The sequence below is a fragment of the Streptomyces sp. NPDC003284 genome (assembly GCF_053589675.1).
Genome location: NZ_JBSFSI010000018.1, coordinates 55,703 through 110,779, shown reverse-complemented (window position 1 = coordinate 110,779; position 55,077 = coordinate 55,703). Strand labels below are relative to the sequence as shown.

Genomic DNA, 55,077 nt, shown 5'->3' with positions numbered 1-55,077 from the left:
ACCTTGTTGCCCCCGCGCACCGCCTCGCCGCCCTGGACGACCCGTTCGCGCAGATGCACCAGCACCTCGGGGATGTCGATGGCGACCGGGCACACCTCGTAGCAGGCGCCGCACAGCGAGGACGCGTACGGCAGCGAGGCGTCGATCGCGCTGCCGGTACCGCGCAGCTGGGGGCTGAGGATCGCCCCGATGGGCCCGGGGTAGACGGAGCCGTACGCGTGGCCGCCGGCCCGCTCGTAGACCGGGCACACGTTCAGGCAGGCCGAGCAGCGGATGCAGCGCAGCGCCTGGCGGCCGACCTCGTCGGCGAGGGTGTCGGTGCGGCCGTTGTCGAGCAGCACCAGATGGAAGGTCCGCGGCCCGTCGCCGTCAGTGGTCCCCGTCCAGGTGGAGGTGTACGGGTTCATCCGCTCGGCGGTGGAGGAGCGGGGCAGGGTCTGGAGGAAGACCTCCAGGTCCTGCCAGGTCGGCACCAGCTTCTCGATGCCGACGACCGAGATCAGCGTCTCGGGCAGGGTCAGGCACATCCGGCCGTTGCCCTCGGACTCCACGACCACCAGGGTGCCGGTCTCGGCGACCATGAAGTTGGCGCCGGAGACACCGACCTTGGCGCGCAGGAACTTCTCCCGCAGGTGCAGCCGGGCCGCCTCGGCGAGCTCGGCCGGTGTGTCGGTCAGGCCCTCGGGCGCCGGGCGGCCCCAGGAGGCCATCTCGGAGCGGAAGATGTCCCGGATCTCGCCCCGGTTGCGGTGGATGGCGGGGACGAGGATGTGGGACGGCCGGTCCCGGCCCAACTGCACGATCAGCTCGGCGAGATCGGTCTCGTAGGCGCGGATGCCCTCGGCCTCCAGCGCCTCGTTCAGACCGATCTCCTGGGTGGCCATCGACTTGACCTTGACGACCTCGCTCTCGCCGGTCTCCCTGACCAGCCGGGCGACGATCGCGTTGGCCTCGGCCGCGTCGGCGGCCCAGTGGACGGTGCCCCCGGCCGCCGTGACCGCCTCCTCCAACTGCACCAGAAAGCGGTCCAGGTGGCGCAGCGTGTGGTCCTTGATCTGCCGGCCCGCCGCGCGCAGCGCGGCCCAGTCCGGCAGTTCCGCGACCGCGCGGGCGCGCTTGTCGCGGATGGTGTGCGTGGCGTGCCGCAGATTGCCGCGCAGCGTCCGGTCGCGCACCGCCTCGTGCGCGGCCACGGGAAACGCCGGCATCCCGACGAACGTACTGCTGCCGCTCATGCCGCGGGTTCCTCCTCGGTGCTCGCCAGGATCTCCGCGATGTGCACCGGCCGCATCCGGGAGCGCAGCCGGGACATCGTGCCCCCGAGGTGCATCAGGCAGGAGTTGTCGCCCGCGCACAGCACCTCGGCGCCGGTCGATTCGGCGTTGCGCACCTTGTCGGTGCCCATCGCGGCCGACACGTCCGCGTTCTTCACCGCGAAGGTGCCGCCGAAACCGCAGCACTCCTCGGCTCCCGGCAGCGCCACCAGCTCCAGCCCCTTCACCGCCCGCAGCAGCCGCAGCGGCCGGTCCCCGAGCCCCAGCGAGCGCAGCCCGTGGCACGTCGGGTGGTAGGTGACCTCGTGCGGGTAGTACGCCCCCACGTCCGTCACCCCCAGCACGTCCACCAGGAACTCGGTCAGCTCGTACGTCCGCGGCACCACCGGCGCCAGGGTGCGGGCCAGCGTGTCGCCCCGGCCCTCGGCCCGCGCCCGCTCGCCCATGCGCGGATACAGCTCCCGCACCATCGCGCCGCAGGAACCCGACGGTGTGACGATCGCCTCGTAGTCCCGGAAGACATCGGAGAACTTCCGGGCCAGCGGCTCGGCCTCATGCCGGTACCCGGTGTTGTAGTGCGCCTGTCCGCAACACGTCTGAGCCGACGGGAAGTCCACCTCGACGCCCAGTCTGGTCAGCAGTTTCACCACGGCGCGGCCGGTGTCCGGATAGAGCGTGTCATTGACGCAGGTCAGGAACAGGGCCACACGCATCGCGGCTCCTCGTTGTCGGTCATCGGACGGGTGAAGCCTAGTCAGGCCGGGTGCGCGGCGGGAGTCCCCGCCTCGTCCACGGCGTGGCGACGCGCCGGCGCACACCGGCAGCGGCCGGTCACCCGCTGACCGGCGGGTCAGTACCTTTTCATGATCCCGGGTCTCGGACCGCGGAGCGCGATGTGCTCAACTGGGACGCGGCCGTGAAACTCCGTCCCGGGAGAACCGTTGACCCTCAGCTACCGCCAGCCCGGCGTCGTCCTCACCGACCGCTCCTTCACCGTGCCGCTCGACCACGACGATCCGGCGGGGGAGACGATCGAGCTGTACGCCCGCGCCGCGGTCGCCCGGGACAAGGCGGACCGTGACCTGCCGTGGCTGCTGTACCTCCAGGGCGGCCCCGGCTTCGGGGCGAACCGTTTCATCGGGAAGCAGGCGTGGCTCGGCCGGGCCCTGGAGGAGTACCGCGTGCTCCTGCTCGACCAGCGTGGCACCGGCCACTCCACGCCCGCCAACCGCCAGACCCTCCCGCTGCGCGGCGGCCCCGAGGCCCAGGCCGACTACCTCGCGCACTTCCGCGCCGACTCCATCGTCCGCGACTGCGAGGCGATCCGCGCCGAGGTCACCGGCGGCGCGCCCTGGACCGTCCTCGGCCAGAGCTTCGGCGGCTTCTGCACCGTCCACTACCTCTCCACCCGCCCCGAGGGCCTGTCCACCGCCCTGATCACCGGCGGCCTGCCCTCGCTGGACGCGCACGCCGACGACGTCTACCGGGCCGCCTACCCGCGCATCGAACGCAAGGTCGCCGCCCACTACGCCCGCTACCCCCAGGACGTCGCCCGCGCCCGCGAGATCGCCGAGCACCTGCTCACCCACGACGTGGTCCTGCCCGGCGGCTACCGGCTGACCGCCGAGGCCTTCCAGTCCCTCGGCATCCTGCTCGGCGGCACGGACGGCAGCCACCGGCTGCACTTCCTCCTCGAAGGCGCCTTCGTCCGCACCCCCGCGGGCCCGGCCCTCTCCGACGCCTTCCAGGAGGAGGTCCAGGGCCTGCTGTCCTACGCGGCCCACCCGCTCTACGCCCTGCTGCACGAGCCGATCTACGGCCAGGACGCCCGCCCCACCGCCTGGTCGGCCGAGCGGGTGCGCGCCGAGTTCCCGCAGTTCGACGCGGCCAAGACGCTCGCGGACGACGGCCCGCTGCTGTTCACCGGCGAGTCCGTGCACCCCTGGATGTTCGAGTGCGACCCCGCGCTGCGCCCGCTGCGCGAGTGCGCGGACCTGCTCGCCGCCCGCGCCGACTGGCAGCCCCTCTACGACCCGGCCCGGCTCGCCGCCAACGAGGTCCCGGTCGCCGCGGCCGTCTACCACGACGACATGTACGTCGACACCGCGCACGCCCTGGCCACCGCCCGCACCGTCCGCGGTCTGCGCACCTATGTCACCGACGAGTTCGAGCACGACGGGGTGCGGGCCGGTGGCCCCCGTGTCCTGGACCGGCTGCTCGCCCTCGCCCGCGACGACGCCTGACACCTGCGCGGTCCCGGACACCCCGGCGCAGCGCCCGTGCCCGTGCCCGTGCCCGTGCCCGTGCCTAGGATGAGCCACGGGCGCGGGCGCGCCCGGGGGCACGACGGCGACGGGGGCGGCACATGGCGGACGGGACGGCGGGCGCGGCGGACGAAGAGCGGCTGGCGCGGCGGTTCGAGGAGCACCGCGGGCATCTGCGGGCGGTGGCCTACCGGATGCTCGGCTCGCTGACGGAGGCCGAGGACGCCGTCCAGGAGACCTGGCTGAAGCTCACCCGCGCCGACAGCGACGCCATCGGCAACCTGGCCGGATGGCTGACGACGGTGACCGGCCGGGTCTGCCTCGACCTGCTGCGCAGCCGCACGGCCCGCCGCGAGGATCCCCTCGACGAGACCTTCGTGCCCGACCCCGTCGTCCGGCCGCTGGCCTCGGCCGACCCGGAGCAGGAGGCGCTGCGCGGCGACTCGGTGGGGCTCGCCCTGCTCGTCGTGCTGGAGACCCTGGAACCGGACGAGCGGCTGGCGTTCGTGCTGCACGACCTGTTCGCCGTGCCGTTCGACGACATCGCGCCGGTCGTCGAACGCACCGCGGCCGCGACCCGGCAACTGGCCAGCCGCGCCCGCCGCCGCGTGCAGGGCGCCACCCCGTCGGCGGAGACCGGCCTCGCCCGGCAGAAGGAGGTGCTGGAGGCATTCCTCGCGGCCTCCCGCGGCGGCGACTTCGAGGCCCTGGTCGCCGTCCTGCACCCCGACGTGGTGCTGCGGGTCGACGCCGGCGCCCTGGCCCGTGGCGCCGCCGCCTCGAAGGTGGTGCGCGGGGCGCGGACCGTGGCGTCGCAGGCGCTCACCTTCTCCCGCTACGCCCCGACCGCACGGATGGTCCTGGTCAACGGCACGGTCGGCGTGGCCAACACCCCGCAGGCGGGCCCGCACTCGGTCATGGCCGTCACCGTCGCCGACGGCCGGATCACCCACCTCTACATCCTGTCCGACCCCGCCCGGCTGGCCCCCCTGGACCTGCCCGCCGCCATGACCGGCTGAACCACCCCCGAACCGCCGCCGGTGCCGGTCACCCCGAGCCCGGTGGCGGTCGGCATCGAGGCCACCGCGGACGTACGGCTCGCCGCCGCGCGGCTGCGGGCGAGCGAGCCGTGGTACCCGGCGGCCACCCGGGCCGCGCCCGGCACGCTGCCCGCGCCCGGCACGCTGCCCGCGCCCGGCACGCTGCCCGCGCCCGGTTCGCCGCCGCCGTCGCCCCCTTCCTCGGCCGAACGGTGGTCCAGGGGCCCGCAGCGGATCAGTAGGGTGGGGACATGGCAGATCAGACAGAGGAGCGGCGCGACGGCGCTGCGCGGTCCGGGCTGCGCGGCGACTGCGCGAACTGCTTCGGACTGTGCTGCGTCGCCCTGCCCTTCGCCGCCTCCGCGGACTTCGCGCGCGACAAGCCCGCCGGGAAGCCCTGCCCGAACCTCCTGGCCGACCACCGCTGCGGCATCCACACCCGGCTCCGCCAGGAGGGCTACCCGGGCTGCACCGTGTACGACTGCTTCGGCGCGGGCCAGAAGGTCTCCCAGGTCACCTTCGGCGGCCGGGACTGGCGTACGGAACCCGCGGGCGCGCTCGGCGAGATGGCCGCGGCCTTCCCGGTCGTACGGCATCTGCACGAACTGCTGTGGTACCTGACCGAGGCACTCTCCCTGGCCCCCGCCCGGCCGGTCCACGCCGGACTGCGCGACCTGCTGGAGCGCACCGAGGAACTCACCCTGCTGCCACCGGCCGAACTGGCCGCACTCGACGTGGACGCCCACCGGCGGGACGTCAACGCACTGCTGCTGCGCACCAGCGAACTGATGCGGGCCGGGGTGCGCGGGCGGAAGAAGGACCGGCGGGGCGCCGACCTGGTGGGGGCCCGGCTGAGGGGCGCCGATCTGCGCGGGGCCAGCCTGCGCGGCGCCTGTCTGATCGCCGCCGACCTCACCGGCGCCGATCTGCGCGGCGCCGACCTGATCGGTGCCGATCTGCGCGACACCAACCTCACGGACGCCGACCTGACCGGCGCGTTCTTCCTGACCCAGCCGCAGCTGAACGCGGCCCGCGGCGGCGCGGGCACCCGGCTGCCCGGGTCAGTCACCCGCCCCGTGCACTGGACACCGCGGCCCTGATCCGCCGCCCTCCGCCACCGCCCCCGACGGCGCCTCCGGCTGCCGTGCGGCGGGCGGTGTGCGCCGCTCCAGGCGCAGCCGCAGCCCCTCCGGCATCAGGGTGAGCCGTTCGGTGACCTTGAGCCGGTAGGCGGGGTCGGCGCGCAGTTCGTAGCGGCGCAGCAGCAGACCGAGCACCAGCGTGGCCTCGTGCAGCGCGAACTGGCGGCCGATGCACGCCCGCGCGCCGGTCCCGAACGGCTTGAAGACGTGCGGCGGACGGGCGCGCACCGCCGCCGCGTCGAAACGGTCCGGGTCGAAGCGCTCCGCGTCCGCGCCCCAGGCGTCGGGGTCGCGGTGCAGCATCGGGGTCAGCACCAGTGTCCACGCGCCGCGCCGCATCGGATGCGCGTCGGCGAGCACCGTGTCCTGGCGGGCCTCGCGGGCGAAGGCGGGCGCGGTCGGCCACAGCCGCAGCGACTCGTCCAGCACCCGGCGCAGATAGCGCAGTTTGGCGACCTGTTCGTAGCCGGGCGCCGCCGTGTCGCCCCATATCCGGTCCACCTCGGCGCGGGCGCGGGCGGCGATCTCGGGGTGCCGGGAGAGGTAGTACAGCGCGAAGGACAGCGCGCCGGAGGTCGTCTCGTGCCCGGCGACCAGGAAGGTGATCACCTGGCGGCGGACGTTCTCGTCGGACAGCCGCTCCCCGGTCTCCGGGTGCGCCGTCTCCAGCATCCGGTCCAGCAGATCCCCGCTGTCGCTGCCGCTCCCGCTGTCCGTGCGGCGGGCGCGCACGAGGTCGTCCACGGTGCGGTTGAGGTACGCGATGTCGTCGGCGTTGCGGCGGGTCGCCCCGCGCAGCAGCAGCGGAGCGAGCGGCGCGGGCACGGAGTTGAGGCGCTGCGCGTAGCTGAGGGTGCCGACCATCGCGGTGACGAAGGGGTGCGGGCGGGCGCGTTCGAAGGAGCCGAAGTCATGGCCGAAACCGGTGCGCGCGATCGTCTCCAGGGTCAGCTTCGTCATGTCCCCGGGCACGTCCACGGTGCTCCCCGCGGCCTCGGCGCGGTCCCAGTGGCCGGTGAGCCGGGCGGCCACGTCCAGCATCATCCGGTGGTAGCCGGCCATCGCCTCGCGGCTGAAGCCGGGCGCGAGCACGTCGTGCGCGAGCTGCCAGTTGGGCTCGTGGTTGTACGCGGTGAACAGACCGTCCCCGGCGACCGGCCGCAGATTGGCGACGCCCAGCCCCACGTGCTTGGCGAACCTGCTCTCGTCCGCGAGGTCGGCCGCCAGCCGCGCACCCCAGACGAAGACGAACTCCTTGCCGAACACCTTGCGGCGGAAGATCGGGCCGAGCGCGCGGGCGTGGCGCATCGAGTCCTGTACGGGCGTGCTGCGGTCGACCCCCAGCACATCGCCGAGGAAGGGGATCCGGTGCGCCGGGTGCGGCAGCCGCTCCAACTGCGGCCAGCCCGTCCCCGCGTCGCGGAATCCTTTCGGCAGTCCGGTCCCGGTCGTGGTCTCCGCCATGCCGTGCGCTCCCCGTTCTCCCCGGGCCCGCCGGGGTCCCGGCCGGGCGCCGTGCCGGTCCCTCGGCACGTGTTGGATGTCGGTTCAATAGCGGCTCCCAGTCTGGTCCCGTTGTTGAACTCGCGTCAAGTAGAGTGCGGGGATGGCCGCGAACCAGGGGGAGCAGCGCACGCGCCGCCGGCTGAGCACGGGGGAGCGCAGGGAGCAACTGCTGTCCGTCGGGGCGCGGCTGTTCTCCGAGAGCCCCTACGACGACGTGTGGATCGAGCAGGTCGCCGAGATCGCCGGGGTCTCCCGCGGCCTGCTCTACCACTACTTCCCGACCAAGCGGGACTTCTTCGCGGCGGTCGTGGAGCGGGAGAGCGGGCGGATGCTGCGGATGACCGCGGCCGTCCCCGGGGTGCCCGTGCGCGAGCAGCTGACGGCGGGCCTGGACGCCTATCTGGAGTACGTCAGCGCCCACGCGCACGGCTACCGCGCCTTCCACCGGGCGGACGCGGCGGGCGACCAGGCCGTGCGCCGGGTCTACCGGCGCGCCCTGGCCGCCCAGGAGCGGCAGATCCTGGCCGCGCTGGACGCCGACCCCGAGTTCGGCCCGTCCGCCGCCCGCCGCCCCGATCTGCGTCTCGCCGTCCGCGGCTGGCTGGCCTTCACCACCGCCGTCTGCCTGGAGTGGCTGCGCGGCTCCGAGCTGACCCGGGCGCAGGTCAGGGACCTGTGCGCGCGGGCCCTGCTGGGCGTCCTGGCGCCCTGACCGGCGGGCCGGGCCGCCGTCCCGCCGCCTCGTGACACGCTCGGGCGCCGTCGCCCGTCCCGGCCATCACACGCCTCCGTGCGCCCCCTCCCGGACGCCCGTGTCGGGCCGACATGGTTGGCGTGCGCCCCGATCTTCGATAAGTTAGGCAAGCCTTACCTTATGGATGGCTAGCGAGGAGGTTCCGGATGGGCGACAGCCACACATGGACGGCGGTGCCCGGAGCGGCACAGCGGGCGCGCTCGGTGCTCGCCGCCGCCTGGTCCTGCGCGGTGACCGCGGAGGGCGGCCGGGAGGAGTTCACCGGCGCGCACACCGTCACCGAGGACGGCCGGGTCCTGCTGCGGCTGCCCGAGGACAGCCCCCTGGCCGCGGCCGCGTTCTGCGCGCCGCGCGGTGAACTGCCCGGCGTCCTGGAGTTCGCCGACGTGGCACCCGTCCCGGTGCGCGACCGGATCCGCGCCCGGCTGTGGCTGGCCGGCCGGTTCACCCGGGCCGACGGCCACCTGGACTTCGGGCCCCGGCGCGTGCTGCTGCGCCGCCCCGGCGACGCCGTCGCCGTGGACCCGGGCGAGTTCGCCGGCGCGGCCCCCGACCCGCTGGCCGTCGCCGAGGCCCAGCTGCTCACCCACCTCGCCGACGCGCACTCCGACGCGGTGGACCACCTCACCCGGCTGGTCGCCGCCGACAGCCTCCAGGGTGCCGTACGGGTCCGCCCGCTCGCCGTGGACCGGCACGGCCTCACCCTGCGCATCGAACGGGTGCGCGGCCAGGGCGACGTACGGCTGGCCTTCCACACCCCGGCCGACGACGTCACCCAGCTCGCCGAGCGGATGCACGTCCTGCTCGCCCAGGCCAGCGCCGCCGCCTGCCCGCGTCCGCTACAGCGGCAGCGCGCAGACGGCGACGGGTGAGGCGAACGGCTCGCCCGCCAGGCGCAGCGAGCCGTCCCGGCCGACGCGGAAGACACTGACGGTGCCCGACCTCTGGTTCGCCGCGAACAGCAGCGCGCCGTCCGGGGAGAACGCGATCTGCCGGGGGAAGTCACCCGCCACCGGCACCGTGTCCAGCAGGCGCAGCCGGGCGCCGCTCGCCTCCACGGCGTAGCGCGCCAGGGTGTTGTCGCCCCGGTTGGCGAGATAGGCGAACCGGCCGTCCGCCGTGACGAGGAACTGCGCCGGATAGTTGGTGCCCGCCCCGGAGCCCGAGGACTGCGGCTCACCGACGGTCAGCCGCCCGCTCGGCGGATCGTAGGCGCAGACCGCGACCGTGTCGTCCACCTCATGGGCCAGGTACGCGTACCGCCCGCCCGGGTGGAAGGTCAGATGGCGCGGTCCGGCCCCGGGCCGCGTCCCGGCCCGGGAGACCTCGTCGAGGCGGCCCGTGCGCTCGTCCAGGCGGTAGGAGTACACCGTGTCCGTGCCGAGGTCGACGGCGAGGACATGACCGCCGTCCGGTGAGGTGGTGAACTGGTGCGCGTGCGGGCCCTGCTGGCCGGGTCCGGGCGGCGGGCTGGAGTGCGTCACCAGCGCGGTGCGCTCGCCCAGCGCGCCGGAGCCGTCGATCGGATGCACGGCCACACTGCCGGACGTGTAGTTGGCGCTCAGCAGCCAGCGCCCGCCCGGATGCACGGACAGATGACAGGGCCCGGCCCCGCCGGTGCTCCGGGTGCCCAGCACCGTGCGGTCGGCCGGCCGGATGGCCGTCACACCCCCGTCGGCGCGCTCGTCGACCGCGTACAGGGTGCGGCCGTCCGGGTGCACGGCCAGATACGACGGGTCGGGCACGCCGGTCAGCACGCCCTGCCCGGTCACGGCGCCCGAGACCGGGTCGTACGCCGCCAGGCCGATGCCCGTGCCGCCGTTCGCGCCCGAGGTGTAGGTGCCGAGGTACAGCGGCCGGGTCCCCGACGGCCGCCTCGGCGGGCGGGCCCGCTCCCCGGCCGCCGTCGGCGCCGCGGACCCCGGTGGCTCCGGCGTGCGCGCCGGAGCGGGGACCACCGCCATCGCGGCGGCGCCCGTCACGGCGCTCATCAGCCGCCGCCTGCTCCACCGGCCGCCCGGCACTCCCGCACCACTGCCCATGCCGCACCCCAGGTCTCGTAGGAGGTCGTCACCGCCACCTTGGACCGGACCACCCCGGGTGGGCAAGAGTGGCAACGTGCGTTGCATACCGCGCAACGCACGGGCGGGTCACCAGTCGCCGTCCTGCACCGCATCGCCCGGGGCGTTCTTGAGCGGGGTGACCTGCCCCGGCGAAGGCTGCTGCCAGGGCTCGTGGTCCTCGCCCAGCCAGTCGCCGACCGGCCGCACCGCCGCCAGCGCGTCGGTGGGGGAGAGATCGTCGGCGTCCTCGTCGAAGTAGTCGTACCAGGGCAGACCGGCCGCGGTGTACGCGGCGCGGTCCACCGGCGAGGGCGGGGGAGCCTCGCCGGTGATGTGCCGCCACTGCGGCGGCGTCACCAGATGCACGAACACCCGCCCGGCCGGCTGCGGCGCCCAGTCGCTCAGCGGACGCGGGTCCCGGTACACCTCCTGGCGCATCGAACCGCCCGCGCCCAGGCCCATCGCGGCGCCCCGCGGAGCCGGTGCCGAGGGCGCCGGCGGCGGCGCGCCCGCGGCGAGGGCCCCCGGAGCCGCGAGCGGTCCCGCCGCCGTCCGTCGCAGCACCGCCCGCCGCTCCTCCTCGCGCCACCGCTCCAGCGCCGCCGCGCCCAGGGGGAACGACTGCAACTGCACCCCGCCCCAGACCTCCTCGCCGGTGACCTGGCCCTCCACGGTCGCCCCCAGGCCCAGCGGCACCGCGACGAACTGCCGGACCGTGCCCGCCCCCGAGTTGACGCCGTCCAGCCAGGGCTGGCGCGGCACCACCACGTAGTTCTGCGGATCCCCGGCGAGCCGGCCGCTCCAGGGCTCGCCCGAGACCGCGCACACCTTGCCCGCCCCGACCTGCACGGCGACCGGCCGCGTGCTCAGGAACCGCAGCCACATCGCCTCGCGCAGATACACCGGCAGCAGCACACCGCCGCGCCGCCGCATCTCCTCGGGCACCCGGTCAGCGTGGTCGGCGACCCGCCGCAGCGGGAAGGTGCCGAGCCCCGGCGGCAGCGGATGCGTGCCCGTCTCCGGCAGCCGCAGCGTGCGCATGAACCGCACGCCCACACCGCCGGGCAGATGCAAGGTGTCCTCGTCGATCCGAACCGCCGCGCCGCTCATCCGCGCCCTCCCCGTCCGTCCCCGCCGTCCGCCGCTCATCCGGAACGGCCGTCCTTCAGCCAGAACGCCGGGCGGGCTCCTCCTGGTTCCGGCGGTTGCGCACCGGCGCCCCCAGCCGGTCCGCGATCCGGGTCAGCCGCGACCGGCGCTCGCGCTGCTCGCGGGTGTGCCGGTCCAGTTCCTCCAGCAGCCGCTGGGTGCGGTGCTCGGTGTCCATCTCGTCGATGATGCGGTTGACCTCGGTCAGCACCGCGCCCTGCAACTGCCACTGGCTCGCGTCGTGCTGCACCTCGTCCAGCAACTGCCCCGCCAGCTTGTCGCGGGTGGCCGCGGCCTGCCGCAGCTCGGCCGCGAGCCGGGACTCGGCGGACTCGGCGCTCACGCTCACATCGGTGGTCACCAGCACCGCGTAGCTCACCACCGCGTCGGAGATCTCGGACAGCAACTGCTGCACCAGGGCACCGGCCGGGGCCGAGAACAGCGGCCTGGGCTCGCGCGCCTTGGCCAGGTCGGTGAAGGTGCGCGCCAGGACCCGCAGGACCACCGTGCAGATCTCCAGCGTGTCCAGGCCGGTGCGCAGCACCACCCGGTGCAGCAGCCCCTCGCGGACCCGCGGGTTCAGCCGCAGGCTGTCCTCGGCCTGCCGCAGCGCCGCGTCCACGTCGGCGATGTCGTGGTCGAGCCGACGGGCCTCGTGCAGCCGGGCGGCGGCCTGTTCCACCGGGGTGCCGCCCGCCACCTCCTCGCCCATGTGCAGCATCAGCCGCCGCATCCGGCGGGCCAGCCCGTCGATCGACTCGCCCGCGTGCTCCGTCCACAGCGGGGGAGCGAGAAGCAGATTGCAGCCCATGCCGACCACCGCGCCGATCAGTGTCTCCACGATCCGCGCCCAGGCCGTGCTGCCGACGGTGGTGACGCCGAGGACCAGCATCGCGCTGATCGCCACCTCGGCGACGAACTCGTCCACCCGCACCAGGTGCCCCACCCCGAGACCCGCCAGGATCACCAGGGCGAGGCTCCACCAGGTCAGGCCCACCAGCAGGGAGAAGAGGATGGCGACGACCACACCGGCCACCACCGCGTTCACCCGGCGGACACTGGTCTGGAGCGTCGCGAACAGGGTGACCTGGACCACCAGCAGGGCCGTCAGGGGCGCGGTCAGCGGTGCCGGCTCCGGGCTCAGCCACTTCGCGATCACATACGCGATCGTGGCCGCGACCGTCGAGCGCAGCGCCTGGACGACCACCGGGTCCCGGTGCCGCTTCACCAGCCGGACGAGGGACGACATCGACTCGCTCACATCGTGCATCCCTTGCGCTGTTCCCCGTTCGCGGACACGTCGAACGTCACGTCCGCCGAGTACGGCCGTCCGCGCGGCGGGCGGGCACGGCGGCCCGGCGGAGCGGCCGGGCGCGGCCGTCAGGCGTACAGCTTGTCGAGGTAGGCGGCCAGATTGCCGTTGGTCCGGGCGATCTGCTCCTGCACCGTCAGGCTCTCCTCGAACCGGGTGCCGTTCTGCGGGACCTTCTTCCCCCGCACATACAGCGAGCAGGCCAGGTCGGTGCACATGTACAGACCGACCGAGTTGCCCTCGCGGCCCGCGGTGCCCGCCTTGCGGGCGGTCATCAGGGAGACCCCGCCGCCCGGGTGCGTGGTCAGGCACAGCGAGCACATGCTGCGGTGCAGAAAGCCGCGCTGCGCGGCCGGGAAGCGCAGCGCCACACCCACCGCGCGGCCCTCGCGCTCGGTGACCAGATAGCTGCGGTCGGGCGCGCCCGGATCGCGCCAGCCCAGGAAGTCGAGGTCGTCCCAGGGGCGTTCCGCCAGGTCGCGGGGGACGGCCAGCCGCTTGGCCTCGCCCTTGGAGCAGTTGACGAAGCAGGCGCGGATGTCCTGCTCGGACAGAGGTCTCATGAAAGGCTCCGGGTGGCTGGGCGGATCGGGCACCGGGACGGACCACGGCTCCGATGCCTAAGGCTTTTAGGTTCAAGGCTAGGATAAGCAGGTTGCAGGAGGGGGATCCAATGAATATCCGCAGCGGCGCCGGGCCGGCGCTGCCACCCGCGGCCCGCGCGGCGATCGCGCACGTCGCGGAACGGTCCGGGGGCCCGGCGCTCGCGCCGGACCTGCGTATCACCCTCAACTTCCACCCCGACCGGCCCTCGGGCGGCCTGCCCCTGCTGCGAGCGCTCGCCCGGGACGGCGCGTACCACTCGCAGTTCGTCACCGGCACCAGCAACGGCGGACTCACCGCCCACCCCGGCGGGGACCGCTGGCGCTGGGAGCACCGCATCTTCGGCGGCGCCTACGACACCGCGCCCGCGGCCGCCCGGCCGGTCTACGGCGCGCTGGACTTCCGCCGCCAAGTGGTGGGCGCCGCGCCCCGGTTCGGGTCCTCGCACTTGCGGCTCACGGCGGCGGCCCTGGCCCGCGCCACCTTCTGCTACCCCGACAGCGCCGCCGGGCCCGCCGACTTCGGCACCGCCGCCGCCCTGGGCCTGACCGCCCTGGCCGAGGCCGACGAGCGGGACGCCCTGGACGACTACGTCGAGGCCCAGGTGCACGGCGGCGTCGACCTCGCCCGGGACGTGGAGGTCCTGGTCCTGGACGCGAGCTACCGCGGCACCCCCGTCGAGGCCGACGCGCGGGACCTGCCCTGCCCGCTCGCCTGGCACCCCGGCTACCGGCTGTCCGTGCGGGAACTGCGCCGCCACGGCGACTACCGGGGCGCCGAGTACACCGCGCTCGGAGCGCGGATCGCCCGGGACGGGCACCTCGACCCGTGGATCATCGGCGAGGCCGCCAACACCGGCCGCCACGCGGCACAGGACCTGAAGAAGGTGTGGCACCTGCTCGCACGGCACGGAGCGCCCGAGGGAGCGGGCACCGCCTGCCTGCCCCGCGCGGGCGCCGCGGCCGGGCCGGACCCCGCCACGGAACCGGCCACGCCTTAATTTATTGCCTGACCTAAGGGGGACGGGAAGTCGCGCCGGACCGGCCCCCGGCGGTATGTTGCAGGTCGGACAGGGCGGGACAGGCACGCGTGCAAGGACGAGGGAGCCACATGGCGGCGGGGCGGAACGGGCGCACGGTGCGCGATCTCAGACGGGCCAACCGCACGGCCGTCCTGCAACGGCTGTATTTCGACGGCCCCCTCAGCCGCTTCGAACTGGGCCCCGCCACCGGCCTCAGCTCGGGTTCGATCAGCAATGTCGTCGCCGACCTGGTCGCCGACGGACTGGTCGAGGAGGCCGGCAGCGTCGACTCCGACGGCGGGCGCCCGCGCACCCTGCTGCGCGTGGTCCCGGGCAGCGGCCACATGATCGGCGTCGATGTCGGCGAGACCCGGGTCCGTGTCGAGCTGTTCGACCTGACCCTCACCGAACTGGCGCGCACCGAACGGCCGCTGACCGGACAGCGCTACGACGTCGACGTGATCACCGGCCACATCGGGGACGGTATCGCCGAGGTCCTGCGCGCGGCCGGGCTCGCCCCCGAGCGCCTGCTCGGCGTCGGGATCGGTGTCCCCGGCATCGTCGAGCGCACCGAGGACCGGGGCGCCGTCGTGCACGGGCAGACCATCGGCTGGGACGCGGTGCCCCTGGAGAGGCTGCTGCGCTCCGGCGGGCAACTCCCGGACGGCGTGCCCTGCTTCATCGACAACGGCGCCAAGACGCTCGGCCAGGCCGAGATGTGGTTCGGCGCCGGACGCGGCGCGGGCAACGCGGTCGTGGTGCTCTTCGGCTCCGGCGTCGGCGCCTGCCTGGTCACGCCCGAGGTGGAACGGGGCCGGGCCGTGGAGTGGGGGCATCTGACGGTACGGGTGCGCGGGCGCCGCTGCCGGTGCGGCGCGCTCGGCTGTCTGGAGGCCTACGCGGGCGCCGAGTCGCTGCTGGCCCGCTGGCGGGAGGAGGGCGGCCGGCCGCCGGGCGGCACCGACGAGGAGACCGCGCTGACCGCCATGCTGGCCGCCGCCTACCCGCCCGGGGGCACCGCGGCCGACCCGGTCGCGCTGGCCGTGCTGGAGGAGACCGCCGAGTACCTGGGCGCGGGCCTGTCCGACCTCATCAACCTCTTCCAGCCCGAGCGCATCCTCATCGGCGGCTGGGCGGGCCTCCAGCTCGGCGCCCGCTTCCTTCCGGCCGTACGCCGCCACGCCACGGCCTACGCCCTGCGCCACCCCGCCGAGCGGGTCACCGTCGAACTGGGGCGGCTCGGCCCGGACGCGGTCACCGTGGGCGCGGCGATCCTGCCGCTGGCCGACTTCTTCGCCCGCGGCGGGCGCCCCGCCGCACCGGTGCCCGAGGCCCGCCCCCCGGCCTGGCAGACGGCCCTGGAGGAGCGCAGGCCGTAGCCGCCGCCGACCCCGTCACCCGACCCCGCCGTCAGGGCTTGCGGGCCACTCCGCCGTGGATGTCGGTGGGCCGCGGCGCCGTGCCGGGAGCGGGGCGCCACAGCGGGCAGGAGACGATGCCCGGCTCCAGCAGCTCCAGGCCCTCGTAGTAGGCGGCGACCTGCTCCGGGCTGCGCAGCACGTAGGGGACGGCGCCGGTGTCGTCGTAGCCCTGCTGGGCCTCCTTGAGCGCCTGGTCGGTGTCCGTGCTGTCGTAGTGGACGAAGTAGCTGCCGGAGGGCAGGGCGGCCTGGAGGCGGCGGACGATCGACCTCGCCTCCTCGTAGTCCTGGATGTGGCCGAGGATGCCCATGAGCATCAGGGCGACCGGCTGCTCGAAGTCCAGGATCCGCCCGGCGCGTTCGACGATCGTCGCGGGGTCGTGCAGATCGGCGTCGATGTACTCGGTGACGCCCTCGGGCGTGCTGGTGAGCAGCGCCTGGGCGTGGCGGAGCACCAGCGGGTCGTTGTCGACGTAGACGACGCGCGCCTCGGGGGCTATGCGCTGGGCGACCTGGTGGGTGTTGTCGTAGGTGGGCAGTCCGGTGCCGATGTCGAGGAACTGGCGCACGCCGAGTTCACCGGCCACATGGGTCACGGCGCGGATCAGGTACTCCCGCGAGGCGCGGGCCATCGTCTCGATGGTGGGGGCGTGTTCGCGGTAGGCGTCGCCCGCGATCCGGTCCACCTCGTAGTTGTCCTTGCCGCCCATCCAGTAGTTCCAGATGCGGGCCGAGTGGGGCACCGAAGTGTCGATCTTGGACAGCGCGTCCTGGTCGGGGGTGGGGCGGCCGTGGGTCATGGGGGTCTCCTGCCGTACGTCACGCGGGGGTCCAAAATATCGTCAACGACCTTGCGCCGAAGGGTGGTTCGTGAGGCGTGAGGTGCGAAGCGGGGCACGGGGGGCGCGAGGGGCACCGAGGGGGTGGCGCCCGGGGCGCACCAGGGGGTCGGCGGGGCCGGACCGGCGCGGGGCCGCGCGCCGGGCGGCGTCCGCCGCCGGGGGCGGGGCCACCCGCACGGCGGGAGGTGGCGTGCGGGTGGCCCCGCGGGGCGGGCCGGGGCGGGCCGGGCCGGGTTCGGCCGCGGCCCGGCGACGCCCGCGGCCCGGGTCCTACGGGATCGCGGGACTGCGGGACTGTGGAATCCGGAGTGCGCGGCGCCGGGCTGCGGGGACGGGGGAGCGGGCAGTCCCCGGCGGCGGCCGCCGTGCACTCCGGTCAGTCGACCAGGAAGTCCGCGAGCCCCGCCTTGGCGCCCGCCAGGAAGGTGACCATCTCGTCCCGGGTGTAGATCAGCGCGGGTCCCGTGGGGTCCGTGGACTGGCGTACGGCGATCCTGCCGTCCGGCAGGCGCTTGGCCTCGACGCAGGAGCCGCCGTTGGTGCCGCTCCAGGGCTTGTGCCAGCCCTCGGTGCCCAGTTCGCCCGCGGGCATGCCGTTGCGGACCGAAGGGGCGGGCGTCCGGGGTGCGGTGGATGCCATGGGATCACAACTCCTTACGCAGTTCGGCCAGGATGTGCTTGGTCCGCGCGACCGGTTCGGCCTGCACGGACATCCGGTCCAGTACCTCTAGATAGGTGACGACGTCCTCCGGCCGGTCGTAGTAGACCGAGCCCGCGAGGTTCTCGGTGTAGACCACGTCGGGCAGTTCGGAGAAGCCGAAGCGGAAGTGGTGGAAGGGGCCGTAGGCGCCCGGATGGGCCCCCACGGCGTAACGCATGATCTGGATCCGTACCTTCGGGGTCTCCAGGGCCTCCAGGATCCGGTCCACCTGGGCGCGCATCACCGCGGCGCCGCCCACGGGACGGCGCAGCACCGTTTCGTCCAGGATGGCCCAGACGGCGGGGGCGCCCGGTCTGTCCAGCAGATCCTGCCGCTTGAGGCGCAGGGCCACCCGGCGGGCGAGCTCCTCCTTCGACTCGTTGGGGAAACCGACGCGCATCAGCGCGACGGCGTAGTCGAACGTCTGCAACAGCCCCGGCACGTAGTGCGGTTCGTAGAGGCGGATGACGCTCGCCTCGCTCTCCAGGCTCACATACGCCTTGAACCACTCCGGCAGCACATCGCGGTACTTGTACCACCAGCCGGGCTTGTTGGCCTCGCGCGCCAGGGCGGCGAAGTCGTCGATCTCGGCGTCCGGGACACCGTAGGCGCGCAGCAGCTCCCGCACATACGGGATACGCAGGCCGACCTCGGCCTTCTCTATGCGGCGCACCGTCAGCGGCGTCACCTCGATGGTGCGCGCCGCCTCCTCGAAGGACACACCCGCGCGTTCGCGCAGCTGCCGCAGGCGCTTGCCGAGAACCATCCGCAGAACGGTGGGTGCGCTGCCGCCGGAGCGGTTCTCACTCACCTCTGACCTCCCGGAGCGGCTGTCACAGCGTGCAGTGTGTCACGCGCCGGACGACTCGAACAGAGTGATGCGAGGCTGTCTGAAATTATCAGAACGCAGGTTGCGGGCCGAGTGTGTGCCACATCATAGTGATCCGGGAAGCCGGCATCCGGGTCGCCGTATGGTGATCAACTCGCGTTGCTGGTATGGGAACTGACGTTCCAACAGGTGCGGTGCGGTCCTCGGGCCGCACGGGACTGCGAAGGCGAGAGCTGGATGACCACCGTGACCGACGGACAGCCCACGAGCCGCGAGGAGAGCCCGGCCGGGGCCGGTGGCGCGCGCCGGACCGGCGACGGTGGCGCGGGCCGCGCCACGACGGGGTGCCGGGAGGCCCGATGACCGGATCCAGGGCACAGCACGGCGGTCCCCCGCACGCACCGGCGCAGGCGCGGGACGAGTTCCCGGCCGCCGCACGCGTTCCGGACCGGGCGGCCGGACCGCCCCGGCTGCGCTCCACCGTGCCCGCCGACCCCTCCTGGGCCTCGGCGGTACGGCGTCTGGTCACCCAGCACCTCGCCCGGCTGCGGCTCACCGCCGACCAGTGCGACAGCGCGGTCCTCGCGACGGACGAGCTGTTCGCCAACGCGGTCAGCCACGCGAGCAGCGGCCCGCGCGACACCGTCACCCTCACCATCGAACGCACCGCCCGCACCCTGCGGGTGACGGTGGCCGACCGGTCGCCCCTGCTGCCCCGGCGCCGCGCGGCCGACGCCGCCGACGAGTCGGGGCGCGGGCTGGCCATCGTGGCCGCCCTCGCCGACGACTGGGGACTGGCGCCCCCCGAACCCGGCAACCGCGGCAAGCGGGTCTGGTTCACGCTGTGCCTGCGGGGTGCCGCGTCATGACGGACCACCCGGCACAGGCGCACGCGGGCACGGACACCGTGGCCCGCGCCGCCGTCCCCGCGCCGGGCGGCGACCGGGCGTACGCACCCCCGGCACCCCGTCCGCCGGAGCCCGGCACCGCCGCCCCGGACGGACCGGCGGCCGACACGGAGGCCGGGGAGACGGCGCCCGGCGCGGCGCAGGCGGCCCCGGAACGGCGCCTGTGGCAGGCGCTGACGGCGATGTACGTGTCGGACACCGTGTCGGACACCGCGTCGGCCCGAGCCCCCCGCACCGTCACGGGCGCGGGCACGGCCACCGGTGACACCGACGACGGCCACCCCCGCGACGGACGCACCGCAGCGCCGCCGGACGGGCGGCTGCGCCGCGCCCTGTCGGCGCTGTACACGGCGGATCCCGCGGCGGCCGACGTCCCGGCCGCCGCCCTCGCCGCTGACGGTCCCCGCGGCGCCGGGGAGCCCGGCGAGGCCGCCACCGCGCCCTTCACCGCGGCGGTGGTCCAGGACCTGCTGTGCCGGGCCGAGCGCGACCGGCGGCTGACGCGTGAGGCGGGCGCCGCGCCCACACCGCAGCGCAGGCGCGGCGTCGCCGAGTGCCACCGGGACAACGCCGACGCCCTCGCGGGGATCGTCGGCCGCCACGGCTGGCCGGCCGCCGCCGCCGTGGGCGCCGAGGCGTCGACCGCGGCGCTGATGATCCTGCTGCACGCGCCCCGGCTGGACCTGCGGCTGAGCTGCCGGGACCTGATCGCGCAGGCCACGGCCGACGGCCGCACCCCGGCCGTCCACCTCGCGTACATCGCCGACCACTGCGCCGTGGAGCTGGGCGAACCGCAGTTCTACGGGACGCGGATCAATCCGGTGACCCTGCGCCCGTACCCGGTCCGGCTGCCCCGGACGCTCGACGAGCGCCGCCAGGACGTCGGCCTCGGCCCGATGGAGGAGCAGATGCGGGCGCTGCGGCTGCGCGGCTGACCCGGCGCCGCGCCCCGGGGGACCGGGCGGCCCGACCGGATCGCGGGCAAGCGGCCGGTGCCCGGCCGGGGCCGAGGGGACTTCCGCAGGTCGGCGGGGTTTCGCGGGCCCGTACGGAGGTACCCGCGCCTCGGCCCGGCGGCGGACGGAGACCGGCAGACCGAAGAGGTCCGCGGCCGCCGGGTGACGCGCGGACCGGAGAAGCCGGAGAAGGGAGCACACCGTGACCGCACACCGCCCGCCCGTCCCCCGGGACATGCCGGACCAGCAGGCCCAGGCGGACGAGGACCCCTGGGAGACGGCGCACACCGCGGCGGGCCCCGGGCAGCCCCGGCGCGAGCCCCCGGCGGACGACGTGCCCACGTCGGACGAGGAGCACCCCGGCCCGGACGAGCCGCCCGCCTGACCCGCGACCACGCATCCGGCTCGTCCAGCGCGTCCGGCCGCGTCCGGCCTCATCCGGCCCTGCGCCCCCGCAGGGGTTCGGTGTCCGCGCCCTCGCCGCGCTGCAACCCGCGCAGGAACTCCTGGATCACCTCGATCGCCGTGTACCGGGGGCGCCAGTCCAGTTCGGTGTGCGCCCGGGTGCAGTCCATCAGGGGCAGCCGCACCGGGCGCAGGCCCAGCATCTCGGCGAGCACCTTCGCGTCCAGCGGCGGATCGGCGGCCAGATTGAAGGCGCCGCTCACCTCACGGTGCAGCGCCAACTGACAGGCGCGGGCCGCGTCGTCGGTGTGCAGGGCCTGCACCCGCAGTCCGGGGACGTCGGGCAGGAACGGCAGCAGCTCGGGCCGCGCCACGGGACCCGGCAGGAACCGCCCGCCGAAGATCCGCCGCTGCTCGCTCGCGGACTCGGCCTTGAACAGGAACCCGGGGCGCATCCGCACCACCCGCACATCGGGATGGTCCCGTTCGAAGGTGTCGAGGGCCCGTTCCAGATACGCCTTCTCCCGGGTGTACGCGGCGTCCGGCCAGCCGTGGGTCGGCCAGGACTCGTCCACGGCGCGGTCCTTGGGGCCCGGCGAGTACGCGCCGACCGAGGAGGCGTGCACCAGCACCGGCACCCGGGCGGCGGCCACCGCGGGATCCGGCGGGCCAGGCCCCGTACGGAGGCGACCTCCGGATCCTCGGAGAGCAGACGGACCACGCTGGTACCGGCATTGCCGGTGGCGCCCGTGACGACGACCCTGCTGCCCGACACGCTGCTCACGTTCGGCTCCTTCCGGAAGACGGCCGAGTGAAGAGGGCCGAGTGAAGACGGCCGAGTGCGGGGCACGAGTACCCGGTCCCCGGCCGTCGACCCGTGCGCCCCGCGCCCTCTCGTACGCACGCCCCCCGCAGAACCGCTCCCGTCCCGCTCCCGCTCCGGTGCCGACCGGCATGACCTCCGACGTCATCGACCCGCGCCCGCCCCACCGCGACCATGGACAGCGGACGGACGACATCACGTCACCGCTCACCCGCACCGCTCACCCGCACCGGACTCCGGGAGGTCTCCATGCCGTACGTCACGAGCCCCGCCGACGGCACCCGTCTGCACTACACCGACCATGGTCCGGTGGACGGGCCCGTGGTGGTCTTCGTCAACGGCGCCTACTTCGGGACCGGTATGTGGGAGTTCCAGACGCTGCCGCTGGCGGGGGAGGGCGTGCGCTGCGTCGGCCTGGACCGGCGGGGCCACGGCCGTTCGGACGACGTGTGGGACGGCTACGACCTGGACACCCTCGCCGACGACCTGTACGGGCTGCTCGACCACCTGGACCTGCGCGAGGTCACCTTCGTGGGGCACTCGCTGGGCAGCGCGGAGATCGTGCGCTGCCTGACCCGGCACGGCACGGACCGTGTCGCACGGGTCGCCTTCGTCGCGGGCATCGCGCCGGGCGTGGTCCGCACCGCCGATCACCCGGAGGGCTGGGACCCGGAGGTGATGCGCGCCGGCCGCGCGGTGTTCCGCAAGGACCGGGCGGCCTTCTACGAGGACGGGGCCGCCCCCTACTTCGCCCTCGACGTGCCCGGCAACGAGGTGTCGCCGCACTACGTCCGGCACGTCGTCGACCAGGCCCTGGCCTGCACGCCCCGCGCGGCGGACGCCGTCAACCGGCTGGTCGCCACCGTTGACCTCGCCCAGGAACTGCCGAAGATCGGCCTGCCGCTGCTCGTCGTGCACGGCACCCACGACACGTCGGCCCCGCTGGAAGGGACCGGCCGCCGGAGCGCCGCCCTGGTGCCGGGCAGTGTGCTCAAGGAGTACGAGGGCGGCGGCCACGGGCTGTACGTCACCCACGCGGACCGGCTCAACGCGGACCTGCGGGCGTTCCTCGCGACGTCCTGAGCGGGCCGGGCCGGGCGGGGCGGGCGGGGCGGGGCGTCGGCGGGTACGGGGCCTTCGCCCGGCCCGCCGACGTACGGCCTCAGGCGCGGTCCGCGAACGCGTCCACCCCCGTCAGCTCCGCCGACAGCGCCCACAGCCGGGCCGCCTGGCCGGGGTCGGTGGCCCAGGACTTGACCCCACTGCTGTGCATGCCCTCGTCGGGCACCGGCTCGGCGATGTCGCAGTCCTCCAGATAGACACCGCCGAGTCCGTCGAGACGGGGCGAGGCCGCGGCCCAGACCTGGGTCGCCGCGCCCTGCTGCGGGGTCTTGAATCCCCGGGGGTTCAGCGGGACGCCGTTCTCGTCGACCCAGCCGCGCTCGACCATCTCCTCGCGGGTCAGATGGCGCTGGAGCGGGGTCATGATGGCGCCCGGGTGCAGGGCGAAGGAACGGACGCCGCGGTCCCGGGCCAGCCGGTCCAGATGCACGGCGAACAGGACGTTGGCGGTCTTGGCCTGGCCGTAGGCCGCCCACTTGTCGTAGCCCTCGCGCCAGTGGACGTCGTCCCAGCGGATCGCGGAGAAGTGGTGGCCGCGCGAGGAGACCGAGACGATCCGGGCACCGCCCGGCTCGATGGCCGGCCAGAGGCGGTTGACCAGGGCGAAGTGGCCGAGGTGGTTGGTCGCGAACTGCGCCTCCCAGCCGGGTCCGACCCGGGTCTCGGGGCAGGCCATGACACCGGCGCTGTCGATGACGAGGTCGACGGTGCGGCCGGAGGCCAGGAAGCGTCCGGCGAAGTCCCGGACGCTGTCCAGGTCGGCGAGGTCGAGCGTGTCGGTCTCGGTGCCCTCGATGCCGTGCAGCGCCTCGCGGGCGGTCGCGGGACGGCGGGCGGGGACGACCACGCGGGCGCCCGCCGCGGCCAGTGCCCGGGTGGTCTCCAGACCGATACCGGAGTATCCGCCGGTGACGATCGCCAGCTTCCCGGTGAGGTCGATGCCGTTGAGGACGTCGGCGGCGGTGTCGGCCGCCCCGAAGCCCGAACCGATCTTGTGCTGTGGCGTGGTGGTCATGCCCGGAACGCTACGGATTGGAGCGCTCTCGAAGTCAAGCGCACACCGGACACACCGGCACCGGGGGCCGTGGGCTGGGGGAGCAGGACAGCAAAAGAACAAAAAAGGGAAGCCCCGGCCGGACGGGGGAATCACGGCCGGGGCGGTCCTGGTGTGGGCACGCATGGCGGTCGCCTCTCGGCGAGACGCTCCACAGGGCTTCAGCCGAACGATCGTCCCTGTGGGCAATAGGTGAGGCCCGGGGACACTGTCCCATCCGCACCCACGCCTCGTTCAACGGGCCAGGGGGGTCCGGTGTTCCGGTCTCTGCCTCGTTTTGCGGTGATCTGGGTCACTCCGCAGGGGTACGCGGTGCTGTACCCGGTACCGGGACGCCAGAGGCGGCGCCGGGCGCGGTCTCCGCCCACAGGCTCTCCGCCTGGAGCGGCTCGGTGGAGCCGAGGCCGACCGACCCTCGCCGCGCTCGCCACTCTCTTCTCGGCGAGTCTGCGAGTCTGCGAGTCGGTGATTTGGCGAGTCGGCGATCCGGCGAGCGCGCGGGGTCCGTCCGGGTGGCACGTCAGGGGCCCGCCGCTCCGGACGGCGTGCGCCGCTCGCGGGTCCACTCCAGCAGCTCGTCGGCCGACCAGGTGGTCACGACGCGTTCCGGCGCCACCCCGCACTCCTCGGCCCGCGCGCAGCCGTGGATCTGCCAGTCGAGCTGTCCGGGCGCGTGCGCGTCGGTGTCGACCGAGAACAGTGTGCCCGCCGCCACGGCTCGGCGCAGCAGTCCGAGCGGCGGGTCCAGCCGCTCCGGACGGCTGTTGATCTCCACGGCGGTCCCGGTCTCGGCGCAGGCGGCGAACACGGCGTCCGCGTCGAACTCCGACTCGGGCCGCCCCCGCCCGGTCAGCAGCCGTCCCGTGCAGTGCCCGAGGATGTCGGAGTGCGGATCGCGGACGGCGGCCACCATGCGGCGGGTCATCGAACGGGCGTCCATCCGCAGCTTGGAGTGCACCGACACGACCACCACGTCGAGCGCCGCCAGCAGCTCCGGTTCCTGGTCCAGGCGGCCGTCGTCGAGGATGTCGCACTCGATGCCGGTCAGCAGCCGGAACGGCGCCCAGCCCCGGTTCAGCTCCGCCACCACCTCCAGCTGCTCGCGCAGCCGCGCGGGCGACAGGCCCCGCGCCACCGTCAGCCGCGGCGAGTGGTCGGTGAGCACCGCCCACGCGTGGCCGAGGTCCGCCGCGGCCCGGCCCATCTCCTCGATCGGGCTGCCGCCGTCGGACCAGTCGGAGTGCAGATGGCAGTCGCCGCGCAGCAGCGCCCGCAGCCGCTCGCCGCCGCGCGCCAGGGGCTCGCGCGCCTCCTCCTCCAGCGCGCGCAGATAGCCGGGCACCTGTCCGGCCAGCGCCTCCCGGACCACCTGCGCGGTCTTCGGCCCGATCCCCTTGAGCGACTCCAGCGTCCCGTCACCGGCCCGCCGGGTCACCTCCTCGGCGGCGAGCGCGGACAGCACACCGGAGGCCGTGCGGAAGGCGCGTACGCGGTAGGTGGGGGCCCCGGACCGCTCCAGCAGGAAGGCGATCCGGTCCAGCGCCTCGACAGGGTCCATCGCCACCTCCACCCCCAGGGTTGCCCGGCCGCCCCGCGACCGCACCTCCACCCCGTGGACCGGCCCGGCCGGAGCGCCGGGCGCGCACGGTCCGCGATCGTCGTCCTAGGCTGGACGACATGACCGAGAGCGCGAGTCCCTATATCTCCCAGCCGCGGATCATGGTGCTCGGAGTCCAGCCGGGCGACCCGCCGTTCCGCATCGTGGAGATCGACGGCGAGGTGGTCGGCGAGGCGAAGACCGTCACCGATGTGCTCCAGGCCGCCGCGGCGTTCGGGATCACGGTCCACGACCTGGACGACCCGGACACCGTGCGCTGGGTGGGCGGTGACAAGTTCACCTGGCACTAGGGCCTGTCCGGCCGATCATGGCGAAGACGCGGGGTGGGGCACGCACATCCGCCGCGTTGTCGTCGGTTGCCGACGCTCCGCGTCGACGCCCTCCTCCGCCTTGCGGCTGCACGCACCCCACCCCGCTCACCCGCGCCCACAAGGCACTGTTGCCTCCCTCCACCATGATCGGCCGGACAGGCCCTCGGTCCACGGGCGACGGCACGGGCCTCAGCCCACCGTCCACTTCTGGTTGGCGGCTCCCGTGCAGGTCCAGATCTGGAGCCGGGTGCCGTTGGCGGAGCTGCCGCCGGTGGCGTCCAGGCACTTGTCGGCCTGCGGATTGACGATGTCGCGGGCGGCCGGGAGCGCCCACTTCTGGTTGGGGCCGCCGGTGCAGTCCCACAGTTGGACCTGGGAACCGTCCGCGGTGGCGTTGTCCTTGACGTCGAGGCACTTGCCGAGGGCGCGCAGGGTGCCGTCGGACCCGGCCGTCCACTGCTGGGCGGCGGTGCCGTTGCAGTCGTAGAGCTGGACCGGGGTGCCGTTGGCGGGGTTCGCCCCGGCCACGTCCACGCACTTGCCGGCCGGTCCCCTGATGGGCAGCGCCCCGGCGGGGCTGTCGGACGTGGTGACCGAGACGGAGTCCACCACCAGTTGCTGCGGCAAGGACGTCGAGCCGTCCGGGTCGCCGGGCCAGTAGCCGCCCACCGCCAGATTGAGGATGAGGAAGAACGGCTTGTCGAACACCCAGGTCCGGCCGCCGAGGTCCGCGGGCGTCCGGCGCTGGTAGACGGTGCCGTCGACCGACCAGGTGATCGAGCCGGGCGCCCAGTCCACGGCGAAGGTGTGGAAGGCGTCGGCGAACGCCTGGCCGTTCGGCAGGGAGTACGCGGCGCCGATGCCGCCCGAGCCGGAGTAGCCGGGGCCGTGGATGGTGCCGTGCACGGTCGAGGGCTCGAAGCCCACGTTCTCCATGATGTCGATCTCGCCGGAGTCCGGCCAGTTCACCGGCGTGCCCAGCATCCAGAACGCCGGCCACATGCCCTGTCCGCGCGGGATCTTCATCCGCGCCTCGACATGGCCGTACTGCGCGTCGAACTTCCCCGAGGTGTTCAGCCGGGCCGAGGTGTACTGGCAGGTGCCGTACCAGCACTGGTAGCCGCCCGGGTTCTCCCGCCGGGCGGTGATGACCAGGTGGCCCTGGCCGTCCAGGGCCGCGTTGCGGGTGCCGGGCGTGTAGTACTGCCGTTCGTGGTTGTTGACGTTGTCGCCGGTCTCCGTCTGCCACTTGGCGGAGTCGACGGCCGCGCCCGCGGGCCCGTCGAAGGTGTCGGAGAACCCGGAGAACATGGCGGCGGTGGGGGCGGCGGAGGCGGGGGACGGGCTCGCCTGGGCGGGGCCGACGGCCGCCGCCCCGGCGAGCACGGCGGACAGGGCGGCGAGCAGACATCTGCGGAGCGGGCGTCGAGAGGCCACGGCACTCCCTTCCGTACGGCGGCCCGGTGGGCGGGCGCGCCGACAGTCGTGGGGGGAACGAGAGAGTGGTTCGGCACTTGATTCAAGAGATGAATTAAGAAGCCGTCAATACTCCGGTACGGACCATTCCCCACTCGGTACGGACCGGTCCCCGAGGGCCGTGCTCACGCGCGCCGACGGCGGCGCGCGTGCACCGCCCGGCCCAGCCGCCGCCCCAGCAGCAGATGACCGGCGAGCGCCCCGGTCGTGTTGAGGATGACGTCGTCGATGTCGAACGCCCGCCCGGTGATCAGTGCCCCCTGGGCGAACTCCACCGCCAGCATCACGAGCGCGGTGAGCAGCAGGACGCGCGGCAGCCGCCGCGACCGGGGCGCGAGGACGGGCACCAGGATCCCGAACGGCACCCCGAGCAGCAGGTTCCCGCCGATCTGCTGGACGGCGTCGCGCAGCCCCGGCTGGTCCGCGTACTCCCGCAGCGAACGCCCCGGGTGCAGGTTCGTGTGCACGAACGGCACCGAGGCGGGCGACGGCTGGAGCGTCAGCCGGGCCAGGACGACGGCGAAGGCCACCATGCACACGAACGCGCACGCCATCGCCAGCAGCCGCAGCGGCCAGGGCGCGGGCCGCCGCACCTCGACGGCACGCTCCACGGCGGGCTCGGTGACGGGTTCCGTGACGGGCCTCGCGGCCGGCTCGGTGACGGGCTCCGCTGCGGGCTTCGCGGCGGGTTCCGTACGGGCCTCGGGCGCACCGGGCCCGGTCCCGCGCCGCCCCGGCACGCGCGCCCGGAACGCCGTGAGCGGACGGAGCGTCATCCTTGCCATCCCAGCCTCCCGAGCATCCCGGCATCAACTCGTCGTTCCCGCAAGCCGGTTACCCCCGAACCGCACCGTGATTCCGGCCGCCGCCGACGGTGCGCGGGCCGTGCTCCCGGTTTCCGTTGCTGCTGTCGGGGCAACCGGGTCGCCCACCCGCGCGCCGCCGCACACCCCCCGGTGGCGGCGGTGCTTGTTGGCCGGGAAGCGGCGGACCGGACCCCGCCGCACATCAGCGCGGGGGACCGAACCCGAGGAGGTGCCGGGTGAGGCCGCGGACGACCCTCCTCGCCGTGGGCGAGGTGCTGGCCTGGTGGGCCGCGCTCGTCGCGCGGGCCGGCCGGCGGGCAGTGAGTCACGGGTGAACGGCTGGATCGCGGCGGCGACGGCCGTCCTGGCGGCCGGACTCGGCACGGCCCTGTGGGGCGTGGCCACCAGACCGCTGTCGCGCCGCGTGGTCGCGCAGAACCTGTCCACCGCCGTGGTCTGCCCCGCTCTACTGCTCCTCGCCCAGGGCTACGGCCGCACCTCCTATGTCGACCTGGCGCTGCTGCTGGCCGTCGCCCGCCCCGGGCTGCTGGCCGCACCCGGCTGGGCGCTGCCGCTGCGCCGCTTGCAGTCCGGGCACGTCGGCGACTACGTGGCGTGGCTGCTGGTGGGGTCCGCGCTGCTGGGGGCGCCGGCGCTGCCGGGCGTGCTGGGCCGATGACCCGCGCCCGGTCAGTACGATGACCGCGGCAGTCCGGAATGATCATGCGAGGAGCGGATCGTGCGAGACATCGCGGTGTTCAGCGGCAGTGCCCATCCCGAACTGGCGGCGGAGGTCTGCGCACACCTGGGCGTCCCGCTCAGCCCCACCCGGGTCAGCCGGTTCGCCAACGACTGCCTGGAGGTGCAGCTCCAGGCCAACTGCCGCGAGCGGGACGTGTTCCTGATCCAGCCGCTGGTCAAGCCGGTGCAGGAGCACCTCGTGGAGCTGCTGCTGATGTGCGACGCGGCCCGCGGCGCCTCCGCCGGACGCATCACCGTCGTCATGCCGCACTACTCCTACGCCCGCTCCGACAAGAAGGACGCCCCGCGCATCTCGCTCGGCGGACGCCTGGTCGCCGATCTGCTGGTCGCGGCGGGCGCGAGCCGGGTCCTGGCGATGACCCTGCACGCCCCGCAGGTGCACGGCTTCTTCTCGGTCCCCGTCGACCACCTGCACGCCCTGCGCGAACTGGCCGCGCACTTCGAGCAGTACGACCTGACCCGCACCACCGTCGTCTCGCCCGACCTCGGCAACGCCAAGGAGGCCGCCGCGTTCGCCCGGATGCTCGGCGCCCGGGTGGCCGCGGGCGCCAAGCAGCGCTACGCCGACGACCGGGTCACCATCAACTCGGTCATCGGCGACGTGGCCGGGCGGGACGTGATCGTGCTGGACGACGAGATCGCCAAGGGCAGCACCGTCCTGGAACTCCTGGACCGGCTGCGCGAGTCGGGCCCGCGCTCCATCCGGATCGCCTGTACGCACGGCCTGTTCGCGTCCGGCGCCCTCGAACGGCTCAGCGCGCAGGAGGACGTACTGGAGATCGTGTGCACCAACACGGTGCCGGTGCCCGTCGACGACCACGAGGAGCACCGCGTCCACGGGGACAAGCTGCGTGTCCTGTCGATCGCGCCCGCGCTCGCCGAGGCGGTGCGCCGCATCCACAACGGGGAGTCCGTCAGCGCGCTGTTCGACGCGCCCCGGGGCGAGTAGCGGCGCCCGCCTTCGGCCCTCAGCCGGACTGCTTCGCCAGCGCGTCCGCGATGGTGTCGACCACGCCCAGGGCGTCGCTGTAGGAACCGGGCAGGAAGTCGGCGGTGCCCACCACCCGGTGGTTCTTCGCCGCCGGCAGCTCCTTGAACGAGCGCAGGTCGAACAGCTTCTGGATGTTGTTGGCGGGGGAGCCGTCGTTGTTGGTGTAGTAGACGACGTAGTCGGCGTCCTTCAGCAGGTCCGCCCGCTCGTACGACACCGACCGGGTCGAGCCCGCGGCGACCGAGGCGGTGGCCGGGGCGAACCGCACGCCCAGCTTGGCCAGGATGTCCCCGACCGGCGAGGCGGGGCTGTAGATCCAGTAGTTGCCGGAGTCGAAGCCGCCCTGGATCACGGCCCAGCGGTTCCCGGACAGCTTCGCGCCCTCGGCCTTGCGCACCGCGGCGATCCGGTCGGCGTACTTCTGCTTGAGCCGGTCGAGCTGCGTCGCGCGGTTCACGAAGCGGGCCGTGGCGTCCGGGTAGGCGGACCAGGCGGCGGTCTCCTTGAAGGACGCGAACGCGGTCGGCGCGATGGCCGACAGCCGCTTGTACGCCTTGCTGAGGTAGGGCACGTCGACGCCGACGATCAGGTCCGGCTTGAGCGAGGCGATCTTCTCGTAGTCGAGGTCGGCGCCGGTTGTCACCTTCGCCGCGGACTTCCAGCGCGCCAGGTAGCGCGGCGGGACGTAGTTGGCGCCGCTGTTCTCCACGCCGACCGGCTGAAGGCCCAGGTCATACAGCGACTCGGTGGACCAGGAGTGCACGGAGACGATCCGCAGCGGGTGCGCGGGCACGGTCACCTTGCCGTGCGCCGTGTCGACCGCCCGGGTCGCGGCGGACCCGGCAGCGCCGCCGGGGGAGGAGGAGTCGTCGCAGGCGGTGGCGGTGAGGGCCAGCGCGAGGACGGCGGCGCAGGCGAGGGCCGGGCGCAGCAGGCGGGCACGGCGCCGGACAGGGGACGCGGCGGGGGAGGACAGGGCGGTCATGGTGATCCAGGGGTGAAGGGCCGGACCGGGCGGTCCGGGTGCGGAGCGAAGGACATCGAGAAGAAAGAAGAAAAAAGGGGGCGGAGAGGAAGAGAGGGGGAGAGGGAGAAGGGGGAGGAAGGGGGGCGGGGGTCAGGACGCCGAGCGCGGTCCGACGCCCGCGCGGGCGGACTGGACGCGGGTGGCCAGGCCGTCGAGCAGGACGGTGAAGTTCGCCCAGCTGTACGCGTACCAGGAGGCCAGCGGCGGCTTCCACACCTGTCCGGCGCGGACGGCGGGCGTGCGCTGCCACAGCGGGTTGCCGGGCAGCGGATCGGACACCGCCCACACCAGCAGGTCGGCCGGGAGCGAGGGGACGTTCTCCCAGCTGACCGCCTGGCTGTAGGCGTTGTCGGCGCCGTCGGGCACCGGCACCAGCCGCATCCCGAGGGCGCTCACCGTCTTGAGCACGGCCCAGGTCCGCGGGTTCATCACGCCGATGGTGCTCTTGTCGATGCCGAAGACGAAGCCGACCCGCAGCTCCCGGTTGGCGGCGACCGCCCTGCGCAGCCGTGCGCTCGCCTCCTCGTAACGGGCCTTGGCCCCGGCGTCGTTCGGCTCGGCACCCAGCGAACGGGTCAGCCGGTCGGCGGTCCCCGCGATCTTCTCGATCGGCTGGTACGTGCTCAGGCCGACCACCGGGGCGAGCTTGCCGACCGCCGGGAGCTGGGAGGCCACCTGGAGGGTGCCGTCGGGCTCCACGGCGTCGATCAGCAGGTCGGGCCGGGCCTGGGCGAGCGCCTCGATCCGTACGCCCTTGTCCGCCGAGTAGATCCGGGTGACGCCGGACCAGTCCGGACGCACCGCGCCGACGATGCCCTGCCCGGAGTCGGCGGCGGCCACCGGGTGCAGTCCGGCCGCCCACAGCGCGGCGCCCGCGGTGTCGGTGAGGAAGGCGATCCGCTTCGGCCGCCGGGACAGCCGTACGGCATGGCCCCGGTCGTCGGTGAAGGACCACGCGGCGTCGTCAGAGGCACCGGCCGCCGAGGAGTCGCCGGTGCCGCACGCGGACAGGCCGAGGAGGGCGGCCGTCCCCAGTCCGCCGGCGAGCAGCCCGCGCCGGGAGGGGCGCGTACCGGACGGGAGCGGGAGCGGGGACCGGACGTCGCGGGGACGCCGGAGGGTGGCGCTGGGCATGGGGATGTCCTTGAGGCGGAGGGGAGGGAAGAGAAGTGAAGGGGAGAGGGGGAGAGGGGGGAGGAGGGGAAAACGGGGGGGGGAGCGGTGGCCGGGGCCCGGCTCACCGGCCCGCGCCGGGTAACAGGTCGCGCGTCGCGCGTACGGGCACCCGCGGGCGCGGGTGCGGGCGCGTCGGCCGCGAGGCCGCCCGCTGCCGCCGTGGGCGGCGGATCCGGTTCAGGTTCATGAGCCGCCCGCCCTGCGCCGGGCGAGCAGCAGCCGGCACAGATACAGGCCGCCGAGCACCCCGGTCACCGCGCCGACCGGCAGCTCCGTGCCGGGCAGCACCCGCTGGGCCGTGTAGTCGCTCGCCGCCAGCAGCAGCGCGCCCATGAATCCGGCGGGCACCACCAGGGCGCCGGGGGAGCGGACCAGTCGGCGGCACAGGTGCGGTGCGGCCAGGGCGACGAAGGTGATGGGGCCGACCGCGGCCGTCGTCGCTGCGGCCAGGGCGGTGGCGGCGACGGCGGGCAGGATCCGGGCCCGCCCCACCGGCACCCCGAGCCCCCGGGCGGTGTCCTCGCCCAGCTCCAGCCAGTCCAGGTTCCGGGAACCGGCCACGGTCACCGGGACCAGCACGGCCAGGGCGGCGGCCAGCGGCGCGACGACCGACCAGTTCACCGAGTTGAGGCTGCCGATCAGCCAGATCTGCGCGTCCTGCGCCTCGTAGAGACTGGCCCGGGTCAGCAGATAGGCCGTCAGCGAGGTGAGCATCGCGCTGACCCCGATCCCCACCAGCACGACCCGGTGGCCCACGGCCGGGCCGCGCCCGGCCGCGATCAGGCCCACGAGCAGCGCCGTGACCAGCCCGCCGCCGACCGCCGCGACGGCGGTGGCGTACGGGCCGCCGTGGAAGAGCACGATCTGGGTCACGGCACCGGTCGCCGCGCCGCTGGTGAAGCCGATGATGTCCGGACTGCCCAGCGGATTGCGGGACATGCTCTGGAACACCGCGCCGCTCATGCCCAGCGCCCCGCCGGCCAGCAGCGCGCACAGCAGCCGCGGCAGCCGCAGGCTGAGCACGATGAACGACTCGGCCCCGGTGCCCCGGCCCAGCAGACAGGCCACGACCCGCGACAGCGGGAGGCGGTAGGTGCCGGTGGTGAGGCCGAGGGCGCCGACCACCAGGCAGGCGGCGGCCAGCAGCACGCAGACCGCGACGGTGCGGGGCCGCCAGCGCAGCGACATCCGGCCGCCGTACAGGCGCAGCACGCGGCCGGGCAGCACGGTGGCGCGGCGGGACACGCGCGGGGAGCGGGGAGCGGAGGTCGGGGCGGTGGTCACAGTTCGGCGATCCTGCGGCGGCGGACGAGAGCGATGAAGACGGGCGCCCCGGCGAAGGCCGTCACGATCCCGGCCTGGATCTCTCCGGGCCGGGCGAGCACCCGGCCGAGCAGGTCCGAACCGAGGAGCAGCACGGCCCCGGACACCATGGAGTACGGCAGCAGCCAGCGGTGGTCGGGCCCGGTGAGCGACCTGGCCAGATGCGGGACGGCCAGGCCGACGAAGGCGATCGGTCCGACGGCGGCCGTCGCCGCCCCGCACAGCAGGGTGACGGCGAGCATCCCGAGGGCGCGGGTGCGGCGCACCCGGGTGCCGAGCGCGCGGGCCGTGTCGTCGCCGAGGGCCAGCGAGTTGAGCGCGCCGGACAGCCCGAGGGCGAGCAGAGCGCCCGCGCCGAGGAACGGCGCCACCTTCGTGACCACCGACATCGGCTGCCCGGCCAGCGAACCCACGCCCCAGAACCGGAACTGGTCGAACACGTCCGGCCGCAGCAGGGTGACGACGGAGATCAGCGCGCTGAGCACGGCGCTGACGGCGGTGCCCGCGAGCGCGAGCCGCACCGGCGCGGGCCCCGACCGGCCGCGCGAGCCGAGCACCTGGACCACCACGGCGGCCAGCCCGGCACCGGCGAACGCGAACCAGACGCAGAACGACGGATCGGTGCTGCGCCACAGGGCGATCGCCACGACCACGGCCGCCGAGGCGCCCATGTTGACGCCGAGGATGCCGGGGTCGGCGAGCGGATTGCGGGTCAGCGCCTGCATCAGGACGCCCGCGAGGCCGAGCGCGGCGCCGACGGCGACGCCGAGCAGCGTCCGGGGCAGCCGCAGGTCCCACACGACCGCGCTGTCCACCGAGGTGCGGCCGTGCAGCAGCGCGTGCAGCACCTCGCCGGGCGGGATGGCCTTGGCGCCGACGGCGACGCTCGCCACGACGGCCAGGGCCAGCAGCGCGCAGGCGAGGAGCAGGCCGAGCAGCCGGGCGGCGGCAGCGGTCCGGCGCCGTCTTCGGCCGGTGTCCTCCGACGCTGTTTCCGGCACCACGGTGGTGGTGCTCAGAGTGGTGGTGCCCATCGTGCTCCTCGGCGACGTACCCGCCGACCAGGAGGGCCGACGAGGACTTAGCTTAGCCTTGCCTAAGCACGCTAGCGGCGCTGTCGCAGGCGCGACAAGGCGGTCGGACGCCACCTCGTGTCGCCGATCCGCCAACCCCGTCAGGCCGCTCGGTCCGCCCGCTCCCGGGAACGGGCGAAGTACGCGGCGGGCGTGCACCCCGTCACCCGGCGGAACGCGGCGACGAAGGCGCTGGGCGTCGCATAGCCCACCCGCTCGGCCACCCGCCCCACCGGCTCGCCCTCGGCGAGGTGCGCGAGCGCCGCCTGGAGCCGGGCATGGGTCCGCCACTGGGTGAACGTCAGGCCCGTATCGGCCAGGAACAGCCGCAGCAGCGTGCGGGCGCTGGAACCGACCGCGTACGCCAGTTCGGCCAGCCCCCGCTGGTCCGCGGGGTCCTCCAGCAGCAGCGCCGCGGCCTCCCGCGCCCGCGGATCGGCCGGCAGCGGCAGCTCGAACACCGCGCCGTCCGCCGGGCGCAGCACCTCCAGCAGGACGGCCTCGGCGTGCGTACGCACCCCCGGCGCCAGCTCACCGGCCAGATAGCCGATCAGATGCCGGGCCAGCGGGGAGACGGCGAGCACCGTGGGCCGGGGCCAGGCCAGCGGACAGGAGACCGGATCGAGATAGACGCCCTGGAGCACCGACTCCCGCAGGGCCGCGGTGGCGTGCCGGACACCTCCCGGTATCCACAGCGCCAGATGCGGCGGCAGCACCCAGCAGCGGTCCTGGATGTCGACCGTGACCACACCCGTGCTCGCCCAGGCCAACTGGTGCTCGCCGTGCACGTGATGGCGGAAGGACTGCCCCCGGGCCATCTCGAACCGTTCGAGACCGATGGTCTTCTCGTCTGCCATGCCGGTGTCCCTGTCCCTGCCCGGTGCGCGCCCCGCCGCCGGCCGTGGCCGATGCGCGACATACGGTGGCGCCCTGCTGCGTTTACGACAAAAGTAAGGCGACCCTAACGTAGCCGGGTGACCGTAGCCGCCCCCGCTCCGCCCAGCCGTCCGTCCGCCCGCCCGCCGGAGCCCGCGGGCCCGTCCCCCGCGGCCTGCGCCTCACCCCGGGCGCTGCTGCGGTGGGCCGTGGGCGAGCGCCGCGCCGACCTGGCCCTGGCGGCGGTGCTGCTGAGCACACACCAACTGGGCGAGGCGCTGGTGCCGGTGCTCGTCGGCGCCACGGTCGGCCGGGCCGTACGGTCCGGCACCCCCGCCTCGACGGCCTGCTGGCTCGGCCTGCTGGCGGCGGACTTCCTGATGCTGTCCCTGTCCTACCGCTTCGGCGCGCGGGCGGCCGTACGGGTGCGGCAGCACACCGAGCACCGGCTGCGCATGGCCCTCACGGAACGGGTGCTGCGCCCGGCCGGCGGGGTACGGCTGGTGCCGGGCGACTTGCTCAGCCGGGCGTCCGGCGACGCCGAACGGGTCGGCGCCTTCGCGGGCACCCTCGCCGGCACGGTGGCCGCGGTGGTCGTCCTGCTCGGCTCCACGGTGCTGCTGCTGCGCATCCACCCCGGGCTCGGCGCGCTCGTCGTGGCGGGCACCGCGGCCGTCCTGCTCGCGCAGAACCGCCTCTCCCACGTCCTGCACCGCACCAGCGGCACCGAGCAGGCCCTCCAGGCGCGGGCGACCGCGCTCGCCGAGGACCTCGTGCGGGGGCTGCGGGTGCTCCGGGGCATCGGCGCCGAGCACGCCGTCGCCGCCGACTACGCCCGGGTCAGCCGGGACGCCGTGGGCGCGGCCCGGCGGGCGGTGTCCGCCGAGGGCGCGCTCGTGTCGGTGGGCGTCCTGCTCACCGGGCTCTATCTGGCGGCCGTCGCCGCGCTCGGCGGCGCCCTCGCCCTGGACGGCCGGATCGGTCTCGGCCCGCTGATCGCCGCCCTCGGCCTCGCCCGGTTCGTCAGCGGTCCGATGCGCGTCGTCGCCACCGCCCACGCCCGCTACGTCCGCGCCCTCGCCTCCTCCGCCCGCGTCCACGAGGTGCTCACCGCTCCTCCGGCCGTGCCGGAGCGGACCTCGGCGGGCGCTGCGAACGGTGCCGCGACCGACGCCGTGGCCGAAGCGCCCGCCGTCGCCTTCCACGACGTGGCGCTGCCGGGTGGGACCCGCGCCCGGTGGACCGCCGAGGCGGGCCGGATGACGGGCCTGGTCTGCGCCGACCCCGCCGACGCCGACGCCGTCGCCCTGCTGCTCGCCCGCGAACAGGACCCCGAGGAGGGGCGGATCCTGCTCGACGGCACCGCACTGGACCGGTTCGCCCTGGACACGCTCAGGACCGCCCTCCTGGTCTGCCACCACGAGCCGGTGCTGCTGCCCGGCACCGTCGCCGACAACCTGGCCGCCCTCACCGAGGACCCCGCCGCCGTCGCCGAGGCGGCCCGCGCCGCCCGCGCCGACCAGGTCCTCGGCGCCGTGGCCCACGGTGCCCGCACCCGGGTCGGCGACCGCGGCGAGACCCTCTCGGGCGGCCAGCGCCAGCGCGTCGCCCTGGCCCGCGCGCTCGCCGCCCGCTCACCGGTGCTGGTCCTGCACGATCCGACCACCGCGGTGGACGCGGCGACGGAGGACGTCATCGCCGACCGCGTACACCGCGCACGCTCCGGCCGCACCACCCTCGTCATCACCGACAGCCCGTCCTGGCTCGCCCGCTGCGACCAGGTCGTCCACCTCCCCACACCCGAGCGGACGGCGACCTCATGACGACCCCGGACGCCACACCGGCCCACGTCCCGGACGCCACATCGGCTGCTGCCCCGGCCCACGTCCCGGCCGACGCTCTGGCCGACGCGCCGGGCGATGCCCCGGCCGACGTCTCGGCCCAGGCCCCGGCCGGTGTTCCGGCCGACGCGTCAGGCGACGCCCTGGCCGGTGCCTCGGCGGACTCGTCGGCCGGTGTCCCGGCCGACGTCTCGCGCGACGGCCCGACCGGAGGCCCGGACCGCCCCCGGGCCGAGACCCCGGTCGCCCCTCGCCAGGATCCTTCCGATGAAGCCCCGGACAGCACCCCGGCCGACGCCTCCTGCGGCACCCCGGCCGGGGCTCCACCCGGCACCCCGGCCGACACCCCAGGCGGCACCCCGGCCGACACCCCCTGCGGCGGCCGGGCCGGGGCTCCCACCGCCGCCCCCGGCGGCGCCCCGGCCGCACCCCGGGCTGTACCTCCGCCCGAGCACTTGCCAGAGCCCTCGCCCGAGCCCTCGCCCGCCGACCCGGACGGCGCGCCCTCGCTGCTGCCGGTGGCCACCGGGCGGCAGACGCGGGCGCGGTTGCGGGTGGCTCTGCGGGGGCGCTGGGGGGCGCTGTGGGCGGCGCTCGCCGCACTGGTGCTCGACAGTTGCCTGAGTCTGGCCGGGCCGGTCGCGATCGGACGGATCACCCAGGCCGTGACGGACCACCGGGGGTCGGGTGCGCTGGTGTGGCCGGTCGGGCTGCTGGCGGGCGCCGCCGTGGCGGGGGCGCTGACCGGATGGGCCGCGACCGTCCTGCTCGCACGGGTCGTGCTGACGGTGACGGGACGGCTGCGCGAGGACGCGGTCGCCGCCGCGCTGGTCCTGCCCGTGGACACCGTGGAGACGGGCGGCACCGGCGACCTCGTGGCGCGGGTCTCCGGCGACACGGACCGGGTCTCCGAGGCCGCCTCCGGCGCCCTGGGCGACTTCGCGGCGGCGGCGCTGACCATCCTCGCCGCCCTCGCCGGACTGGCCGCGCTGGACTGGCGGTTCGCCGTCGCCGGACTGCTCGCCGTGCCCCTCCAGGCGTACACGCTGCGCTGGTACCTGCGCACCTCCCGGCCGCTGTACGCCGCCGGGCGGACCGCCGAGGGCGGCCGCGCCTCCGCCCTGCTCGGCGCCTTCACCGCGCTGCCCACCCTGCGCGCCCTGCGCCTGGGGCCGGGGCGGCACGCCCGGGTGGCGGCGGCCTCGCGGGACGCGATGGCGTACGAGTTCCGGGCGGCGCGGGCGGCGACCCGCTTCTACGGCCGGCTCAACCTCGCCGAGTTCACCGGGCTGAGCGCGATCCTCCTCGCGGCCTGGTGGCTGGTGCGCACCGGCCGCGCCGACATCGGCGCCGCGACCACCGCCGCCCTGTTCTTCGCCGGGCTGTTCGACCCCGTGAACATCCTGCTCGGCACCTTCGACAGCGTGCAGCGGGCGGCCGCCGCGCTGGCCCGGATCGTCGGCGTCACCCTGCACGCCCCGGACCCCGCCCGCGGCACGCGCCCGTCCGGGCCGGGAACACGGCCGGGCACCGGGGTCGTGGTGCGCGGGGTACGCCACCGCTACGGCGACGGGCCCGACGTCCTGCACGGCATCGACCTCGACCTGCGCCCCGGCCGGCGGCTGGCCGTGGTCGGCGCGACCGGCTCGGGCAAGTCGACGCTGGCGGCACTGATCGCCGGGACGCGTCCGCCGTCCGCGGGCAGCGTCACGCTCGACGGCGTACCCACCGGCGACCTCGCCCGCCCCGGAGCGGACGGCGACCGGCGGATCGCCCTGGTCACCCAGGAGCACCACCTCTTCCCGGGCACCCTCGCCGACAACCTCCGCCTCGCGTCCCGCGACGCCCCGGACAGCGCGCTGGAAGCCGCGCTGGCCGCCGTGGGCGCCGCGGACTGGGCCGCCGCCCTGCCCGACGGCCTCGACACCGTCGTGGGCCGGGGCGGCGGCATCCGGCTCACCGCCCGCCAGACCCAGCAACTCGCCCTCGCCCGGGTCCTGCTGCTCGACCCGGAGGTGGTGGTGCTGGACGAGGCGACGGCCGAGGCGGGCAGCGACACGGCCCGCGGCCTCGACCGCGCGGCCCTCGCGGTCACCGAGGGCCGCACCGCGGTCGTCGTCGCCCACCGGCTCTCCCAGGCCGCCACCGCCGACACCGTGCTGGTGATGGAGGACGGCCGTGTCACCGAGCGGGGGCGGCCCGACGAACTGCGGGCCGCGGGCGGCGCCTACGCCCGGCTGTGGGAGTCGTGGGCCCGCGGCCGGCGGTGAGGGCCGGGCGCCGGTCCGGGCAGCGGCGTACCCGGACCGGGGCGGCTCACTCCCGGCCCTCGCCGCCCTTGGCCGGCCACACCCCGGTCGAGCGCGCGATGGCCTGGGCGCCCGCACGGTCCACGGTGCTGCGCACCACCGCGAACAGGGCGCCCTGCACCGCGGCGGCCAGCAGGATCTCGCCCCAGTGCCGGTTCTCGTCGAGCGCGTCGGGGGCGTCGTCCTCGTGCCGGAACGCCTTCCACGCGGTGCGGAACACCTTCCCGGCCACGGCGCCGCCGACCCAGCCCAGCACGAACCCCACGGGCTGATAGGCGAGCGGGAGCTTGTTCTTCTTCTTGGCCACCTTCGTCCTCCTTCTCGAACTTCTACGACTTCTACGGCTTCTTCGGCTTCTGGAACTTCTGAAACTCCTACGACCTCTACGACCTCTGGGATCTCTACGACCTCTGGGATCTCTGGGATCTTCGGGTCAGGGCCGGCCGCGCGGCGGCACCCGCTCCGCCTCCGGCACCGGACCCGGCGGGGTGCCGTCGCCGAAGGGGCGCCCGCCGAGCTCCTCGCGCCGGTGCGGCGTGAGCCAGCCGGACAGGTCCGGCCCGAGCGGCACGATGCCGGTCGGGTTGATGCCCGTGTGCACCTGGTAGTAGTGCCGCTTGATGTGGTCGAAGTCGACCGTGTCCCCGAAACCGGGCGTCTGGTGGAGATCGCGGGCGTACGCCCACAGCACCGGGTTCTCCGCCAGCTTCCAGCGGTTGCACTTGAAGTGCCCGTGGTAGACGGCGTCGAAGCGGACCAGCGTCGTGAACAGCCGGATGTCCGCCTCGGTGATCGTGTCGCCCACGAGATAGCGCTGCCCGGCCAGCCGCCGCGCCAGCAGATCGAGACGCCGGAACACTCCCTCGTACGCCCTCTCGTACTCCTCCTGGCCGGTGGCGAAACCCGCGCGGTACACGCCGTTGTTGACGTCCTCGTACACCTCGCCCATCACCGTGTCGATCTCGTCGCGCAGGGCCCGCGGGTACAGGTCGGGCGCGCCGGGCCGGTGCAGGGCCGTCCACTCGGTGGCCAGGTCCAGGGTGATCCGCTGGTAGTCGTTGGTGACCAGCTCGCCGCTGGGCACGTCGACCACCGCGGGCACACTCACCCCGCCGGGGTACCCGGCCTCGCGCCGGTCGTACGCCTCGCTGAGGAAGCGGATGCCGAGGACCGGGTCCCGGCCGCCGGGGTCGAGCGTGAAACGCCAGCTGCGGTCGTCCTGGATCGGGTCGACGACGGCCAGGGACAGGGCGTCCTCCAGACCGAGCAGCCGCCGCGACACCAGCGCCCGGCTCGCCCAGGGGCACGCCCGGCTGACCACCAGCCGGTACCGCCCGGCGGCCACCGGCCAGCCGTCCCGGCCGTCCGCGGTGATCCGGTCGGCGAAATGACTCTTCGAACGCTTGAACTTCTTGTGGCCGTAGGAACGGTTGCCGTCGTCGCCGCCGTCGCTCATGCCCGGTCCTCCCTGCCGTCGGGACGCGCTGGTGACCACGTTCCCCGAAATCCGCCGACGGCACGGTGTGACACCCGCCGACCGGGGCATCCGGCGAACGTGAGCGGGACATCCGAGAACGCGGCCGGGACGGGTACGGAGCAGAAGGGAGCCGAGGCGGAGGCGGAAGCGAGCCGTGCGGCCGGGAGCGGGCCGGGACCGGCCGCCGACCGCAAGACCCGCGTCACCGTGCTGGTGGCGCTCGCGGCGAACCTGGTCATCGCGGTCGCCAAGGCCGTGGGCGGCCTGATCGCGCACTCACCGGCCCTGCTCTCGGAGGCGGCGCACTCCGTCGCCGACAGCCTCAACGAGATCTTCCTGCTGGCCGCGCTGCGCCGCAGCCGCCGCCCCGCCGACCGGCGCCACCCCTTCGGCTACGGCAAGGAGCGGTTCTTCTGGTCGCTGCTCGCGGCCGTCGGCATCTTCGTCATGGGCGGCTGCTTCTCCTTCTTCCAGGGCGTCGAGGCCCTGCGCAACGGCGCCCACGAGACGTTCTCCGGCTATGTGGTCGGCCTGGTCGTGCTCGGCGTCGCGCTCCTGGCCGAGGGCACCTCCCTGCTGCGGGCGCTGCTCCAGGTGCGCGAGCAGGGCGGCGCCGCCGGGCTGCGCGACCCCGCGCTGCGCACGGTCGTCGCCGAGGACGGCACCGCCGTGCTGGGGGTCACGCTCGCCATCGTCGGCATGGCCCTGCACATGGTCACCGGCCAGGTCGTCTGGGAGGCGTCCGCCTCGCTCGCGATCGGCGCGCTGCTCGTCTACGTCGCCTACCGCCTGGGCCGCGACGCACGCGACCAGTTGATCGGCGAGGCCGCCGACCCGGAACTCGCCGGGCGCATCCGCAGCCTGCTGCGTGCGCAGCCGGAGATCGACAGCGTGGAGGGGCTGCTCACCATGAAACTGGGACTCGACTCCGTGCTGGTGGCCGCCCGGGTGGATCTGGTGCCCGGCATGGACAGCGAGCGGGTCGAGGAGGTCGCGGTGCGCATCAAGCGGTCCGTCGCGCACACCGTCCCCGAGGCGGACCAGATCTTCCTCGACGTGACCGACCGGCCCGCCGCCGAGGCGGAGCAGAGCCCCGCGGCCGAGACACGGCAGAGCCCCGCCGCGACGGGGGAACGCGGCGGGGCCTGAGGGACGGGTGCCCGCCGCGGGACCCCTCCATGCCTCCGGGACCGGGATCCGCCCGGAACGGACGCACGGAGGGAGTGCCGGGCCCCTGGGCGTGCCCGGCCGCCCGGCTCAGTGGCCGGCGGCCGGCTCCAGCACGAAGACCGGGATCTCCCGTGAGGTCTTCTCCTGGTACTCGGCGTAGGGCGGGAACGCGGCGACGGCCCGCTCCCACCACTCGGCCTTCTCCGCGCCGGTGACCTCACGGGCCGTCATGTCCCGCTCCACCGGTCCGTCCCGCAGCGCGACCCGCGGATCGGCCAGCAGGTTGAAGTACCAGAACGGGTGCTTGGGCGCGCCGCCCTGGGAGGCCACCACGGCGTAGCGCCCGTCGTGCTCCACCCGCATCAGCGGTGTCTTGCGGAGCTTTCCGCTGCGCGCGCCCCGCGTGGTCAGCAGAATGACCGGCAGCCCCGTGTCCCGGAGCGTGGTCCCCTCGGTGCCGCCGGAACTCTCGTACAACTCCACCTGCTCCCGCACCCACTGGGTCGGGCTGGGCTCGTACTCGCCCTCAAGAGGCATGGCGTCGGTCCTCTCCTCGCTCGGTCGGTTCTCTCGCCCGCACGGCACCGCCGCGACGGCCGCCGTGCGCATCATCCCTACCGCGTTCCGGGGCGCGGACACCCCGGTCGGACGGATCCTCGCAGACGGGGGCGGGCGCCGTGGCCCCCGGCGTGATCCGGCGGACGGCGGCGACGGCCGGACGTCCGGATCGCGCCAGGTCCGCGCCGCAGGTCACGGCGCGGCCCGGGGCGGCGCGGGGCGGCGGCCCCACGGGTAGCAGGGTGAGGCCGAGCAGCCCGAGGGGGATGGCCCGCGCGGGTCCCGGGGCGGGCGGCGCCGCCCGGACGGGCGTACCGGACCCGCGGCACCGGCGCGGCGCGGCGACCGCGCCCCGTACGGCCGGGCGCGGCGAGCACCACGGCCGGCGTCCGGCGCAGCGGCGCGAGCACGTCGAGCGCGGACATGCCCGGACCGTGCCCGCCCGGCCCGGAGGAGGACAATGGAATCACGTCAGCGCGGCACCGAGCGGAAGAGGTGCTTCCCGGCCAGATACGGGCTTTCGCCGATGTGGCCGAACTTCGCGTCGCACCATAGATGCCTCAGGCATCTAATGAAGATCGGCACGACGCATCCTTCGTCTGCGAGGTCTTCCATGCCGGACCCGACCATCGAAACCCCCCACTCCGTGGCGTTCCCGCAGGACCGCACCTGTCCCTATCACCCGCCCACGGGCTACGAGCCGCTGCGCGAGTCCGCGCCGCTCGCCCGCGTCACCCTCTACGACGGCAGCGCGGCCTGGGCCGTCACCGGGCACGCCGTCGCCCGTGAACTGCTGGCCGACCCGCGCCTGTCCAGCGACCGCGCCCGTGACGGATTCCCGCTCACCGCGCCCCGGCTGGAAGTGGCGCGCGAGCGCAAGACCGCCCTGCTGGGCGTCGACGACCCCGAGCACCGCGTCCAGCGGCGCATGCTGATCCCCAGCTTCACCCTCAAGCGCGCCACCGCGATGCGCCCCCGCATCCAGGGCATCGTGGACGGGCTGCTCGACCGGATGACCACCCTGGGCCCGCCCGCCGAGCTGGTGCGGGACTTCGCCCTCCCGGTGCCCTCCATGGTGATCTGCGAACTGCTCGGCGTCCCCTACGCCGACCACGAGTTCTTCGAGGAGCAGTCCCGACGGCTGCTGCGCGGCCCGGACATGGCCGACGTGATCGAGGCGCGCGACCGGCTGGAGGCGTACCTCGGCGACCTGGTCGACCGCAAGCAGAAGGAACCGGGCGACGGCGTCCTGGACGAGCTGGTCCACCAGCGGCTGGGCGAGGGCGAACTGGACCGCGCCGACCTCGTCTCGCTGGCCATCATCCTGCTCATCGCGGGCCACGAGACCACCGCCAACATGATCTCCCTGGGCACCTACACCCTCCTCCAGCACCCCGCGCGGCTGGCCGAACTGCGCGCCGACCCCGCGCTGCTGCCGGCCGCCGTCGAGGAGCTGATGCGGATGCTGTCCATCGCGGACGGGCTGCTGCGCCAGGCCCAGGAGGACATCGAGATCGCGGGGGAGACCATCCGGGCCGGTGAGGGCGTGGTCTTCTCCACCTCCGTCATCAACCGCGACGACACCCACTTCGAGGGCCCCGACGACCTCGACTTCCACCGGACCGCCCGCCATCACGTCGCGTTCGGCTTCGGCATCCACCAGTGCCTCGGCCAGAACCTCGCCCGCGCCGAACTGGAGATCGCGCTCGGTTCGCTCCTGACCCGGCTGCCCGGCCTCCGGCTGGCCGCGCCGCCCGAGGAGATCCCCTTCAAACCCGGCGACACGATCCAAGGAATGCTGGAACTCCCCGTGACCTGGTAAGAGGCTGCTCTCATGCGCATCGACATCGACAAGGACCGCTGCATCGGCGCCGGGCAGTGCGCCCTGGCCGCCCCGGGCGTGTTCACCCAGGACGACGAGGGCTTCAGCGCCCTGCTCCCCGGCCGGGAGGACGACGGCGGCGACCCCATGGTCAAGGAGGCCGCCCGCGCCTGCCCCGTCTCGGCGATCACGGTGACCGAGAAGGACGGGGCGGCGCGCGCCACCGGGTGACGCGAGCGGCGGGAGCACCGGCGGCGGGGACGGCCTGGCGGCAGGACCCACGGCCCGCTCCGGCCCGCGGCACGGCGGTAGAGTGCCGTCCGTGACCGAACAGGCCGGAGCAGCACCGGACAGACCCTTCCTCTACGTCGTCGTCTGCGCCGCCGGTGTCGCCTCCGGTGTGGGTGCCCTGGTGGCCGCCGCGCAGACCCGCGGCTGGGAGGTCGGCGTCATCGCGACTCCGGTCGCCATGAGCGGCTTCTTCGACACCGACGACATGCGGGAGCGCACCGGCCGCCCGGTCCGCTCCCGCTGGCGCACCCCGGACGACCCGCGTCCCTTCCCGCCGCCGGACGCCGTGGCCGTCGCGCCCGCCACGTTCAACACGCTCAACAAGTGGGCCGCCGGGATCGCCGACACCCTCGCCGTGGCCACCCTGTGCGAGGCGTACGGCCTGGGCGTCCCGGTCGCCGCGCTGCCCTGCGTGGCCGACGCACTGGCCGTCCACCCCGCCTACCGGGAGAGCCTGGCGCGCCTGCGCGCGATGGGCGTCCGCTTCGGGGATCCGTACAGCGGCATGCCCGGCGCGGACGGCACCCGTGCCGACTTCGCCTGGGAACGGGTACTCGACCTGCTCGAACCCGCCGGAGAACCGGCCGCCTGACCGCGTACGGCCCCGTACGCCCCGTCCGACCGCAGGCGACAGCGTCCGGCCGCGTCCGGCCGGTGATCCGCACCGGCACCGCACCGGCACCGGTCCGGCATCCGGTCCCCGCGGCCGCGGAGATCCTTCACGGCCTACGCTCTCTCCGGCAACCACCCCGATGACGGGAGCAGCAACGATGCAGTACGTGAAGCTCGGTTCGACGGGTCTGGACGTGTCGCGGATCTGTCTGGGCTGCATGACCTACGGCGATCCCGAGCGCGGCACCCACGAGTGGACCCTCGGCGAGGAGGCGTCGCGCCCGCTGATCCGGCAGGCGCTGGAGGCCGGGATCACCTTCTTCGACACGGCCAACGTCTACTCCGACGGCACCAGCGAGGAGATCGTCGGCCGGGCGCTCAAGGACTTCGCGCGCCGCGAGGACATCGTGCTCGCCACCAAGGTGCACGGCAGGATGCGGCCGGGGCCCAACGGCGCCGGACTGTCCCGCAAGGCGATCATGACCGAGATCGACCACAGCCTGCGCCGCCTCGGCACCGACTACGTCGACCTCTACCAGATCCACCGCTGGGACCCGTACACGCCCGTCGAGGAGACGATGGAGGCGCTGCACGACCTGGTCAAGGCGGGCAAGGTGCGCTACATCGGGGCGAGCTCGATGTACGCCTGGCAGTTCTCCAAGGCCCAGTACACCGCGCAGGCGCACGGCTGGACCCGCTTCGTCTCCATGCAGAACCACTACAACCTCCTGTACCGGGAGGAGGAGCGCGAGATGCTGCCGCTCTGCGCGGACCAGGGCGTCGGCGTCCTGCCCTGGAGCCCGCTCGCCCGGGGCCGCCTCACCCGGGACTGGGGCACCGGCACCGGGCGCAGCGCCACCGACGCCTTCGGCAGCACCCTCTACCAGGAGGGCGACCGGGCCGTCGTCGAGGCGGTCACCCGCATCGCGCAGGAGCGCGGGGTGTCGCGCGCCCAGGTGGCCCTCGCCTGGCTGCTGCACCAGGACACGGTGACGGCGCCGATCGTCGGCGCGTCCCGGCCGGGGCACCTGGAGGACGCGGTGGCCGCCGTCGGTCTCGAACTGAGCGACAAGGAGACCGAGGAGCTGACGCGGCCCTACATCCCGCACGAGGTCAGCGGCCACTGACGGTCGGCGGCTCCCGGGGCTCCTACGGCCGTGGCGGCTCCGGCGCGGGCGGGGCCTCGGGCGGCGGCCCCGGGTGGTGCGGCGGTGGCGGAGGCGGCAGGGTCGTGAGATCCGGGGCCGCCTCCGGCCACACCAGCAGCACCGGGCACGGGGCGTGGTCGACGGCGAACCGCACCGCCGGACCCAGGCTGTGCGGGCCGAGCCGGTCGCGGTCCCCGTCGCGGGCCAGCACCAGCAGATCGGCGTCCCCGGCGGCGGCCACCACCTCGCGCTCCACCCGCCCGGCGCGCTCGGTCCGGGTGCACGGCCGCCCCAGCCGGGCCGCCGCCGCGTCGAGCAGTCCGGCCGCCGACGCGTCGCCGAGCCGCGCCAGCCGGTCGCCCGGGTCCCGCTCGCGGTGGCCCCGGCCGAGCAGCCCGGCGAACGCCCCGTGCGCCACACCGGGCACATCGGCCCCGCTGACATGCAGCAGCACCACCTCCGCCGCGTCGGGCGCATGGGCCCGTACGGCGTCCACACAGGCGGGCCAGGTGCCCTCCACCAGCCAGGCGACCACTCGCATACGCCGATCTCCCTCAGCCGTTCCCCGGTCTCACAGCACCAGCAGCGCTCCCCACAGTGCCACCACCGCGGGCACCAGCGCCGCGGGCACGGCCAGCGCCCCGAGCCGGGTGAACTCCTTCAGGTCCACCCCGTGGTCGTGCTGGTGCACGATCCGCCGCCACAGCAGGGTCGCCAGCGATCCGGCGTACGTCAGGTTGGGGCCGATGTTGACGCCGAGCAGCACCGCGAGGACGGCGCCGGGACCGGCCGGGGCGGTCAGCGGCAGCAGGACCAGCACCGCCGGGAGGTTGTTGATCAGGTTCGCCAGGACGGCGGCGAGCGCTGCGGTGCCGAGCAGCGCGAGCAGCCCCGTGCCGCCGGGCAGCAGGTGCCCCAGCGCGTCGGCGAGCCCGTTGTCGACCACCGCGCGGACCACGACGCCGAGGGCCAGCACGAACGCCAGGAACGCCGGGGCGGCGGCCCGCACCACACTCACCGCGGTCGCCTCGCGCCGCGCCAGCGCGCGCCCGGCCAGCACCAGCGCGCCCGCCAGCGCCGCCCACGCCGGGGCGACGCCGAACGCGGACGTCACCACGAAACCTGCCAGCGTGCAGGCCACCGTGACCAGCGCGAACACCGGGAAGGCGGGCGCCTCGCCCGGGTCCGGGGCGGGCGCCGACGCCGCCAGGTCACGGGCGAAGAACCGGCGGAAGACGACGTACTCGGCGCCGATGGCCACCAGCCAGGGCAGCGCCATCAGCGCGGCGAACCGGGTGAAGCTCAGCCCGCTCGCCGCGAACGCCAGCAGATTCGTCAGATTGGACACCGGCAGCAGCAGCGACGCCGTGTTGGACAGGTGCGTGCAGGCGTAGACATGCGGCTTGGGCCGCATCCCCGTACGCGCGGCGGTGGCGAAGACGACCGGGGTCAGCAGCACGATCGTGGCGTCCAGGCTGAGCACGGCCGTGATCACCGAGGCCAGCGCGAACACCGCCGTCAGCAGCCGCACCGGGCGGCCGCCCGCCCGGCGGGCCATCCACGCCCCGCACGCCCGGAACAGGCCCTCGACGTCGCAGAAGTGGGCGAGGACCAGCACCGCGGCCAGGAACCCGACGACCGGCCCCAGCCGCTCGACCTCGGCGCGGGCGTGGTCGAGCGGGATCGCCCCGGTGGCGACGGCCACCCCGGCGGCGGGGACCGCCACGGCCGCCTCGGGCCAGCCGAAGGGCCGTACGACGGCGCAGGCCAGGACGGCGACGAGCAGGACGACGGACAGGGTCTCCGCCAGCGGGGTGTTCAGGACTCGCTCCTCCGGACGCGATCAACGGTGCTCGCACATCAAAGCAAACAGCCGTGGCCGTGCCGCGCGCACGTGCGAGCCGCCGGACGGGTCAGGGCGCGGTGCCGGGGCTGAGCACGGTCAGGAACACCGAGGAGGAGTTGCCGCCCACCGGGACCGGGCCCGCCGTCCACCGCACGGTGAGGTGGTCGCGCTCGTCGGGCGGGGTGACGATCAGCGAGGCGGGCGTCGCGGTCCTCGCGCCGCTCACCTCCGGGTTGGAGAACGTCAGGCCCGCCCACGCGCTCTGGCCCGGCCGCAGCGTCACCGTCGTGGCGGAGCCGCCGTTGCGCCTGGGGTCCGGGCCGAGCTGCCGCCCGGAGGAGTCCACGAAGGCGGCGCCCGGGAAGCCGTGCACCGTGCAGGTGCGGCCGGAGCTGTTGGTCAGGACCAGCGGGAAGTTCTCCTGCCCGGCGCCCGGGTCGTTGCGGCCCACCGTCGCCCTCAGCTCGGAGGTGTGGCAGCGGGTGCTGCGCGCCGCCGTGTCCGTCCCGCCGCTGCTGCGGCCGGCCGCGGTGGTGCCGGTGCTCGCCGGGGCGGCGGGCCGTGTGGTGCCCTGGCCGGGCGCGGCGGTGCTGTCACCGGGCGGCGGGGCGCTCGTGGTGGGCGCGGTGCCGGTCGTGGTGCCGCCGGTGGCGGGTGCGGCGGGGCCCGGCACCTTCTGCGGTCCGGCCGAGGAGCCGTCGGCGTTGCCGCAGGCGGTCAGCAGGCCGAGGACGGCCACCGAACCCGCGAACAGGGCCCGGCGACGGGAAGGGGTCGTGTGCGCCATGTTCCACACTCCTGGAATTCGTCGCACGCGCTCGGGGCGTGCGTCCGGCGCCTCGTGCGCCGACATGAGGGTCCGATGCGCGGACCGGCCGGAAAGTTCGCGGTTCCCGCGGATTCCTCCCGGAGGGTTCTTCCCGCCGCCGGCCCGCACGACGTTCACCCGTACGGGATCAGGTGACCCGCAGCGAGCGAAGTATGCGGTCCGTCGTGCCGTCGCCCTCGCGCCCGCGGATCTGCACATACACCTGCGGCCGTCCGGCGCCACCGGCCGGGACCAGCGCGGCCTCGGTGAGGGCGCCCGCGCCGGGGCAGCCGCCCCAGGTGCGCACCCGGCCCCGCCACCGCCCGTCGGAGTAGGCCCGGCCGCCCTCGTAGCGGCAGCCGGGATGGTCCGCGGCCGCCACCCGGGCACTCACGTCGCCCTGCTCGCTCAGCCCGACGAACACGCCGCTCACCTCGGTGTCCAGGTCCGGCCAGTCCGCCAGGTCACCGGCGACCGCGAGCCCCGGCTCGTGCCCGGCGGGCAGCCCCAGCGACGCCGGGTCCCAGCCGGAGTCCCGCAGCTGCCGCCCCCAGCTCTTCGGCACCCGCACCTCCACCCGCCCGGTCGCGTCCGCCACCCGCACCTCGGAGGGCCCGTCGGCCCGCAACGTCAGCGCCAGTGCCACGCCCGCCCCGGCGACCGCCGCCAGCACCAGGGCCGCCGTCAGCGCCACCGCCCTGCGCCGCCGCCGGACCGGGCGGTCCGCGGCGCCGCCCGCACCCGCGGTGTCCCCAGCGCTGCCCGCACCGCCCGTGCCCGCCGGACCCGACGTCCTGGGGGCCTCCGCCGCAGCGGGGTCCGGCCCGCCCGAGGCAGACGCGCCCGCCGCGCCCGCCGCGCCCACCGGGTCCAGCACGGTCCACGGCTCCGCCGCACCCGTCGGCCCGCCCGCGCCCGGCCGGGCGTGTCGCGGCTCCTCGGCGTCTGCGGTGGCGCCGTCCGCCTCCGCCGTCCGCTCCAGTTCCCGGGCGAGCGCCTCGGCGCTGGGCCAGCGCTGCTCCCGGTCCGGGGCGAGGGCGCGGAGGAGGATGTGACCGACGGCGGGATCCAGACCGGGGCGCAGGCGCTCGGGCGGCACGACGCGGCCCGGGGCGGCCGGTACGGTGCCCGTCAGCAGGCGGTAGCCGACCGCGCCCAGGCTGTAGACGTCGGCCCGCGCGTCGATGCCCGCGCCCGGCTCGGCCTGCTCGGGCGGCCGGTAACCTGCGGAGCCTGCGGCCAGGGTCAGGCCCGACGCCTCGGCCAGTGTCTTGGCCAGGCCCAGATCGGCGATCAGCACCCGCCGGGTGCCGTCGCGGGCCGTGCGCAGCAGCACATTGCTCGGCTTGACGTCCCGGTGCACGATGCCCGCCTCGTGCAGCGCGTGCGCGCCCCGCGCCGCCAGCGCGGTCAGCCGCAGCGCCTCGGGCACCGGCAGCGGCCCCGCCCCGGCCAGGTCGTCGAGGGTGCCGGCGTCGGCGTACTCCATGACGAAGTACGGCCTGCCGTCGGGCAGCTCCCCGATGTCGTGGACCTGCACCACCCGCGGCGAGCCCGCCTTGCGCAGCAGCCGCGCCTCGGACAGGAACCGCTCGCGCACATCCAGGCGGTGCGCCCAGTTCTCGGCGAGGACCTTGACGGCCACCGGCGCGTCCAGCTCGTCGTCGTGGGCCAGCCACACCGTGCCGAAGGCGCCGGTTCCCAGGCGCCGTTCGAGCCGGTAGCGGCCGATCCGTCCGACGGAGTGCATGGCACTATCATGCCTGCTGCGAGATCGACTCCGAGGAGGCCCGTCGTGCCGGATGCGGCGCCGACCGAAGAACACGCCCGGCGCGCCGCCACGGGCGACCCGGCCGCGCTGGAGGAGCTGCTCCAGGAGATCCGCCCCGAGGTGCTGCGGCGCTGCGCGCGCTTCCTGCCCTGCCGCGAGGACGCGGAGGAGGCGGCGCAGGACGTGCTGCTCCAGGTCGCCCGGCGTATCACCACGTTCGAGGGCCGCAGCCGCTTCAGCACCTGGCTGTACACGGTGGTCGCCAACTGCTGCCGGCAGAAGTACCGCGAACTCAAGCGGCGCGCCGCCGAACAGCCCACCGCCCTGGAACCGGCCCAGCACGTCGACCCGCGCACCACCAGCGTCATCGCGGGCTCCCGGGTGGACCTCCTGGAGGCGCTGGAGCGGCTGGAGCGGGAGCATCCGCATCTGGTGGCGCCGCTGGTCTACCGGGACATCTGCCAGCTGGAGTACGCGGAGGCCGCCGAGCGGGCCGGGATTCCGCTCGGCACCCTGAAGTCGCGGCTGCACGAGGCGCGCCGCCAGGTCAGGCCCTGGCTGACCGACGCGTCCTGAGGCCGGGCCGGGCCCGCGGCGGCGTCACTCCTCGCCGAGCAGGTTCAGCTCTGCCCAGATGGTCTTGCCCTCGGTGGTGTGCCGGCTGCCCCAGCGCTGGGTGAGCTGGGCGACCAGCAGCAGCCCGCGGCCGCCCTCGTCCCAGGTCTTGGCCCGGCGCAGATGCGGGGCGGTGTTGCTGGTGTCGGAGACCTCGCAGATCAGATGGGTGTCGTCGTGGATCAGACGCAGCCTGATCGGCGGGGTGCCGTACCGGATGGCGTTGGTGACCAGCTCGCTCACCACCAGTTCGGCGGTGAACGCCACCAGGTCCAGGCCCCAGGTGCCGAGCTGGTCGACGACCTGCTTGCGGACCGGCGCGACCAGCGACGGGTCCGCCGGGATGTCCCAGGTGGCCACCTGGGAGGGCGGCAGGCCGCGGGTGCGGGCCAGCAGCAGCGCCACGTCGTCGGCCGGGCTGCCCGCCGGGAGCAGCGCGTGCAGGACGCGGTCGCAGGACTCCTCCAGGGACTCGCCCCCCTCGGCCAGCGTCTCGCGCAGCAGCAGCTGGCCCGCCTCCACGTTCCGCTCGCGGCTGTCGACCAGCCCGTCCGTGTAGAACGCCAGCACACTGCCCTCGTCGAGGTCCAGCTCGGCCGACTCGAAGGGCAGTCCGCCCAGGCCGAGCGGCGGGCCGGGCGGCAGATCGATCCGGCGGGGCGGGCCGTCCGGCGGGACCAGCACCGGCGCGGGATGCCCCGCACGGGCCAGCGTGCAGCGCCGCGACACCGGGTCGTACACCGCGTACAGACAGGTCGCGCCGACCTCGCCGGGGCGGCCGTCCGCCTCGTCACCGGCCTCGGCGGACATCCGTGCCACCACGTCGTCGAGGTGGGTGAGCAGTTCGTCGGGCGCGAGGTCGATGTCCGCGAGGGTGCGCACCGCCGTGCGCAGCCGCCCCATGGTGGCCGAGGCGCCCACCCCGTGCCCGATGACGTCCCCGACGACCAGGGCGACGCGCATCCCGGACAGCGGGATCACGTCGAACCAGTCGCCGCCCACGCCCGCACGGGCGGCCGGGAGGTAGCGGGAGGCCGCCGTGACGGCGGCGGTGCGCGCCAGGGTGCGCGGCAGCAGGCTGCGCTGGAGCGCGAGGGCGGTCTCGCGCTCGCGCGAGTAGCGGCGGGCGTTGTCGATGCAGACGGCGGCGCGGGCCGTGACCTCCTCCGCCAGCAGCACATCGTCGGGCAGGAACCGGGCGGGCTGCGCGAACCGGGTGAAGACGGCCACCCCGAGCGTCATCCCGCGCGCCCTGATCGGCACCGACATCGTGGAGTGGACGCCGAGCCGCCCCACCCGCAGGCTGCGCGCCGGGCTCCAGGCGAGCCACTTCGCCAGGTCGCCCGAGTTCTCGGAGACCACGATCGCGTGCCCCGACAGCAGGGAGGCGCCCTGCGGCGAGGCCGCCGGGTACACCTCGGTCCCGCCGGGCGGGGTCACCGCCTCGGGGTCGCCGGGCGTCACCGACCGGTGGGCGGCGCGCCGCAGCTCGACGGGCACGCTCAGGGTGCCGATGGGCAGTTCGCCGCCGTGCTCGGGCGGGTCCACCAGGTCGACGCTGACGAAGTCGGCGAGGGCGGGCACACAGACGTCGGCCAGCTCCTGCGCGGTGCGGGTGACGTCGAGGGTGGTGCCGATGCGCACGCTGGCCTCGTTCACCAGTTGCAGCCGTTCGCGGGCCCGGTACTGCTCGGTGAAGTCGTGGGCGGCCACGCACACCCCGCGCACCCGGCCGGCGCCGTCGGTGATCGGGGACAGCCGGGCCATCCACGCGCTCGTCCGGCCGTCGCCGCCGACCGGCACGTACGCGCGCACGTCGTGGGGGCGGCCGGTGTCCAGCACCTGGAGCATGCGCCGCTCGATGTCGGCGCTCTGCGGTCCGGCGCCGATCTCGGAGTGGCGCAGGCCCCGCAGCCGGTCCCCGGAGACGCCGAGCACCTCGGCCATCGCGTCGTTGACGGCCCGCAGCCGCAGCCGGTCGTCGTAGAGCGCGACGGCGCACGGCGACTGGACGAGCCCGGCCTCCGTCAGCGGATCGTCGTCCGGGTCCCCGGGGACCGCGTCCTCCAGCGGGGTGACCGCGAGCCAGCCGCCGCCCTCCTGCGGGCGCCGCCGGTGCGCCAGCACCCAGACGGAGACGGTGTGCCCGTCGCGATGACGCAGAGTGAGCATGCCCGACCAGCGGCCGCCGTCGGGCGGGGCGGCCCCGGAGCTGTCGGCCAGCAGACCGGCGGCGGGCGCGGCCAGTACGTCGTCGGGCGCCCAGCCCAGCAGGCGGCGCGCGCCCTCGTTCCACTCGACGAGGATGCCGCGCTCGTCGACGACGGCCCGCGCCGTGGCGGCATCGTCGAACGGATAGACCGGACTCATCCTCGCCACTCCATCGCGCACACTCACAGTCATCAGGTGTGTCACTCGCGTTCCAGCCTAGTGCGTACCGGCCCGGCGCGGTCGGCCGCCCCCCGCCGGAGTGGCGCGGGCGGCGCACCCGTCCGGCCCCGGCCGCCGCCGTCCGCCCCGTGGTACCGCCGTAAACCTTCCTGACCAGCGGCTATTTACGCGTCAGTACCCGAGCGGTACCGTATGGCCCATGCCAGCGCTCAATGTGGAGTTCAGCGACCGCGAGCTAGAGGACCTGCGGCAGATCGCCAAGGAACGCGGTACGTCGATGAAGGCGCTCGTGCGCGAGGCGGCGGCCGCCGACATAGCCCGGCACCGGGCCCTCCAGGAGGGCGCCGAGGCGTTCCGGCGGTTCTTCGCGGGGCACGCCGACGAGTTCGCCGCCGCCTTCCCCGAGGACGAGCCGACCGGCAGGGGCGAGGGACGGGCCGCCTGAGCGATGACCCCCGTCCTGCACATCGACGTGCCCTGGCTCCTCCAGCGCCATGAGGAAGTACTCCCGGACCAGCCCACGGTCAACGACTTCTCCGCCCTGGTGGCCGCCGTCGCCCGGCATCGCGTGGACCCGCCCCGCCTGGGAGTCGACTCCGACCCGGCCTGGCGGGCCGCCGCCCTGCTGCACACCCTCGCCCTGCTCAAGCCGCTGCCCTCGGCCAACGCCCGCTTCGCCTGCGCCACCGCCGTCGCCTACATGTACGTCAGCGGCGTCGGCATCGACCCGCCCTACGGCGCGCTCGTCGACCTCGCCCGCGATCTGATGTCCGGCAAGACCGACGTCTACGGCGCCGCCGACCGGCTGCGCTCCTGGGAGATCTGAGCGGCGGCGCCCCGGGCCCGCCCGCCGCTCACCGGGCGTCCTCCACCAGGTCGGCGGCGCTCACGGTGGCCGGTGCGGCGTGGCCCGACAGGGCGAGCGTGAGGTCGAACTCCGCCAGCACGCAGCGGATCACATGCTCCACGCCCGCCCGGCCGTCCAGGCCCAGCCCGTAGACGTAGGGCCTGCCCAGCAGCACCGCCCGCGCGCCGAGCGCGAGCGCCTTGAAGACGTCGTCGCCGGTGCGCACACCGCTGTCGAACAGCACAGAGAGCCGGTCGCCGACCGCCGCCGCCACCCCGGGCAGCGCGTCGGCGGCGGCGATCGCACCGGCCACCTGGCGGCCGCCGTGGTTGGACACCACCACCCCGTCCATCCCGGCGTCGGCGGCCGCTCGGGCGTCGTCCGGGTGCAGGACGCCCTTCAGGACGATCGGGCCGTCCCAGTGCTCCCGCAGGAACGCCAGGTCCGGCCAGGTCTTGCCGGGGTCGGCGAACAGGTCGACGAAGCGCAGCACCGCCGCGTCCAGATCTTCGTGCACCGGCCTGGCCAGGCCGGACAGGAAGGCCGGGTCGGTGAAGTAGTTCGCGGTGCCCACCCCGCGCAGGAACGGCAGGTACGCCTGGTCGAGGTCGCGGGGGCGCCAGGCCAGCAGCGGGGTGTCCAGGGTGACGACGAGGACGGCGAAGCCGCACGCGCGGGCCCGCTCCAGGAAGCTCCGGGTCACCTCGCGGTCCTTGGCCCAGTACAGCTGGAACCAGCGCTCGGCGTCCCCCATCGCCTCCGCCACCTGCTCCATGGGCGTACTGGAGGCCGACGACAGCACGAACGGCACACCCTGCGCGGCGGCGGCCAGCGCCGCCGCCGTCTCCGCCTCCGGATGCATGATCGACAGCACCCCGACCGGCGCCAGGGCCAGCGGCGCGGACAGGGTGCGCCCCAGCACCTCGGCCGACAGGTCCCGCTCGT

General features: G+C 74.9%; 52 protein-coding genes and 1 pseudogene (2 of these 53 only partly in view). 24 read left to right on the top strand and 29 right to left on the bottom strand.

What is annotated here, in order from left to right:
* Positions 1-1,235, bottom strand: the 5' portion of a protein-coding gene (locus tag ACWDYF_RS29890; RefSeq protein ID WP_389470535.1) for a lactate utilization protein B. The gene continues 250 nt to the left of window position 1, outside the view; 1,235 of the gene's 1,485 nt are visible here — the first part of the coding sequence; the start codon lies at positions 1,233-1,235; its stop codon lies off the left edge, out of view.
* A complete protein-coding gene (locus ACWDYF_RS29885; RefSeq protein ID WP_037890225.1) occupies positions 1,232-1,987 on the bottom strand; it encodes a (Fe-S)-binding protein in 756 nt (251 codons plus the stop codon). Before ACWDYF_RS29885 ends, ACWDYF_RS29890 begins: the two co-directional genes overlap by 4 nt.
* A 228-nt stretch (positions 1,988-2,215) precedes the next feature.
* On the opposite strand from ACWDYF_RS29885, the gene ACWDYF_RS29880 reads away from it, so the two are divergent.
* The 3 genes from ACWDYF_RS29880 to ACWDYF_RS29870 all read left to right on the top strand — a co-directional run bounded on the left by ACWDYF_RS29880 (position 2,216) and on the right by ACWDYF_RS29870 (position 5,678).
* A complete protein-coding gene (locus ACWDYF_RS29880; protein WP_389470539.1) occupies positions 2,216-3,517 on the top strand; it encodes an alpha/beta fold hydrolase in 1,302 nt (433 codons plus the stop codon).
* 122 nt (positions 3,518-3,639) lie between these two features.
* A complete protein-coding gene (gene sigJ, locus ACWDYF_RS29875) occupies positions 3,640-4,557 on the top strand; it encodes an RNA polymerase sigma factor SigJ (protein WP_389470541.1) in 918 nt (305 codons plus the stop codon).
* 272 nt (positions 4,558-4,829) lie between these two features.
* Positions 4,830-5,678 (top strand): pentapeptide repeat-containing protein, encoded by an 849-nt coding sequence (locus ACWDYF_RS29870; RefSeq protein WP_389470544.1) that lies wholly within the window; start codon positions 4,830-4,832, stop codon positions 5,676-5,678.
* Here ACWDYF_RS29870 and ACWDYF_RS29865 read toward each other — a convergent pair.
* The gene (locus ACWDYF_RS29865) at positions 5,640-7,184 is read right to left on the bottom strand and encodes a cytochrome P450 (protein ID WP_389470547.1); all 1,545 of its coding nucleotides are present in this window, start codon (positions 7,182-7,184) and stop codon (positions 5,640-5,642) included. The two genes, ACWDYF_RS29870 and ACWDYF_RS29865, sit on opposite strands and share 39 nt — an antisense overlap.
* Positions 7,185-7,326: 142 nt before the next feature.
* On the opposite strand from ACWDYF_RS29865, the gene ACWDYF_RS29860 reads away from it, so the two are divergent.
* Both ACWDYF_RS29860 and ACWDYF_RS29855 read left to right on the top strand, forming a co-directional pair.
* A complete protein-coding gene (locus ACWDYF_RS29860) occupies positions 7,327-7,938 on the top strand; it encodes a TetR/AcrR family transcriptional regulator (RefSeq protein WP_064536734.1) in 612 nt (203 codons plus the stop codon).
* Positions 7,939-8,126: 188 nt separating this feature from the next.
* The gene (locus tag ACWDYF_RS29855) at positions 8,127-8,852 is read left to right on the top strand and encodes a DUF2470 domain-containing protein (protein ID WP_389470551.1); all 726 of its coding nucleotides are present in this window, start codon (positions 8,127-8,129) and stop codon (positions 8,850-8,852) included.
* On the opposite strand, the gene ACWDYF_RS29850 is transcribed toward ACWDYF_RS29855, so the two are convergent.
* From ACWDYF_RS29850 to ACWDYF_RS29835, 4 genes are all read right to left on the bottom strand, one after another.
* On the bottom strand, positions 8,820-9,971 hold the full coding sequence (locus ACWDYF_RS29850) for a lactonase family protein (protein WP_389470554.1): 1,152 nt from the start codon (positions 9,969-9,971) through the stop codon (positions 8,820-8,822). The two genes, ACWDYF_RS29855 and ACWDYF_RS29850, sit on opposite strands and share 33 nt — an antisense overlap.
* Positions 9,972-10,130: 159 nt before the next feature.
* Positions 10,131-11,153, bottom strand: a complete 1,023-nt coding sequence (locus ACWDYF_RS29845; RefSeq protein WP_389470557.1) for a hypothetical protein — start codon at positions 11,151-11,153, stop codon at positions 10,131-10,133.
* 55 nt (positions 11,154-11,208) lie between these two features.
* The gene (locus ACWDYF_RS29840; protein ID WP_018568507.1) at positions 11,209-12,462 is read right to left on the bottom strand and encodes an FUSC family protein; all 1,254 of its coding nucleotides are present in this window, start codon (positions 12,460-12,462) and stop codon (positions 11,209-11,211) included.
* Positions 12,463-12,572: 110 nt separating this feature from the next.
* Positions 12,573-13,067 (bottom strand): FBP domain-containing protein, encoded by a 495-nt coding sequence (locus tag ACWDYF_RS29835; RefSeq protein ID WP_381744197.1) that lies wholly within the window; start codon positions 13,065-13,067, stop codon positions 12,573-12,575.
* Between the two features lie 110 nt (positions 13,068-13,177).
* Between ACWDYF_RS29835 and ACWDYF_RS29830 the strand changes: the two genes are divergently transcribed.
* Positions 13,178-14,107, top strand: coding sequence for a DUF3626 domain-containing protein (locus tag ACWDYF_RS29830; RefSeq protein WP_389470562.1), 930 nt, complete (start codon positions 13,178-13,180; stop codon positions 14,105-14,107).
* A 110-nt stretch (positions 14,108-14,217) separates the two neighbouring features.
* Positions 14,218-15,507 (top strand): ROK family transcriptional regulator, encoded by a 1,290-nt coding sequence (locus ACWDYF_RS29825; protein WP_389470565.1) that lies wholly within the window; start codon positions 14,218-14,220, stop codon positions 15,505-15,507.
* Positions 15,508-15,538: 31 nt separating this feature from the next.
* Here ACWDYF_RS29825 and ACWDYF_RS29820 read toward each other — a convergent pair whose 3' ends face one another.
* From ACWDYF_RS29820 to ACWDYF_RS29810, 3 genes are all read right to left on the bottom strand, one after another.
* Positions 15,539-16,348 carry an SAM-dependent methyltransferase gene (locus ACWDYF_RS29820; protein ID WP_389470568.1) on the bottom strand — a complete coding sequence of 270 codons (810 nt, stop codon included), beginning with the start codon at positions 16,346-16,348 and terminating at the stop codon, positions 15,539-15,541.
* A 418-nt stretch (positions 16,349-16,766) separates the two neighbouring features.
* Positions 16,767-17,030, bottom strand: coding sequence for a DUF397 domain-containing protein (locus tag ACWDYF_RS29815; RefSeq protein ID WP_018568512.1), 264 nt, complete (start codon positions 17,028-17,030; stop codon positions 16,767-16,769).
* Between the two features lie 4 nt (positions 17,031-17,034).
* Positions 17,035-17,901, bottom strand: coding sequence for a helix-turn-helix domain-containing protein (locus tag ACWDYF_RS29810; RefSeq protein ID WP_381744201.1), 867 nt, complete (start codon positions 17,899-17,901; stop codon positions 17,035-17,037).
* Between the two features lie 377 nt (positions 17,902-18,278).
* Here ACWDYF_RS29810 and ACWDYF_RS29805 point away from each other — a divergent pair, with 377 nt between their 5' ends.
* The 3 genes from ACWDYF_RS29805 (at position 18,279) to ACWDYF_RS29795 (ending at position 20,168) form a co-directional block, all read left to right on the top strand.
* Positions 18,279-18,788, top strand: a complete 510-nt coding sequence (locus tag ACWDYF_RS29805; RefSeq protein ID WP_381744202.1) for an ATP-binding protein — start codon at positions 18,279-18,281, stop codon at positions 18,786-18,788.
* On the top strand, positions 18,785-19,762 hold the full coding sequence (locus ACWDYF_RS29800; RefSeq protein WP_389470572.1) for a DUF6624 domain-containing protein: 978 nt from the start codon (positions 18,785-18,787) through the stop codon (positions 19,760-19,762). Before ACWDYF_RS29805 ends, ACWDYF_RS29800 begins: the two co-directional genes overlap by 4 nt.
* Positions 19,763-19,985: 223 nt before the next feature.
* Positions 19,986-20,168: a hypothetical protein gene (locus ACWDYF_RS29795; RefSeq protein ID WP_018568516.1), complete on the top strand. Its 183-nt coding sequence runs from the start codon at positions 19,986-19,988 to the stop codon at positions 20,166-20,168.
* Positions 20,169-20,217: 49 nt separating this feature from the next.
* Here ACWDYF_RS29795 and ACWDYF_RS29790 read toward each other — a convergent pair.
* Positions 20,218-20,972, bottom strand: a pseudogene (locus ACWDYF_RS29790) (NAD-dependent epimerase).
* 288 nt (positions 20,973-21,260) lie between these two features.
* On the opposite strand from ACWDYF_RS29790, the gene ACWDYF_RS29785 reads away from it, so the two are divergent.
* A complete protein-coding gene (locus ACWDYF_RS29785; protein ID WP_389470576.1) occupies positions 21,261-22,094 on the top strand; it encodes an alpha/beta fold hydrolase in 834 nt (277 codons plus the stop codon).
* Positions 22,095-22,173: 79 nt separating this feature from the next.
* Here ACWDYF_RS29785 and ACWDYF_RS29780 read toward each other — a convergent pair whose 3' ends face one another.
* Both ACWDYF_RS29780 and ACWDYF_RS29775 read right to left on the bottom strand, forming a co-directional pair.
* Positions 22,174-23,148, bottom strand: a complete 975-nt coding sequence (locus ACWDYF_RS29780; protein ID WP_389470579.1) for an SDR family NAD(P)-dependent oxidoreductase — start codon at positions 23,146-23,148, stop codon at positions 22,174-22,176.
* Positions 23,149-23,707: 559 nt separating this feature from the next.
* Positions 23,708-24,745: a PHP domain-containing protein gene (locus ACWDYF_RS29775; protein ID WP_389470582.1), complete on the bottom strand. Its 1,038-nt coding sequence runs from the start codon at positions 24,743-24,745 to the stop codon at positions 23,708-23,710.
* Positions 24,746-24,864: 119 nt separating this feature from the next.
* Between ACWDYF_RS29775 and ACWDYF_RS29770 the strand changes: the two genes are divergently transcribed.
* Complete coding sequence (locus ACWDYF_RS29770) at positions 24,865-25,095, top strand: hypothetical protein (protein WP_018568523.1); 231 nt, start codon at positions 24,865-24,867, stop codon at positions 25,093-25,095.
* Between the two features lie 210 nt (positions 25,096-25,305).
* On the opposite strand, the gene ACWDYF_RS29765 is transcribed toward ACWDYF_RS29770, so the two are convergent.
* A complete protein-coding gene (locus ACWDYF_RS29765; protein WP_389470585.1) occupies positions 25,306-26,553 on the bottom strand; it encodes a lectin in 1,248 nt (415 codons plus the stop codon).
* 164 nt (positions 26,554-26,717) lie between these two features.
* Positions 26,718-27,368, bottom strand: a complete 651-nt coding sequence (locus tag ACWDYF_RS29760) for a VanZ family protein (RefSeq protein WP_389470746.1) — start codon at positions 27,366-27,368, stop codon at positions 26,718-26,720.
* Between the two features lie 361 nt (positions 27,369-27,729).
* On the opposite strand from ACWDYF_RS29760, the gene ACWDYF_RS29755 reads away from it, so the two are divergent.
* Positions 27,730-28,077, top strand: a complete 348-nt coding sequence (locus ACWDYF_RS29755) for a monovalent cation/H+ antiporter complex subunit F (RefSeq protein WP_389470588.1) — start codon at positions 27,730-27,732, stop codon at positions 28,075-28,077.
* A 60-nt stretch (positions 28,078-28,137) separates the two neighbouring features.
* On the top strand, positions 28,138-29,109 hold the full coding sequence (locus ACWDYF_RS29750; protein WP_381744215.1) for a ribose-phosphate diphosphokinase: 972 nt from the start codon (positions 28,138-28,140) through the stop codon (positions 29,107-29,109).
* A gap of 19 nt (positions 29,110-29,128) precedes the next feature.
* Here the strand turns inward: ACWDYF_RS29750 and ACWDYF_RS29745 are convergent, their stop codons facing one another.
* The 5 genes from ACWDYF_RS29745 to ACWDYF_RS29725 form a co-directional block, all read right to left on the bottom strand.
* Positions 29,129-30,136: an ABC transporter substrate-binding protein gene (locus tag ACWDYF_RS29745; protein ID WP_389470593.1), complete on the bottom strand. Its 1,008-nt coding sequence runs from the start codon at positions 30,134-30,136 to the stop codon at positions 29,129-29,131.
* Between the two features lie 132 nt (positions 30,137-30,268).
* Entirely contained in the window at positions 30,269-31,312 is a 1,044-nt protein-coding gene (locus ACWDYF_RS29740) for an ABC transporter substrate-binding protein (protein WP_381744217.1), read from the bottom strand.
* 225 nt (positions 31,313-31,537) lie between these two features.
* On the bottom strand, positions 31,538-32,638 hold the full coding sequence (locus ACWDYF_RS29735) for a FecCD family ABC transporter permease (protein ID WP_389470597.1): 1,101 nt from the start codon (positions 32,636-32,638) through the stop codon (positions 31,538-31,540).
* The gene (locus ACWDYF_RS29730) at positions 32,635-33,711 is read right to left on the bottom strand and encodes a FecCD family ABC transporter permease (protein ID WP_389470602.1); all 1,077 of its coding nucleotides are present in this window, start codon (positions 33,709-33,711) and stop codon (positions 32,635-32,637) included. Before ACWDYF_RS29730 ends, ACWDYF_RS29735 begins: the two co-directional genes overlap by 4 nt.
* A gap of 140 nt (positions 33,712-33,851) precedes the next feature.
* Positions 33,852-34,607 carry a helix-turn-helix domain-containing protein gene (locus ACWDYF_RS29725; protein ID WP_018570020.1) on the bottom strand — a complete coding sequence of 252 codons (756 nt, stop codon included), beginning with the start codon at positions 34,605-34,607 and terminating at the stop codon, positions 33,852-33,854.
* A gap of 117 nt (positions 34,608-34,724) precedes the next feature.
* On the opposite strand from ACWDYF_RS29725, the gene ACWDYF_RS29720 reads away from it, so the two are divergent.
* Positions 34,725-36,449 (top strand): ATP-binding cassette domain-containing protein, encoded by a 1,725-nt coding sequence (locus ACWDYF_RS29720; RefSeq protein WP_389470607.1) that lies wholly within the window; start codon positions 34,725-34,727, stop codon positions 36,447-36,449.
* Entirely contained in the window at positions 36,446-38,737 is a 2,292-nt protein-coding gene (locus ACWDYF_RS29715) for an ABC transporter ATP-binding protein (protein ID WP_389470610.1), read from the top strand. Before ACWDYF_RS29720 ends, ACWDYF_RS29715 begins: the two co-directional genes overlap by 4 nt.
* A gap of 46 nt (positions 38,738-38,783) precedes the next feature.
* Here the strand turns inward: ACWDYF_RS29715 and ACWDYF_RS29710 are convergent, their stop codons facing one another.
* Together ACWDYF_RS29710 and ACWDYF_RS29705 are read right to left on the bottom strand one after the other, a co-directional pair.
* Complete coding sequence (locus tag ACWDYF_RS29710) at positions 38,784-39,083, bottom strand: DUF4235 domain-containing protein (protein ID WP_018570017.1); 300 nt, start codon at positions 39,081-39,083, stop codon at positions 38,784-38,786.
* A 126-nt stretch (positions 39,084-39,209) separates the two neighbouring features.
* Entirely contained in the window at positions 39,210-40,232 is a 1,023-nt protein-coding gene (locus ACWDYF_RS29705) for a glutathione S-transferase family protein (RefSeq protein ID WP_389470613.1), read from the bottom strand.
* Positions 40,233-40,460: 228 nt separating this feature from the next.
* Here ACWDYF_RS29705 and ACWDYF_RS29700 point away from each other — a divergent pair, with 228 nt between their 5' ends.
* Positions 40,461-41,402 (top strand): cation diffusion facilitator family transporter, encoded by a 942-nt coding sequence (locus tag ACWDYF_RS29700; protein WP_451584313.1) that lies wholly within the window; start codon positions 40,461-40,463, stop codon positions 41,400-41,402.
* 108 nt (positions 41,403-41,510) lie between these two features.
* Here ACWDYF_RS29700 and ACWDYF_RS29695 read toward each other — a convergent pair whose 3' ends face one another.
* Positions 41,511-41,960 (bottom strand): nitroreductase family deazaflavin-dependent oxidoreductase, encoded by a 450-nt coding sequence (locus ACWDYF_RS29695; protein ID WP_381744224.1) that lies wholly within the window; start codon positions 41,958-41,960, stop codon positions 41,511-41,513.
* A 634-nt stretch (positions 41,961-42,594) separates the two neighbouring features.
* On the opposite strand from ACWDYF_RS29695, the gene ACWDYF_RS29690 reads away from it, so the two are divergent.
* The 4 genes from ACWDYF_RS29690 to ACWDYF_RS29675 all read left to right on the top strand — a co-directional run bounded on the left by ACWDYF_RS29690 (position 42,595) and on the right by ACWDYF_RS29675 (position 45,833).
* Positions 42,595-43,803: a cytochrome P450 gene (locus ACWDYF_RS29690; RefSeq protein ID WP_389470618.1), complete on the top strand. Its 1,209-nt coding sequence runs from the start codon at positions 42,595-42,597 to the stop codon at positions 43,801-43,803.
* Between the two features lie 12 nt (positions 43,804-43,815).
* A complete protein-coding gene (locus ACWDYF_RS29685; RefSeq protein WP_389470621.1) occupies positions 43,816-44,034 on the top strand; it encodes a ferredoxin in 219 nt (72 codons plus the stop codon).
* 91 nt (positions 44,035-44,125) lie between these two features.
* Positions 44,126-44,686 carry a flavoprotein gene (locus ACWDYF_RS29680; RefSeq protein ID WP_381744227.1) on the top strand — a complete coding sequence of 187 codons (561 nt, stop codon included), beginning with the start codon at positions 44,126-44,128 and terminating at the stop codon, positions 44,684-44,686.
* A gap of 178 nt (positions 44,687-44,864) precedes the next feature.
* Positions 44,865-45,833, top strand: coding sequence for an aldo/keto reductase (locus tag ACWDYF_RS29675; protein ID WP_389470625.1), 969 nt, complete (start codon positions 44,865-44,867; stop codon positions 45,831-45,833).
* Between the two features lie 22 nt (positions 45,834-45,855).
* Here the strand turns inward: ACWDYF_RS29675 and ACWDYF_RS29670 are convergent, their stop codons facing one another.
* The 4 genes from ACWDYF_RS29670 to ACWDYF_RS29655 form a co-directional block, all read right to left on the bottom strand.
* Entirely contained in the window at positions 45,856-46,395 is a 540-nt protein-coding gene (locus ACWDYF_RS29670; RefSeq protein ID WP_389470629.1) for a universal stress protein, read from the bottom strand.
* A 30-nt stretch (positions 46,396-46,425) separates the two neighbouring features.
* Positions 46,426-47,676, bottom strand: a complete 1,251-nt coding sequence (locus ACWDYF_RS29665; protein WP_389470749.1) for an SLC13 family permease — start codon at positions 47,674-47,676, stop codon at positions 46,426-46,428.
* Between the two features lie 91 nt (positions 47,677-47,767).
* A complete protein-coding gene (locus tag ACWDYF_RS29660) occupies positions 47,768-48,487 on the bottom strand; it encodes a DUF4232 domain-containing protein (protein ID WP_389470633.1) in 720 nt (239 codons plus the stop codon).
* A gap of 169 nt (positions 48,488-48,656) precedes the next feature.
* Positions 48,657-50,258 (bottom strand): serine/threonine-protein kinase, encoded by a 1,602-nt coding sequence (locus ACWDYF_RS29655; RefSeq protein ID WP_389470636.1) that lies wholly within the window; start codon positions 50,256-50,258, stop codon positions 48,657-48,659.
* Positions 50,259-50,303: 45 nt separating this feature from the next.
* On the opposite strand from ACWDYF_RS29655, the gene ACWDYF_RS29650 reads away from it, so the two are divergent.
* Positions 50,304-50,855, top strand: coding sequence for an RNA polymerase sigma factor (locus ACWDYF_RS29650; protein ID WP_018570004.1), 552 nt, complete (start codon positions 50,304-50,306; stop codon positions 50,853-50,855).
* 24 nt (positions 50,856-50,879) lie between these two features.
* Here ACWDYF_RS29650 and ACWDYF_RS29645 read toward each other — a convergent pair whose 3' ends face one another.
* The gene (locus tag ACWDYF_RS29645) at positions 50,880-53,264 is read right to left on the bottom strand and encodes a SpoIIE family protein phosphatase (RefSeq protein WP_389470641.1); all 2,385 of its coding nucleotides are present in this window, start codon (positions 53,262-53,264) and stop codon (positions 50,880-50,882) included.
* Positions 53,265-53,484: 220 nt separating this feature from the next.
* On the opposite strand from ACWDYF_RS29645, the gene ACWDYF_RS29640 reads away from it, so the two are divergent.
* On the top strand, positions 53,485-53,730 hold the full coding sequence (locus ACWDYF_RS29640) for a hypothetical protein (RefSeq protein ID WP_026252884.1): 246 nt from the start codon (positions 53,485-53,487) through the stop codon (positions 53,728-53,730).
* A gap of 3 nt (positions 53,731-53,733) precedes the next feature.
* Positions 53,734-54,111 carry a hypothetical protein gene (locus ACWDYF_RS29635; protein WP_018570001.1) on the top strand — a complete coding sequence of 126 codons (378 nt, stop codon included), beginning with the start codon at positions 53,734-53,736 and terminating at the stop codon, positions 54,109-54,111.
* Positions 54,112-54,139: 28 nt separating this feature from the next.
* Here the strand turns inward: ACWDYF_RS29635 and ACWDYF_RS29630 are convergent, their stop codons facing one another.
* Positions 54,140-55,077 carry the 3' portion of an alpha-hydroxy-acid oxidizing protein gene (locus ACWDYF_RS29630; protein ID WP_389470645.1) on the bottom strand. Its footprint extends 232 nt past the window's final position, so the window shows 938 of its 1,170 coding nt (coding positions 233-1,170); the start codon falls outside the window, past its right edge; it ends in the stop codon at positions 54,140-54,142.

What these genes read in the sequence shown, in the direction of transcription:
- ACWDYF_RS29770 (WP_018568523.1), top strand. Translation starts at nt 24,865, where the DNA reads ATGACCGAGAGCGCGAGTCCCTATATCTCCCAGCCGCGGATCATGGTG.
- ACWDYF_RS29870 (WP_389470544.1), top strand. Translation starts at nt 4,830, where the DNA reads ATGGCAGATCAGACAGAGGAGCGGCGCGACGGCGCTGCGCGGTCCGGG.
- ACWDYF_RS29780 (WP_389470579.1), bottom strand. Translation starts at nt 23,148, where the DNA reads ATGACCACCACGCCACAGCACAAGATCGGTTCGGGCTTCGGGGCGGCC.
- ACWDYF_RS29775 (WP_389470582.1), bottom strand. Translation starts at nt 24,745, where the DNA reads ATGGACCCTGTCGAGGCGCTGGACCGGATCGCCTTCCTGCTGGAGCGG.
- ACWDYF_RS29865 (WP_389470547.1), bottom strand. Translation starts at nt 7,184, where the DNA reads ATGGCGGAGACCACGACCGGGACCGGACTGCCGAAAGGATTCCGCGAC.
- ACWDYF_RS29845 (WP_389470557.1), bottom strand. Translation starts at nt 11,153, where the DNA reads ATGAGCGGCGCGGCGGTTCGGATCGACGAGGACACCTTGCATCTGCCC.
- ACWDYF_RS29640 (WP_026252884.1), top strand. Translation starts at nt 53,485, where the DNA reads ATGCCAGCGCTCAATGTGGAGTTCAGCGACCGCGAGCTAGAGGACCTG.
- ACWDYF_RS29820 (WP_389470568.1), bottom strand. Translation starts at nt 16,348, where the DNA reads ATGACCCACGGCCGCCCCACCCCCGACCAGGACGCGCTGTCCAAGATC.
- ACWDYF_RS29705 (WP_389470613.1), bottom strand. Translation starts at nt 40,232, where the DNA reads ATGAGCGACGGCGGCGACGACGGCAACCGTTCCTACGGCCACAAGAAG.
- ACWDYF_RS29830 (WP_389470562.1), top strand. Translation starts at nt 13,178, where the DNA reads ATGAATATCCGCAGCGGCGCCGGGCCGGCGCTGCCACCCGCGGCCCGC.
- ACWDYF_RS29715 (WP_389470610.1), top strand. Translation starts at nt 36,446, where the DNA reads ATGACGACCCCGGACGCCACACCGGCCCACGTCCCGGACGCCACATCG.
- ACWDYF_RS29885 (WP_037890225.1), bottom strand. Translation starts at nt 1,987, where the DNA reads ATGCGTGTGGCCCTGTTCCTGACCTGCGTCAATGACACGCTCTATCCG.
- ACWDYF_RS29815 (WP_018568512.1), bottom strand. Translation starts at nt 17,030, where the DNA reads ATGGCATCCACCGCACCCCGGACGCCCGCCCCTTCGGTCCGCAACGGC.
- ACWDYF_RS29730 (WP_389470602.1), bottom strand. Translation starts at nt 33,711, where the DNA reads ATGGGCACCACCACTCTGAGCACCACCACCGTGGTGCCGGAAACAGCG.
- ACWDYF_RS29660 (WP_389470633.1), bottom strand. Translation starts at nt 48,487, where the DNA reads ATGGCGCACACGACCCCTTCCCGTCGCCGGGCCCTGTTCGCGGGTTCG.
- ACWDYF_RS29825 (WP_389470565.1), top strand. Translation starts at nt 14,218, where the DNA reads ATGGCGGCGGGGCGGAACGGGCGCACGGTGCGCGATCTCAGACGGGCC.
- ACWDYF_RS29800 (WP_389470572.1), top strand. Translation starts at nt 18,785, where the DNA reads ATGACGGACCACCCGGCACAGGCGCACGCGGGCACGGACACCGTGGCC.
- ACWDYF_RS29840 (WP_018568507.1), bottom strand. Translation starts at nt 12,462, where the DNA reads ATGCACGATGTGAGCGAGTCGATGTCGTCCCTCGTCCGGCTGGTGAAG.
- ACWDYF_RS29695 (WP_381744224.1), bottom strand. Translation starts at nt 41,960, where the DNA reads ATGCCTCTTGAGGGCGAGTACGAGCCCAGCCCGACCCAGTGGGTGCGG.
- ACWDYF_RS29655 (WP_389470636.1), bottom strand. Translation starts at nt 50,258, where the DNA reads ATGCACTCCGTCGGACGGATCGGCCGCTACCGGCTCGAACGGCGCCTG.
- ACWDYF_RS29745 (WP_389470593.1), bottom strand. Translation starts at nt 30,136, where the DNA reads ATGACCGCCCTGTCCTCCCCCGCCGCGTCCCCTGTCCGGCGCCGTGCC.
- ACWDYF_RS29725 (WP_018570020.1), bottom strand. Translation starts at nt 34,607, where the DNA reads ATGGCAGACGAGAAGACCATCGGTCTCGAACGGTTCGAGATGGCCCGG.
- ACWDYF_RS29805 (WP_381744202.1), top strand. Translation starts at nt 18,279, where the DNA reads ATGACCGGATCCAGGGCACAGCACGGCGGTCCCCCGCACGCACCGGCG.
- ACWDYF_RS29670 (WP_389470629.1), bottom strand. Translation starts at nt 46,395, where the DNA reads ATGCGAGTGGTCGCCTGGCTGGTGGAGGGCACCTGGCCCGCCTGTGTG.
- ACWDYF_RS29685 (WP_389470621.1), top strand. Translation starts at nt 43,816, where the DNA reads ATGCGCATCGACATCGACAAGGACCGCTGCATCGGCGCCGGGCAGTGC.
- ACWDYF_RS29855 (WP_389470551.1), top strand. Translation starts at nt 8,127, where the DNA reads ATGGGCGACAGCCACACATGGACGGCGGTGCCCGGAGCGGCACAGCGG.
- ACWDYF_RS29850 (WP_389470554.1), bottom strand. Translation starts at nt 9,971, where the DNA reads ATGAGCGCCGTGACGGGCGCCGCCGCGATGGCGGTGGTCCCCGCTCCG.
- ACWDYF_RS29690 (WP_389470618.1), top strand. Translation starts at nt 42,595, where the DNA reads ATGCCGGACCCGACCATCGAAACCCCCCACTCCGTGGCGTTCCCGCAG.
- ACWDYF_RS29740 (WP_381744217.1), bottom strand. Translation starts at nt 31,312, where the DNA reads ATGCCCAGCGCCACCCTCCGGCGTCCCCGCGACGTCCGGTCCCCGCTC.
- ACWDYF_RS29675 (WP_389470625.1), top strand. Translation starts at nt 44,865, where the DNA reads ATGCAGTACGTGAAGCTCGGTTCGACGGGTCTGGACGTGTCGCGGATC.
- ACWDYF_RS29835 (WP_381744197.1), bottom strand. Translation starts at nt 13,067, where the DNA reads ATGAGACCTCTGTCCGAGCAGGACATCCGCGCCTGCTTCGTCAACTGC.
- sigJ (WP_389470541.1), top strand. Translation starts at nt 3,640, where the DNA reads ATGGCGGACGGGACGGCGGGCGCGGCGGACGAAGAGCGGCTGGCGCGG.
- ACWDYF_RS29860 (WP_064536734.1), top strand. Translation starts at nt 7,327, where the DNA reads ATGGCCGCGAACCAGGGGGAGCAGCGCACGCGCCGCCGGCTGAGCACG.
- ACWDYF_RS29635 (WP_018570001.1), top strand. Translation starts at nt 53,734, where the DNA reads ATGACCCCCGTCCTGCACATCGACGTGCCCTGGCTCCTCCAGCGCCAT.
- ACWDYF_RS29760 (WP_389470746.1), bottom strand. Translation starts at nt 27,368, where the DNA reads ATGACGCTCCGTCCGCTCACGGCGTTCCGGGCGCGCGTGCCGGGGCGG.
- ACWDYF_RS29785 (WP_389470576.1), top strand. Translation starts at nt 21,261, where the DNA reads ATGCCGTACGTCACGAGCCCCGCCGACGGCACCCGTCTGCACTACACC.
- ACWDYF_RS29645 (WP_389470641.1), bottom strand. Translation starts at nt 53,264, where the DNA reads ATGAGTCCGGTCTATCCGTTCGACGATGCCGCCACGGCGCGGGCCGTC.